We start from the raw sequence: 57,671 nt of genomic DNA on the forward strand, positions 1-57,671 counted from the left end.
CGCGCGATCGGGAACAGCGCCTTGGCCTTCTCGGCGTCACCGGCCTTGACCGCGGCCACGAACTCCTCGGTCTTGGGCAGCAGCGCCGCGGTCTGGCTCTGGATGTAGCGCTGGTAGTTCGCGGTGGCCTCGGCCAGCTTCGCGTCGGCGGTCAGCGGCGCGGCCGAACCCGTGACCTTGAACGCGCCCCGGATGCCCTTGCCGATCATGCCCGGCTTGCAGGCGGTCTCGTACGTGCCGGCGGTCAGCTCGACCTTCAGCTCCCGGGTCAGCCCCGGCGCGATGTTCTCGACCTCGCCCATCACCCGGTCGCCCGCCGCGTAGACGTAGAACTCGGTGACCTTCGCCCCGCCGTTGGCGATCGTGAACGTAACCGTCCCGGCCGCGGTCTCGGCCCGGCCGACCTCACAGGCGGTGTCGGACGCCTTGACCGTGATCGGACCCGTGGTGTCGCCGGGGGCCGCCGGCTCGGGGTCGGTGGTGCAGGCGGACATGCCCAGGCCGAGCACGGCGGTCGCCGTGAGCACGGAGAGCTTGCGCATGGGTGACTCCTGATTTTCGAGGTGTGGTGTCAGCGGTCGCCGCCGGTGGCGACCGGCGTGGGGGTGGCAGCAGGGGTGGCCGGCGGCGTCGCCGCCCGGTGCGGCAGCAGGAACAGCACGAGCACCGGCACCGCGTACGCGACCCAGGCGACGGTCTCCAGCACGGTCGGCGCGGGCGTGAAGTTGAACATGCCGCGCAGCAGCTCGGCATACCAGGTCGTCGGCGGCAAGGTCGCGGAGATGTCGAAGGCGAGGGTGTTCAGACCCGGCAGCACACCCGCCTCCAGCAGGTCGTGCACGCCGTACTTGAGGATGCCCGCGGCGACCAGCACCAGCAGCACCCCGGTCCAGGTGAAGAACTTGGTGAGGTTGATCCGCACCGCGCTGCGGTACATCAGGAAGCCGAGCGCGACCGATGTGCCGATACCGGCCAGGATCGCGACCACCGACCAGGTGGAGGTGGCGCCCTGCACGGTCGCGAAGAAGATCAGCGAGGTCTCCAGGCCCTCCCGCGCGACGGCGAGGAAGGCGGTGACGACGACGGCCAGCGGGCCGAGCGCGAGGGCGGCGTCGAGTTTGGCGCGCAGCTCACCGGAGATGGAACGGGCGGCCCGGCGCATCCAGAAAATCATCCAGGTGACGAAGACCACGGCCAGGATCGAGGTGATCGCCTCGAACAGCTCCTGCCGCTCGAACTCCAGGTGCGCGCTGGTGTACTGCAGCACCGCCGCGAAGCCCACGGACAGCGCCGCGGCCACGGCGACGCCGAGCCACACGAAACGCAGCCGGTCCCGGCGGTCGGTCTTGACCAGGAACGCCACCAGGATGGTGACGACCAGCGTCGCCTCCAGGCCCTCCCGCAACCCGATCAGGAACGTGGGGAGGAAGACGTTGGCGTCCATGGCACCACCTCAGCTAATAGACCAGCCTTGCCTTACTAAGGCGAGGCGTACCTTAGCGTAGGTGGCCCTTACCTGAGAAGTCGATCCCCGTCACTTCATTGGACCGGGTCCAGAACAGGCGAAAGGGCGCCCGAGCGGGCGCCCTTTCGCTGTTTCGCCGATCCGGTTCAGTACCGGTAGTGGTCCGACTTGTACGGCCCCTCGACCGGGATGCCCATGTAGTCGGCCTGCGACTTGGTCAGCTCGGTCAGCCGGACGCCGAGGGCGTCCAGGTGCAGCCGGGCCACCTTCTCGTCGAGTTCCTTGGACAGCGTGTAGACGCCGACCGGGTACTGGTCGAGCTTGGTGAACAGCTCGATCTGCGCGAGGACCTGGTTGGTGAAGCTGTTGCTCATCACGAACGACGGGTGCCCGGTGGCGTTGCCCAGGTTCAGCAGCCGGCCCTCGGACAGCACGATGATCGAGTGGCCGTCGGCGAAGCGCCACTCGTCCACCTGCGGCTTGATGTTGATCCGCTCGACGCCCGCGGTCTTCGCCAGCCCGGCCATGTCGATCTCGTTGTCGAAGTGGCCGATGTTGCCGACGATGGCCTGGTGCTTCATCCGGCTCATCTGCTCGCCGGTGATGACATCCTTGCAGCCGGTGGCGGTGATGAAGATGTCCGCCGTGGCGACCACGTCCTCCAGGGTGGCGACCTGGTAGCCGTCCATCGCCGCCTGCAGCGCGCAGATCGGGTCGATCTCGGTGATGATGACGCGGGCGCCCTGGCCGCGCAGCGACTCGGCGCAGCCCTTGCCCACGTCGCCGTAGCCGGCCACGACCGCGACCTTGCCGCCGATCAGCACGTCGGTGGCGCGGTTGATGCCGTCGATCAGCGAGTGGCGGCAGCCGTACTTGTTGTCGAACTTGCTCTTGGTGACCGAGTCGTTGACGTTGATCGCCGGGAAGAGCAGCGAGCCGGTCTGCTGCATCTCGTAGAGGCGGTGCACGCCGGTGGTGGTCTCCTCGGTCACGCCCTTGATGCCGGCCGCGATGGTGGTCCAGCGCTTGGCGTCGGAGACCAGCGAGCGCTGCAGCACGCCGAGGATGATCGCGTACTCCTCGGAGTCGGCGGTCTCGGGCGACGGCACCGCGCCGGCCGCCTCGAACTCCACGCCCTTGTGCACGAGCAGGGTGGCGTCACCGCCGTCGTCGAGGATCATGTTCGGGCCCTCGCCGCCGGGCCACTGCAGGATCTGCTCGGTGCACCACCAGTACTCCTCGAGCGTCTCGCCCTTCCAGGCGAAGACCGGCACGCCCGCGGGAGCGTCGACGGTGCCCTCGCGGCCGACCGCGATCGCGGCGGCGGCGTGGTCCTGCGTGGAGAAGATGTTGCAGCTGGCCCAGCGCACGTCGGCGCCCAGGTCGACCAGCGTCTCGATCAGCACCGCGGTCTGCACGGTCATGTGCAGCGAGCCGGCGATGCGTGCCCCCGCCAGCGGCTGGGCGGCGGCGAACTCACGGCGTACCGCCATCAGGCCGGGCATCTCGTGCTCGGCGAGCTGGATCTCCTTGCGGCCGAACGCCGCGAGGGAAAGATCGGCGACCTTGAAGTCGCCGGGGGCAAGGGTGCGGGCCATAGATGAACTCCCAATCGGTCGGCTGACCAGTGCGAGGTACAGCCTACTTCTCCGCGTTCCGGGGGCCGTGAACCGCCTCCGTCGGAGGGTCGACCACGGCATACGTGTGGCCCGGTCCCCGGACGGACCCTCCGCCTCAGGAACCGGGCCACACTCCCCCCGGTTTGGTTCCCCCGCGCGTGGCTCGGACTGAATGATCCCGATAACGCTGCGTGAGTAAAAGGCTACACTCCGCTTTTCTGGTGTCAAGCAGAACCCTCAAGTCGTACGCGTCGCCGTGTCGCGCCGGCCCTCGGATACGCGAAAAGGCCTGCCCGGTTGAGAAATGGGGTTCATTTTCAACCGGGCAGGCCGACGTCTGTTGTGGAGTGGCCGCCGCTCACAGCGACGCGAGATACACCTCTCCGGTGCCCGCGAAGATCATCTTTCCGCCGTCCGCGGCGCCGAACGCGGCCTCGCCGCCGCCCAGCCGGGCCGTCCCCGAGGCGTCGCCGACAGTCACGGACCCCGCCAGGCACAGCGCGGTACGCGGACCCGCCGGTTCCAGCGCCGCCTCGCCGCCGTCCAGCCGGATGCGGTGCAGCCGGAAGTCGTCCACCGGCACGGACCAGGTGTCCACGCCCGGCGCCACCGGCTCCGGGTCGCGCACCGGGTCGCGCAGCGGCTCGAAGCGCAGCACCCGCAGCAGCTCCGGTACGTTCACGTGCTTGGGGGTCAGCCCGCCGCGCAGCACGTTGTCGCTGGCCGCCATGATCTCGACCCCGGCCCCGCGCAGGTAGCCGTGCAGGTTGCCCGCGGGCATCCAGATGCCCTGGCCCGGGGCCAGCACCACGTGGTTGAGCAGCAGCGCCACCAGCACGCCGACGTCACCCGGGTAGTCGTGCGCCAGCAGCCGCACCAGGCCGCGCGGGCCGCCGCCGGCCGGGCCGTCGGGCAGGTTCCCGGACGCCGCCACCGCCTGGTCGACCAGGTCGGCCCGAGCGGCCGCGGGCCAGCTGAGCAGCGCACGAACGGCCTCCCGCAGGTCACCCACGGCCAGCGCGCCGACCACCGGCTTGAGCGCCATGACGCCGAGCGCGTCGAGCAGCTCCGCCGACTCGGCCGCCGGCCGGAACCCGCAGAGCGCCTCGAACTCGGTGTAGGCCACCAGCAGCTCGGGCTTGTGGCTGGCGTCGACGTAGCTGCGGTGGGCGGCTCCGCGCGGCACGCCCGCGGCGTCCTCGGCCGCGTAGCCGTCGGCCGCCTGCCGCGCGTCGGGATGCGCCTGCAGCGACAGCGCGCGCTCGGCCGCCAGCAGCTTGAGCAGGTACGGCAGGCGCACGCCGAAACGGTCGAGCGCGTCGGCGCCGAGCAGGTCGCCCGGCGCCGACGCGATCACGTCGACCAGTGGCACGTCGTCCACCAGGGAGGAGCAGTCGGGATGTGCGCCGATCCACAGCTCGGCCTCGGGGCCTTCGCTGGGCACCGGCCGGCCCTGCACTCTCGCGATCACATCGCGTGAGCCCCACGCATAGGGCCGGATACGGTTGTGGAGTCGGCGCACGCGCTCAGCCCTTCTGGTAATAGATGTCCGGCTCGAGGTAGATGACCTTGGCGATCGGCACGGCCTCGCGGATCCGTGCCTCGGCGGCGTCGATGCCCTTGGCCACCTCGTCCGCGGTCTCGTCATGCCGGACTGCGATCTTAGCGGCCACCAGCAGCTCCTCCGGGCCAAGGTGCATGGTGCGCATGTGGATCACGCGCTCCACCTCGGGCCCGTTCGCGATGGCGGCGGCGATCGCCTTGACGTGCTCGTCGGTTGCCGACTCGCCGAGCAGCAGACTCTTCGTCTCCATCGCCAGCACCACCGCGATGACCACCAGCAACAAGCCGATCATCAGAGTGCCCGCGGCGTCCCAGTAGCCGCTCCCGGTGATCAGCGTCATACTCACGCCGATCAACGCGAAGACCAGGCCGACCAGCGCACCCAGGTCCTCCAGCAGGATCACCGGGAGCTCCGGCGCCTTGGCCCGCCGGATGAACTCCTTCCAGCTCGCCGAGCCGCGCACCGCGTTCGACTCGACGATCGCGGTGCGGAAGGAGAAGGACTCCAGAACGATCGCGACCAGCAGCACCGTCACCGGCAGCCACTTCCACGCGGTGATCGGCGTCGGGTCATGGAACTTGTGCCACGCCTCGTACAGGGCGAACAGGCCACCCACGCTGAACAGGACGATCGACACGATGAACGCGTAGATGTACCGCTCCCGGCCGAAGCCGAACGGGTGCAGCGGCGTCGCCTCCCGCTGGGCCCGGCGGCCGCCGAACAGCAGCAGGATCTGGTTGCCCGAGTCGGCGACCGAGTGGATCGCCTCGGCCAGCATCGACGACGAGCCGGACAGTGCCCACGCGATGAACTTCGTCACCGCGATGCCCAGATTGGCCAGCAGCGCCGCGACGATCGCCCTGGTGCCGCCCCCCGCGCTCACGCCGCTACCTCGCTGCGCTCGTCCGCGGCGGCCGTGAACCCCATGGTTCGCTCCCTACGGTCGCTCGCCGCTACCTCGCTGCGCTCGTCCGCGGCGGCCGTGAACCCCATGGTTCGCTCCCTACGGTCGCTCACGCCGCTACCCCATGCATGTAGTTGTTGAGCCCGCTTCGCTCGCTCACTTGCGCAACTGCTCCTTCAGCTCCGTGACGGCCGGCACCGCCATCGGATCCAGGCCATGCCCGAGGCCGAGGTAGACCGAGGCGAAGTCAGTCGCCGCGACCAGTGAGGCGAACCGCTCCAGCGCCGATCCGCCTTCGGCGGTGAGCACGTCCACCTCGATCCCGCGCCTCGCCGCGATGTCCTGCACCACCTCGGCTCGCCGGTCCGTCGTCTGCGCCGCACTGTTCTCGTCGGCGAGCCCACCGTCGCACAGCAGCACCACCTTCAGACGAGGGGGGTCGGCCGTCACGTCCTCAAGCTCGGGATCAGCGAAGATGTCCCGCTCCAGCGCGGCGAGCGCGCCGAACACGCCGTCGAGCAGGCCCACCCGGCCGCGGCCGGCCTCGCCGAGCGCGTCGGTGACGACCGGGTAGCGGGCGTTCGCGGAGAGCATGTCGCCGTAGCGCACCGCGGCCACCGCAGCCAGTGGCGAGTCGCCCCAGATGACCGGGACCGAGCCGGCCAGGTTCAGGGCCAGCGACTTGGCGCGGTTGACGAACGTCTCGGCGGTGGGCCGGCAGCGGTCGGCATCCTGGTCCAGGCGCACCGCCGTCTCGGCCAGGTCGGCTTCGTTGACCTTGACCAGGCCCAGCGCGCGGGCGGCCAGCAGCACCGGCACCGTCAGGCCCCACAGGTTCGCCCGCGCCGCACCGCGGCGCGGCACCGGGATGAACGGGGCGCGGTAGCGCTCGGCCACCGACTGCAGCGGCGAACCCGGCGCGCCGATGCCCACCAGCCGCGCGCCGCGGCGGCCCGCTGCTTCGGCCACGGCCAGCGCCTCCGGCGAGCGGCCCGACGCCGACACGGCGAACACCACGTCGGCCGCGCCGATCCAGCCCGGCACCTCCACGCTGCGGTGGGTCAGCACCGGCACGAGGCAGCGCGGCCCCGCGATGGTCGCCAGGATGTCACCGGTGCGCGCGGCCGTGCCCGCGCCGACCACGACGACCGCCCGCGGCCGGCCCTCGTCGGCGAGGTGGCTCAGGTCGGTCTCGGCCGTCAGCGTGGTGGCCTCCCGCACCTGCGCGCCCGCCGACGCGATGGCCCGGAGCATGCCTCCGGGATCCCGCGCGGCCAGCGCCGGTGCGTTGTCCAGCAGCGCCTCGTCGAAGAAGCGGTTGCCGCGCACACCCGCGGCGCCGTCGATCGGGCTGCCCATCACTCACCCGCCGGGGCGGTGAGCACCTCGTCGAGCAGCAGCACCGGCAGCCCATCCCGCACCGGGTAGACCCGGCTGCAGGAGGTGCAGGTCAGCGTCTGCGCCTCGGGGTCGTGGGTCAGCGGCGCATGGTCCTCGGCCGGGCAGGCGAGAACTTCGAGCAGTTGCGGGGCAAGCGACACGTCCGGCTCCTTCAGATCGCTGGCTGAGCTCGAACACGGTTCGTCCCCGACGCGCCGCCGCTCTCGCGGCGCGCGCCGGGCGACTCACCACGTTCCGCCAGCAGCCTACCCACGGACCAGCTTCAGCACCTCGTCGCGCAGCTCCGACATCCGCTCCGGCGTCCGGGCCTCGACGTTGAGCCGCAGCAGCGGCTCGGTGTTGGAGGCGCGCAGGTTCACCCAGCTGCCGTCGCCGAACGCCACGGTCAGGCCGTCCAGCTCGTCCTGCTGTTCGCCGGAGAAGTGCGCCCGCACCTGCGACAGCTTCGCGGTCTGGTCCGCCACCACCGAGTTGATCTCGCCGGAGGCCGTGTACCGCTCGAACTGCGCGCCCAGCGCCGACAGCGGGCCGTCCTGCTCGCCCAGCGCCGCCAGCACGTGCATCGCGGCCAGCATGCCGGTGTCGGCGCCCCAGAAGTCGCGGAAGTAGTAGTGCGCCGAGTGCTCGCCGCCGAAGACCGCGCCCGTGGTCGCCATCTCCGCCTTGATGAAGGAATGGCCCACCCGTGTGCGCACCGGGATGCCGCCGTGCTCGCGCACGATCTCCGGCACCGCCGCCGACGTGATCAGGTTGTGGATGATCGTCGCCCCGGGGTGCTTGGCCAGCTCACGGGTCGCGACCAGCGCGGTCACCGCCGACGGGGACACCGGCGCGCCGTCGGCGTCGACCACGAAGCAGCGGTCGGCGTCGCCGTCGAAGGCCAGGCCCAGGTCGGCCCCGTGCTCGCGCACCGCGGCCTGCAGGTCCACCAGGTTCGCCGGCTCCAGCGGGTTGGCCTCGTGGTTCGGGAACGAGCCGTCCAACTCGAAGTACAGCGGCACGATGTCCAGCGGCAGCGCCGGCAGCACGGCGTCGCCGAGCACCGCCGGCACGGTGTATCCGCCCATGCCGTTGCCGGCGTCGACGACCACCTTCAGCGGCCGGATCCCGCTCAGGTCCACCAGCGTGCGCAGGTGCGCCGCGTAGTCGGCCAGCATCTCGCGGGTCTCGACGTCGCCCGCCGGGGCCGGCATCTCGGCGCGGGTGTCCAGCAGCTCCTGCGCCCGCTCGCGGATCGCGGACAGCCCGCTGGCCTGGCCGACCGGCTTGGCCCCGGCGAAGCAGAGCTTGATGCCGTTGTACTGGGCCGGGTTGTGGCTGGCGGTGAACATCGCACCGGGCAGGCCGAGGATGCCGGACGCGTAGTACAGCAGGTCGGTCGAGCCGAGACCCGCGTTGATCACGTTGATGCCCTCGGCGCGTACGCCGTCGGTGAAGGCCTTGACCAGCGACGGCCCGGAGTCGCGCATGTCGTGCGCGACCACGACGGCGCCCCGGTCCTCCCCCAGCGCCCGCAGCGTCTGCGCGAACGCCCGGCCCAACGCGCCGGCGACCGGCTCGTTCAGCTGGTCCGGCACGGTGCCGCGAACGTCGTACGCTTTGACGATCTGGGACAGGTCAGACACTTCGACTCCTTCTAACAGATTCCACCGAGGTCAGCCTAGTAGACCGTGCGCAGCCGACCCCGGTCCGGGGCGGCGCCACTGCTCGCACCATAGAACGCTGGACGCCGCGCACCATCACCTGTTCACACGACGCGCAGGCCGGCCACGAAGTCCTGGTAGTCCTGATACGTCGGAAGCAAGCCCTTTTCCCGGGCCTCGGCCAGGGTCGGGGCGGCCGCGTCGCGCGCCGACAACAGCGGAGCGTCCCCCGGCCACTTGATGCCGAGGTCCGGATCCAGCGGGTGTACGGCGAACTCGCGCACGGGGTTGTAGACCTCCGAGCACAGATAGCTGATCGTCACGTCGTCCTCGATGGCGCAGAAGCCGTGTCCCAGGCCCTCGGCCAGGTACACCGCCTTGCGGTCGACGTCGTCGAGGCGGACGAACTCGTGCTGCCCGAACGTCGGGGACCCCACCCGCAGATCGACGATGACGTCGAGAACGGCGCCGCGCACGCACGTCACATACTTCGCCTGGCCCGGAGGGATCTGGGCGAAGTGAATGCCGCGGACGACGCCGCGGGTCGACGTCGACAGGTTGGCCTGAGCCAGGCGCAGCGGATGGCCGACCGTCTCGGTCAGCCGGTCGAAGCGATACCACTCCATGAAGACGCCGCGCGGATCGCCGTGCTGGACGGGGACGACCTCCCAGGCGCCCTCGATCGACAATGGGTTGATATTCATCGGATGCTGGGCTCCTGTCCCGCGTGCGCCAGGATGTCCAGCAGGTACTGGCCGTACCCGCTCTTGAGCAGCGGAGTCGCCAGCTCGCGAAGCTGCTCGTCGGTGAGGAAGCCAGCCCGCCAGGCGGCCTCCTCGACACAGCCGATCTTGAGGGCCTGACGCTCCTCGATGACCCGCACGAACTCGGCCGCCTGCACCAGCGAACCGAACGTGCCGGTGTCAAGCCACGCCGTGCCGCGGTCGAGGACGGTCACCGACAGTTCGCGCTGCCCGAGGTACGCCTCGTTGACTGCGGTGATCTCCAGCTCGCCGCGGTCGCTCGGCTTGAGGTTGCGGGCGATGTCGACCACGCGGTTGTCGTAGAAGTAGAGACCGGGCACCGCGTAGGACGATTTGGGCGTCTGCGGCTTCTCCTCGATCGAGAGCACTCGGCCGTCGGTCGCGAACTCGACCACACCGTAGTCGCGGGGGTTGGCCACCTGGTATGCGAAGATCCGCCCCCCGGAGAGGTTTTGGTGCGTAGCCAGCTGACGCCCCAGGCCGACGCCGTGGAAGATGTTGTCGCCGAGGATCAGCGCGACGGGTTGGTCGCCGATGAAGTCGGCGCCGATGAGGAACGCCTGCGCGATGCCGTCCGGCTGGGGCTGTGTGGCGTAGGTGATGCTCATGCCCCACTGGGAGCCGTCACCCAGCAGCCGGGAGAACTGGTCGGAATCGTCCGGCGTGGTGATGACGAGGACTTCCCGGACACCCGCCATGAGGAGGGTGGTGAGCGGGTAGTAAATCATCGGTTTGTCGTAAACCGGCATGAGTTGTTTGGAAACGGCTTTGGTAATGGGCCACAGTCGGGAACCTGTGCCGCCCGCGAGAAGGATGCCACGCATGACCGGCAAGACTACAGCCCGCTTCGTCAGCTAAACTCCCGGACTTGTGAAACTCCTTGTCACCGGCGGTGCCGGCTTCATCGGCTCTGAATATGTCCGCAATCTGCTCCAGGGCGGCTACGGGCCTTCCAAAGACGATGTCACCGTGCTCGACAAGTTGACCTATTCGGGCAATTTGGAGAACCTGGCCGCCGTCGCCGACGACCCTCGGTACACCTTCGTGCAGGGCGACATCTGTGACGCAGATCTCGTCGAGCAGCTGATGCCAGGCCATGACGCGGTCGTCCATTTCGCGGCCGAAACGCACGTCGACCGTGCTGTGCACGGACCCGCGCAGTTCGTCCAGACGAACGTCGTCGGCACCCAGGTGCTCCTGGACGCCGCGAGGCGGCACCGCGTCGGCCGGTTCCTGCACGTCTCCACAGACGAGGTATACGGCTCGATCGAGCAGGGTTCCTGGACGGAGGAGTGGCCGCTGGCCCCCCGCTCGGCCTACTCTGCGGCGAAGGCCGGTTCCGACCTGCTGGCGCTGGCCTACCACAAGACCTACGAGCTCGACGTGGTGGTGACCCGGTGTTCCAACAACTACGGGCACTACCAGTTCCCGGAGAAGGTCATCCCGCTGTTCGTCACCAACCTGCTCGACGGCGGGTCGGTGCCGCTCTACGGCGACGGCCTCAACATCCGCGACTGGCTGCACGTCTCCGATCACTGCAACGGCATCCAGCTGGCGCTGACCAAGGGCCGTGCCGGCGAGGTCTACCACATCGGTGGCGGCACCGAGCTGACCAACCGCGAGCTGACCGAGATGCTGCTGGCTGCCACGGGTCGCACATGGGATGCGGTCCGGCCGGTCGAGGACCGCAAGGGGCACGACCGTCGCTACTCGCTGAGCATCGAGAAGATCCGCAACGAGCTCGGGTACGAGCCGCAGGTCTCGCTCGACGAGGGCCTGGCGCGCACCGTGGCCTGGTACCGGGACAACCGGAGCTGGTGGGAGCCGCTCAAGGGACAGTCCCTGTGACGATCAAGGTACTCGTCACAGGTGCCGGCGGCATGCTGGGCACCGACCTGGTGGCGGCCCTGGGCGCCGGTGGCTTCGCGGTCGTCGCCGCCGCCCGCGCGGACCTCGACATCCGGGTTCCCGAGCAGGTCGCTGCCGCGCTGCCCGGGGTCGACATCGTGATCAACGCTGCGGCGTGGACCGACGTCGACCGGGCCGAGACGGAGGAGGCGGCGGCCACCGCGATCAACGGCACGGCGGTCGGCACTCTCGCCGCGGCGTGCGCGCAGGCCGGTGCCCGCCTGATACAGATCTCCACCGACTACGTGTACTCCGGCAAGTCGGTCCTCCCGTGGGCGGAGTCCGAGGCCACCGACCCTGTCAACGCGTACGGTCGCGGCAAGGAGTCGGGCGAGCGGGCGGTGTTCGAGCATCTGGGCGATCGTGGCTACGTGGTCCGTACGGCGTGGCTCTATGGCGCCCAAGGGCGCAACTTCGTCGGCACCATGCTGCGGCTCGCCTCCCAGCGGCCGACGCTCGACGTCGTCGACGACCAGCACGGCCAGCCGACCTGGACGTGCGCCCTAGCGGACCAGTTGATCGAACTGTGCCGGGCGGCATACGCGGGCAAGGCGCCGGGAGGCGTTTACCACGGCACCGCGTCGGGCCAGACGACCTGGTACGGGTTGGCCCGAGCGGTGTTCGAGTTGTCCGGACTCGATCCTGATCGTGTCCGCCCGGTGGACACGGCGGCGTTTCCACGGCCTGCCAAGCGTCCCTCTTACAGCGTGCTGGGCCACGACCGGTGGGCGGCCGCCGACATTGCCGTTCAACCGATGTGGCAAGACCAGTTGCGTGCCGCGCTGGCGCAGTGGCCGAGCCACTGAAGGATCGTCTGCCGCGCCAGCGGTTTTCATCCGGCAACCTTCAGCTTCGACCGTCGTCGTGGTCGGCTCCCGGGCTGAAATCGGCGCCCCAAAAGGAACGTTGATCTCTGCTAACGTGGGGCCCGTTCTCGGCCATGCCGAAGGCTGACACGAGCCAAACTGCCGCTTATCGACACCCCTCAACCAGCATTAGTCGGTGGAAACAGCGACACCAAGCTCCTGGCGACATGATTCGTCAGCGCATTCTCGAATGGGCATTCAAGGCGAATGAAAAAGGGCATATTGGCTCTGCTCTGTCTATCACAGACATCATCGTCGCAATCGCCCCCGGCGGACGGGCGTTCGTAGCCAGGTCAGCTCGCGCGCAACGGGCCCGAGCTGACCTGGCTTCGCGTGTGGCTTGAGGCCGAACAGCACCAGAAAGGTCACGTGAGATGACAACCGTCGTCCTGAACCTCCTCATTGCTTCGGGGGGGCTCGCCCTACTGTCAGCGCCCGTACTGCTTGCAGCTACTTTCCGCGCGCTGTCGGTCCATCACGTGCTGGCGGGTCTGATGGGCTCGATGGCTGCCGTCTCCCTCGTCGGGTACTGCATCGTCAGCCTGTGGGGTACGGGTCTGCTCCCTCTCCTGGTCGTGGGCGTGCTACTCAGCGGAGTCCTCGCTCTCGCCGCGGCGCGAGCGGTGGTCTTGCGCCTGTGGCGACGCAAAGCATTGTGGCCACCTTCGGGGCTTGTATATCTGGTCATCGGACTGGTCACCGGATTGTTCTTGGTACTGCCGGGGCTCATGGCGCTGAACGCCCTTGACACGCGTTTCGGGTTGGTGTCGAACTACAACACGGACCCCATTACATATGCTCAGTGCACGCTGGCCATGTCCTCAGCGACACCGGCTGACGCCGCAGCGACCCTGCCAGTGGTGCAGAGCTGCCACCCTGCGGTGGTCAGCCTTATCAACCTTCTGTCGAGCATGACTGGGCTCAGTGCCCTTTCGGCCACTACTCCGGCCCTGATTCTCATCTCGGCGTTGATTCCTGTGGCCCTGTGTTCTTTGGCTAAATCAGTGTGGCCGGCTGTTTCCCAGCGGGCCCTCCTGGCCACCGGAGTGGTCGCGACCGTCTCTCCGCTTATCGCCTACCACGTTGCCAATGGATTCATTGCTGCGCTCCTGGCAATTTCGACGGCTGCCGCCGTGTTGAGCGGTTCGTTCCTCGTCGCGGCGAGAAACCACCGCGTCGGAGTCCTGCTGATCATCTTGGGCGGAATCACTGGGATGTACGCCTATCTGGAGTTCTTGGGCCCGGTCACCGTGGCAGCTCCAGTCGTGACATTGGTGACTCTGATGATCGGCGGGAGTCGAGGTATTCGGAAAACCCTGCGGAACACGATGCCGGCTCTGCTGGCCAGTGGTGCCGTATATCTGGCGACCCTACCGCTCCTCATGGGCGCTCTTTCCATATTCCGTGAACGTCTCAGTGATAAAGGCTTCGGCGCTGCCGGCTGGCCCATGGGCCCGGTCGATGTCGTCAAGGTCATGTTTTGGCCACCGGGGCTCCACGAAACGATGTACACCGAGCAGACTCATCTCACCGGCGGCTTCGTCCTGGGGTGGGCGCTATTCGTGGCCATCATCGTCGCAACCTGCATGGCCGCGAAGAAACAGGTGAACGATTTCGACAGCCGCGTCGTCTCGATCGTGGCGATCGGCATCACTGCGCTCGCGTTGATCGGTGCGTCCTGGATGTTCGGCACCACGGCGTATCAGACCTGGCGGATTGAGACTCTGGCGTTGCCCTTGCTGTTGAGCATCGTCCTGCCCGCCACCACAGCGCTCCGCGGGATGCTTGGCTCCTGGGGCCGCCTCGTCCTGCCCCTCGCTCTCGGCGGCTCACTGCTGATCCCGTCACTTGCCTGGCTGCCGACCAGCACGTACTCGGTCGCGAACGAGACGACCGTGCCCGCCACACCTGATGCCCTCTTTAAATCGGCAGACATCGTTGCGGGAATGGACATCGGAACAATAAACGTCCACCTGCCGAGTTTCTTCCAAGGTCTATCGGCCGAGACCTATATGCACGACCTGACGGTCGCCGTCGTCCGGAACGGCGACCCCAACACCGTGGCCTTCGCGGATACCTGCACCTTGACGACTCGATCCATGCTGACCGACGTTCAAGCGGAGGTCACCCGTCTGGCGGGGGACTACGTGCTGATCCCCTACCCGGCTCCTTGCTCCAAGACGACTGCTCCAGGAAAGAGGATCTCTCCGTTCGCGGAACTGTTCGGCCCTGCGGCATACGGCGGCATTCGAATCAGCTGGACGACGGTGGCTCAGCAGCCAACCTCGGCTGGCGGCTCATCGGTGCGATGGCTGGGCCAAGGCGCGGGTGGTGTCCTGGTGAACTCTGCGAGCTCTCCCGAGCGAATCCGACTACTCGCAGACGTCACGGTAAAAAACCCGTCAGCGACCCTCACCTTTACTTTCAACGGCACTGCCTATCCATTCCAGGCAGCCGGCGGCAAGGCACGAATAGACTTGACGCTGGATGCGCCACCGGGGTCGACCGAATTCGGGTTGCGCACGGACTCGGCCCCCATCGAGCCGGGAAGGTTCTTCCGACTCCAACCTGCCGACTTCCGGATACTCCCTCCCCCGTCTGGCTCATCGGCTTGACCCACATGCAATAACGTGGACGACAAACCACGCCCGTCACCCGGATGAAATCGGCCGAGGAGATCATCGAATCCCTCGGCCGATTCAATCAACGCATTTCAGGCGCAGGGCATTAGAGGACGAGGCCAGTCAGCACCATGACCCGCGGATCGGTGTAGTCGTCCATGGCGCTGCGCAGGCCCTCGCGGCCGGTGCCGGAGCCCTTCACCCCGCCGTACGGCATCTGGTCGGCGCGGAACGACGGCACATCGCCGACGATCACGCCGCCGACCTGCAACGTCGCGTGCGCTGTGAACGCGGTCTGCAGGTTGCTCGTGAACACGCCCGCCTGCAGGCCGAAAGCCGAGTCGTTGACCGCGGCGAACGCGGCGGCGTCGGAGTCCACCGTGGACACGACGAGCACCGGCCCGAACACCTCGTCGCAGGCGACTCTGGCATCGGCGGGCACGTCGGCCAGCACGGTCGGGGCGTACGTCGCACCGTCGCGAGTGCCCCCGACCAGCACCTTCGCCCCCGCCGCGACGGCCTCGTCCACCCAGCTCTGCACGCGCTCGGCGGCCGCCACGCTGATCATCGGACCGACCTGCGTGTCGGCCGCGGCCGGGTCGCCGGACTTGAGACCCCGCACTGCCTCGACGAGCTTCGGCACGAACGCCTCGGCCTGGTCGCGGTGCACGATCGCCCGCTGCACCGCGATGCAGCTCTGCCCGGCCTGATAGTTGCTGAACAGGGCGATGCGCTGGGCCGCCCAGGCCAGGTCGGCGTAGTCGCCGCAGACCACCGCCGCGGCGTTGCCGCCCAGCTCCAGGGTGACGTGCTTGTGCGGCACCGCGGCCTGGATCGACGCGCCGACCGGGCCGGACCCGGTGAACGACACCACCGGCAGCCGCGGATCGGCCACCAGCGCCGCGGCGCGCTCGTTGGGCACCGGCACCACGGAGAACATGCCCGCGGGCAGCTCCGTCTCGGCCAGCAGCTCACCGAGCAGCAGCGCGGACAGCGGCGTGGCCGGGGCCGGCTTGACCACGATCGGCGCGCCGACCGCGATCGACGGGGCGACCTTGTGCGCGACCAGGTTCAGCGGGAAGTTGAACGGGCTGATGCCCAGCACCGGGCCCTTGGGGAAGCGCCGCACCACGGCCATCCGCCCCGCCGCGGCGGGATCGGTGTCCAGCCGCATCAGCTCGCCGGAGAAGCGGCGCGCCTCCTCGGCGGCCCAGCGGAACGTCGACACGGCGCGGCCCAGCTCGGCCTTGGCCCACATGAGCGGTTTGCCGTTCTCGGCGCTGATGAGCGCGGCGACCTCGTCGCCCCGCTCGGCCAGCCGCCTGCTGACGTGGTCGAGGGCGGCGGCGCGGGCGGCGGCGGGCAGCCGGGCGGCTTCGCCGGCCACCTCCGCGGCGGCCGCTACCGCGTTTTCGACCTGCTCAGGCGTAGCGTTGGCGGTCTGACCGACCACGCGCCCGTCGTAGGGGTTGCGAACAACAACGAGATCATCACTGGTCTCCGGGGAACCGGCGATCCAGTACGGGGTGCGATCGGCCATATGCCCACCCTAACGCACGGAAACAGTTGCTCAAGACCCTTGCTCGACACGGATTTCGTCGCGAAGATAGCCGTATGCCACCGATGACAGAGAAATTGGCCAACTTTATCAACGGCAAGTACGTAGCTCCGGTGGACGGCGGCTACGCCGATCTCATCGACCCGTGCACCGGGGAGATTCTCGCCGAGACCCCGGTCTCCGGGAAGCAGGACGTGGAGGACGCCATGGCCGCCGCGGCCGCCGCGTTCGAGATCTGGCGGGACACCACGCCCAGCGAGCGCCAGAAGGCCCTGCTGAAGATCGCGGACGCGGTCGAGGCCCGCGCCGACGAGCTGGTCGCCCTGGAGAGCCGCAACACCGGCAAGCCGCTGCACCTGACCGCGAGCGAGGAGCTGCCGCCCGCGATCGACCAGCTGCGCTTCTTCGCGGGCGCGGCCCGGCTGCTGGAGGGCCGCTCGGCCGGCGAGTACATGGCGAACCTGACCAGCTACGTGCGCCGCGAGCCGATCGGCGTCTGCGCGCAGGTCACGCCCTGGAACTACCCGCTCATGATGGCGGTGTGGAAGTTCGCGCCGGCGATCGCCGCGGGCAACACCGTGGTGCTCAAGCCGTCGGACACCACGCCGATGTCGACGCTGCTGCTGGCCGAGATCGCCGCCGAGTTCCTGCCGCCGGGCGTGCTCAACGTGGTCTGCGGTGACCGCGACACCGGCCGCGCCCTGGTCGCGCACCCGACCCCGGCGCTGGTCTCCATCACCGGCTCCACCCGGGCGGGCTCCGAGGTCGCCGCGTCGGCCGCGCCCGCACTCAAGCGCACCCACCTGGAGCTGGGCGGCAAGGCCCCGGTCCTGGTGTTCGACGACGCCGACATCGCCGCGGCCGCCGAGGGCATCGCGATCGCCGGCTTCTTCAACGCCGGCCAGGACTGCACCGCGGCCACCCGGGTGCTGGTCACCGAGGGGGCGTACGACGCGTTCGTGGCGGCCCTCACCGAGCAGGCCCGCAACCTCAAGACCGGCGCACCCGACGACGAGGACGTGCTCTACGGCCCGCTCAACAACGCCAACCAGCTCGCCAAGGTCACCGGCTTCATCGAGCGGCTGCCCGCGCACGCCCGGGTCACCACCGGCGGCGAGCGCGTCGGCGAGCGGGGCTGGTTCTTCGCGCCGACCGTCGTCGCCGACCTGATCCAGGGCGACGAGATCGTCACCGACGAGGTGTTCGGCCCGGTCATCACCGTGCAGAAGGTCGCCGACGAGGCCGAGGCGCTGCGCTACGCCAACGACTGCCGCTACGGGCTGGCCTCCAGCGTGTGGACCGCCGACCACGGGCGGGCGATGCGGCTGAGCCGGCGGCTGGACTTCGGCTGCGTGTGGGTGAACACCCACATCCCGCTGGTCGCGGAGATGCCGCACGGCGGTTTCAAGCAGTCGGGGTACGGCAAGGACCTGTCCGCGTACGGCCTGGAGGACTACACCCGGGTCAAGCACGTCATGCACAACATCGGAGAATGATCTTGAGTGCCTCCTCTGAGATCCACGCCCGCCGCGTGGACGCGGTGGCCCGCGGCGTCGGCTCGGTGCTGTCCTCCTACGTCGACCGCGCATCCGGCGGGACGCTGACCGACGTCGACGGGCGGGAGTGGATCGACTTCGCCGCCGGGATCGCGGTCACCAACGTGGGCAACAGCAATCCCGCGGTGGTCGCGGCGGTGCGCGAGCAGGTCGAGCGGTTCACCCACACCTGCTTCATGGTCACCCCGTACGAGTCGTACGTGTCGGTGTGCGAGCAGCTCAACGAGCTGACGCCGGGTGACTTCGCGAAGCGCTCGGCACTGTTCAACTCCGGTGCGGAGGCGGTGGAGAATGCGGTGAAGATCGCCCGGTACGCCACCGGGCGCTCCGCGGTGATCGTGTTCGAGCACGGCTACCACGGCCGGACGAACCTGACCATGGCGCTGACCGCGAAGAACATGCCGTACAAGCACGGGTTCGGGCCGTTCGCACCGGAGGTCTACCGGGCGCCGATGTCCTACCCGCTGCGCGACGGGCTGACCGGCGAGCAGGCCGCCGCCCGCGCCATCGACGTGATCACCACGCAGGTCGGGGCGCAGAACGTGGCCGCGATCGTGATCGAGCCGATCCAGGGCGAGGGAGGCTTCGTGGTGCCCGCGCCCGGGTTCCTGCCCGCGCTGGCGTCCTGGGCGTCGGCGAACGGGGCGCTGTTCGTCGCCGACGAGATCCAGACCGGCTTCTGCCGTACCGGCGACTGGTTCGCCTCCGAGCACGAGCAGGTGGTGCCGGATCTGATCACCACGGCCAAGGGCATCGCGGGCGGCCTGCCGCTGGCCGCGGTCACCGGCCGGGCAGACGTGATGGACGCGGTGCACGCCGGCGGGCTGGGCGGCACGTACGGCGGCAACCCGATCGCCTGCGCGGCGGCGCTCGCCAGCATCCAGACCATGCGCGAGCTGGACCTGGCCGGCGCGGCGCGGCGCATCGGCGCGGCGCTGACCGACCGGCTGACCACCCTGGCCGGCAAGTACCCGCAGATCGCCCAGGTCCGCGGCCGCGGCGCGATGATCGCGATCGAGCTGACCAGACCCGGCACGCTCGAACCGGACCCGATCCTCACCGGCGCGGTGAACAAGGCCTGCCACGCGGCCGGCCTGCTCACCCTGACCTGCGGCACCTGGGGCAACGTGTTCCGCTTCCTGCCTCCGCTGGTCATCACCGACGAAGAGCTGGACCGGGGTCTGGCTCTGCTGGAACAGGCCCTCCGCACAACGACCTGATTCCATGAAGTGGCCATGCCGGGCAAATCACCCATTAGACCTAGAGTCGGAATTGCCCGGCATAGTCATTTTCATAACGTCCGCCCAATTGCAGCGCGTGACAATTGCCACTAATGCTGCCCGGTCCCGGTACCGCATCCTCGACCGGTCAGCAAAAGCAATCTGTAGTCAGTAGTATGCCCGCCATGGCACGCCGGTCCTCCTCTCATGCTGTACGCCCTTCCCGCTCCCGCTACGCCGACGATGATCTCACCGAAATCATCGAACCGATCGACGAAGCACCTCTGGGCAAGTCGGACAAGCAGAAGTTGCGTGGCCGCAAGCGCGCCAAGCGCATCGCCCTGATTGTCGGCCTGGTAGTCGCGTTGCTGGGCGGTGGCGGCCTGCTCGCCGGCGGGCTCTATCTGAAGTCGGTCGACGACAGCATCGAGCGCGTCGACGCTTTCGACGAGATCCCCGAGGAAGGCCGCCCCGTGAAGGCGGAGCCCAAGGTCAAGAACTTCCTGATGCTCGGCAGCGACACCCGCGACCCCAACGCCACCAGCGGCTCGCGCACCGACACGATCATTCTGGCGCACTTTCCCGCAGACCACGCCAGCGCGCAATTGATCTCGATCCCGCGCGACACCTGGGTGTTCATTCCCAAGGCGAAGAACGGCAACGGCGGCAAAGAGGCGAAGATCAACGCCGCGTTCAACTGGGGCGGCACGTCACTGCTGGTGCAGACCGTCGAGAAGTTCACCGGCATCCGCATCGACAACGTCGTCATCGTCGACTTCTCCGGCTTCGAGCAGATCGTCGACGCCCTCGGCGGCGTCACCATCACCGTGGAAAAAGGCTTCACCTCAAACTACTCACTGCTGCCCAGCCATGTCCGCGTGTTCAAGGCGGGCAAGCAGGTCATGAACGGCGGTCAGGCGCTGGACTACGCGCGTGAGCGCCACGCCTTCTCCGACGGAGACTTCACCCGGATCAAGCACCAGCAAGAGGTGATCAAGGCGGTGCTGGACAAGGCGACCTCCGGCGGCATCGTCTCGAACCCCGCCAAGCTGACCTCCTTCGTGAACGCGATGGCGAGTTCCGTCAAGGTCGACAAAACCATGTCGCTGCTCGACACGGCGATGGAACTCCGGGGTGTGAACGGAGCCGGGCTGTCGTTCTACACCAGCCCCACTGCCGGATTCGGCAAAAAGGGGGACGAAAGTGTCCTTATCCCAGATATGACCAAAGTCGGGCCTTTCTTTGAGGCTCTCAGCAAGAACGACATTCCCACCGTGGAATCACTGGCCAAGAAGTAACACTTCGGGTAATTACCCGCCCTGGGGCTGGCGCGACTCTCCCCACCGGCCCTAGGGTGCGAGCGACTGACAGTGACCGCCTATTGCGGGTCGCTCTGATACAAAAAGACCAACGGGGACAAGTTGTGGAAGATATGAGCCTGTCATCCTTCCGGTCGACTCCGACGGCGGGCGTGCCCAAGACCGCCGCCGGCACGCTCGCTGTCAAAGCCGACGAGGAGGGATTCTCACCCTCCGGCTTGACGCATGCCGTCAGGGTGCCCAGCCAGCGTCCCCCCACCAGCGCAGGGTGGGACGACGCGTTCGACGGCAATGACACGACGGCGGTCCTGCCCTACGTGGGCTCGGCGACATCGGGTCGCACCCGAGGTCTGCGGGCGTGGATGGTGGCCGCCCCGGTCGACCTCGCAGCCCTCGTCGCGCCGCTGCTGATGACCGACCGCTTCTGGCGCGGAAACCTCTCCTTCGCAGCGCTCACCATCGTCATCTTCGCGATGGGCGGGCTCTACCGGGGCCGGCGGCACATGAGCATCCTCGACGAGCTGCCCAGCATGTTCGGTCGCCTGCTCGCCTCCGCCTCCGTCGTTGCCATGATCGCGTCGCTCCGACACGATTCGGTCGGTCACGTCGCTGACTTCATGCGCAGTGTTGCCATCGCCGCAGGTCTTGTCATATTGGGCCGTGCTGTCACCCGGTCCATGGTGGTCTTCGCGCGCCGGCGTCGCTGGGTGGAGCACAACGCTTTGATCATCGGCAGCGGGCCGATCTCTGTCGACCTCGCCCGGCTGCTACGCCGCTACCCGCAGTACGGGCTGCGATTCGCGGGCAGCGTCGACACCGAAACCGCCCGCGAGTCTTCACTCCAACCGTTGGTCGGCACCCTCGAGGAGCTCCACAAGGCGGTCGCGATGACAGAGTGCGACGTCATCATCATCGCCGATCACCGGTGCCAGGAGTCACACCTGATGGAGATCATCAGACAGTCGGCCCAAGACTGCGACATCTGGGTCGTGCCGACGCTGTGGGGCTCCCACTCCAATGGCAAGCTGCCCGACCACATCGGCGCCATCCCCGTGGTCCACATCGCCGACACCACCCTGTCCGGCTGGCGTTGGGCGGTGAAGCGGGCCACCGACGTGACGTTCTCCTCGCTCGCGCTGGCGCTGCTGAGCCCGCTGCTGTTGCTGGCCGCGATCGGCACACGGCTGGACGGCGGCCCCGGCATCCTCTTCTACCAGGAGCGTATCGGCCGGCACGGCAAGCCGTTCAAGGTGATCAAGTTCCGATCGATGCGGCCGGTCAACGAGCACGAATCCCAGACCAACTGGTCGATCGCCCACGACAGTCGTGTCAGCCTCTTCGGCCGAATCATCCGACGTACCTCGATCGACGAGCTGCCCCAGCTGTGGAACATCCTGCGCGGCGACATGACATTCGTGGGCCCACGTCCGGAACGGCCGCACTTCGTGGAGAAGTTCACCGCGGAGTTCCCCGGATACGGCATGCGTCACCGAGTGCCGGTCGGCCTGACCGGCCTGGCACAGGTCAGCGGATTGCGTGGCGACACGTCCATCGCCGACCGGGCCCGGTTCGACAACTACTACATCGAGAACTGGTCGCTGTGGCTCGACATCAAGGTCGTGCTGCGAACGCTGTCGGAGGTCTTCCGCGGCGGCGGTCGCTGACGATAGGCACCGCTCCGGACCGCACGGCATATCAGCAAGACGACGACACGGCCTTCGACGAGGCCAGAACATCGAGGAGCGGGATCTAGCGATGGCGGGCGGCGCCGGAACCGGTCAGGCAACGCTGCTGCCTGGCAAGTCGGTGGCGATCGTGCACGAATGGTTCGGCGCGACCGGTGGATCGGAGAACGTGTTTCTCGCGATCAACAGCGTGCTTCCCCAGGCCAAGGGGTTCGTCCTCTGGCGGGATCGCGACGCTCACCGAGGCGCGGCGTTCCAGGAGTCGTGGCTCGCCCGGACTCCGCTACGCCGGTCCAAGGCGCTGGCGCTGCCGTTCATGCCGTTCGCCTGGCGCACCCTCACCCGCGAGAAGTTCGACGTGGTGGTCTCATCCAGCCACGCCTTCGCGCACACCGCGAAGACAGGCAGGTCCGACCACACCAGGTACCTCAGCTACGTCCACTCACCGGCACGCTACGTCTGGAGTCCAGGCTTCGACGGCCGTGGGTCATCCGGTGCGCTGATGCTGCCACGCAAGGTCCTCCAGGCGGTCGACGTCCGCATGAACCGCCACGTGCACAGCTATGCCGCCAACTCCAATGAGGTCAGGGCACGCATCGAGCGCTTCTGGAAGCGCGACGCATACGTCATCCATCCGCCGGTGGACGTGGACTACTTCGCCGCCGCCCCGCCGCGCCAGCAGGCGCAGTCGCGCGACTACCTGCTGGGTGTGGGCCGCTGGATCCCGTACAAGAACTTCGACCTGATGATCCAGATCGCCGAAGCGGCCCGGCTGCCCCTGGTGATCGCCGGCTCCGGGCCCATGGAGGCGGCACTGCGCCGCCAGGCGGCGACGGTCACCGTTCCCGTCACCTTCGAACGCCAGCCCTCGCGTGAGCGGCTGCGCGAGCTGTACTGGGGCGCCAGGGCACTGCTGTTCCCCACTCACGAGGACTTCGGCATCATCCCGGTCGAGGCGATGACCTGCGGCACGCCGGTGCTCGGCCTCGGCTCGGGCGGCCTGCTGGAGACGGTCGTCGACGGGAAGACGGGCTTCCTCACCGGCTCGCTGCAGCCCCACGACTATGTCGACCGGCTGCGCCATCTCGACGAGTTGGACCGGAACGTGGTGAGGGCACACGCCGGCAACTTCAGCGAAGCTGTGTTCCGCCGACGGCTGGCGTCTTGGATCGAGGCGGAGGCTGCGTAAGTAGGCTCCGCTGACGCCAGGCGCTCCCGCGCAGGCTGCTGCGAACGGTGGTCCTTTTTATACCTGCCCGCGCCAGTAGCTGAGTGTGTCGGACAAGGTCTGTTCGAGCGGTATGCGGGGCGTCCAGCCGGTGTCGAGCCGAATCTTCGTCGCATCCCCGCGCAGGTCCGGAATATCCGCTGGCCGCATCCGCTCCGGGTCCTGCTCCGTACGGAACTTCTGTTGAGAGATCTCCAGCAGTAGGTCCAGGACCTCCTGGCCGGAACGGGACCTGCCGGTGCAGACGTTATAGGCCTCCCCGGCCTTGCCCTTGGCGGCCAGGAGAATGTAGGCGCGGACGATGTCCCGAACATCGGTGAAGTCCCGCTTCGCGCTCAGATTGCCGACTCGCAGAGTCTCCCCGCCATCGCGTTCCAGCTCGGCGATCTGTTTCGTGAGATCGGCGATCAGGTAGCCCGGCCGCTGCCCGGGCCCGAAGTGATTGAACGGGCGGGCGATAACGGATTCGAGACCCATTTTGCCGTACATCGAGACCAGGTTCTCCTGGCCCGCCTTGGCAACCGCATATGGGTTCGAAAAGTCCAGCGGCGTCGTCTCGGCCAGCGGCAGCTGCGAAGCGCTGGCCATGCCATAGATCTGGCCACTGCTGACCACCAGTATGCGGGGATTCAAACCGAGCGCCAGGCAGCCCTGGTAGAGGTTGATCTGCATTGCCAGGGTGGAGGTCACCGCCTCCACCGGAGTCTTGAGGGACAGCGCAACCGATGCGAACGCGGCCAGGTGGTAGATCGTGTCCGGCCGCAGCTCGTCCAGCAGGGCAACCACCGAGTCATAGTCGGTGAGGTCCAGATGGTGGATATTGTGGTTCTTAGGCTGCGAAAGAGAGGTCCCGTGGGCTTCCACGCCTGCGGACTGCCTGAGCGCCTCCATGAGATGCGAACCAGCGAAACCCGTCGCTCCCGTTACCAGCGCTCTCATCTACCGGCACCTACCTTGCTGATCACTGCGAGCAGCCGTTGCGCACTCGCTTCCCACGTGAACGTTTTCGCCCGTACGAGCCCCTTGCGCCGCAGCTTATCAGCCAGCGCCGGGTCCCCAAGGACGTGCTCTATGTGGTGGGCGAGCGCGGCAGAGTCCTGGGCGTCGACCAGAATCCCCGCGTCCCCCACGACCTCAGGAAGGGACGAGTTGTCTGCCACGATGACCGGGGTGTTGCACGCCATTGCCTCCAAGGGCGGCATCCCGAACCCTTCATAGAATGACGGATACACAAACACGGAAGCGCCGCTGTACAGCGCCGGCAGATCTTCGTCAGGCACGTATCCCGTGGTGATGATGTCCAGGTGCCGCAAGGAATCGAGCTGCGCCTTGATGTCACGGTCGAGCCAGCCCTTGCCACCGGCGAGCACCAGGGAATACGACGAGCGGACCTCCGGCGGCAGCTTTCCGTAGGCATCCAAGATGCCTTTGATGTTCTTCCTCGGCTCCAACGTGCCCGTGTACAGGATGAACGGCCTCGAGATACGGTACTTCTCCGCCACCACTGCATCTATTTCCTGCTTCGACCGTGGGTAGAAGATGCTGTGATCGACCGCCGGGCTGACGATGGAGATCCGGTCCGGATCGGTGCCGTAGCACCGCACGATCTCGTCTTTGGAATGCTGTGAGACAGCAATGACGTGCTGGCACTTGCGCAGCGTCTTGGGCACGTACCGCATGAGGAACTGACGGTTCCTGCGGGCTGTGTGCTGGGGGTGCTTCAGGTAGGAGACATCGTGCACCACCGCTATCGCGGAGCTGCCCAGGGGCAGCGGATAGCGTACGAAATTGGGGAAGAAGAACAGATCCGGCCGGCTTCCCAGCATGACGTCGATCGGCGGGGACGTGATCTTGCGGACGATCGCGTTGAACGCCTTCAAGGGCACGTATCGGATGAAGCGGTAGCCCACGCGCGGACCCGACGGGATCGGCTTGGGCTCTGTTCCTCTACCCAGAAACGCGAAGGCAAAGATCGTGTATTGATTGACCTCATCGAGCCTGAAGAGCGCCTCGAGCAGGTTCTTCGTGTACTGACCCACACCCGTGCGCTGCCGGAAGAGGGAAGCGCCCTCGACGAAAATTCTCATGCGCGTCGCTTCCGTTCGTCGCGAGACACCTGGTGCCCGGCATCCGTGTACACCTGATGGGTGAGCTCCGCCGTCTTCTGCCACGAGAACATCGCCAGGCGTTCCTGGGCCTTGGCGGAGAGCTCGATCGATCGACCAGGCTGATCAAGCAGGTCGACGATATGCTGCGCCAGCTCGTCGGCATCGTGCGGATCGAAGTACACGGCCGCGTCTCCATACACCTCGGGAAGGCAGCTCGCCGTTGAGGAGAGGACCGGCAGCCCCTGTGTCATGGCCTCGATGCCCTGCAGCCCGAATCCCTCGGACAGCGACGGGTTGACATACATTGCCGCATTTCGGTACAGCCATTTGAGCTGGCCGTCGGTGACGAACCCTGGCATGACGACGCGGTCGGACACCTGCAGGCTCTCGGTCAACGAGAGCAGCGCGTCCTTGAACTCACGCGGCTCCCCGGCCAGGACCAACTTCACGTCCTGCCTGACCCTCGCAACGAGGGTGAGGGCTTCGATGAGGACGCGAACGTTCTTGTACGCGTAGTAGTTGCCCACGTAGAGGATGAGCGGGCCCGAATCCTCAAGGCCCGCGACAGGTTCTTCTTCGGCCGCTGCCAGGTGCGCCGAGTCGGCGGCAAGCCAAGCCGCAGACACCTTCGTACCTTCTATCCGGAAGCGCGAAATCAGCTGCTGTCGGACATATTCGGTCAAAGTGACAACGTGGGTAGCTGTCGTCACCTGCCTCCGGAAGATCACTCGGAACGGGAAGCGCTTGAGCTTCGTGGCCAGGCGCCGGCCCAACGACCCTCGGCTCGTGTCGAAGTCGAGCAACGTCAGGTCGGCAACCGTAACGACCTTGCGGCCGCCGTAGAGGGCGGCGGCATTGGGGGTCACGAAATGCACAAGGTCCGGAGCGAGGCGGTCCAGGAGGCGCGGCAGGCGCGCCTGCTCGGCCAAGGTGTACGGAGCGATGTCGCATTCAATGCGCGTGAAGTTGGCTGCGGACGGCGTCCATCGCGGCCAGTCGTTCCTGCGCATGAGCACCAGGTATTCGTTATCCCGGTCGATCACCTCCAGACCTTCCAGGAGCGCGAGGGTGTACCGGCCGATGCCCGTCCAGGAGAGCATTCTCCCGTCGATCACGATCCTCATGCTGACGCGGCACTCACCGAGGCGACAGAAACGGCAGAACTCCGAGGCGGCTCGGGAAGGCCGGCCGCTGGCGTTTTCGCTTCACCCGCCAGCCTCGTTCCTGCGACGAGCATTCCGATGACCACTGCAAACCCCTGATCTGGCCTTGTTGCGGATCTTGGCGAACCCGGGCGCCCGGGCGAGCATATACGCAGGCGCTCACCGAGCCCGCCGCTACCAACCGACAGCGCACAAGCCCTGGCAGCGGGCCACTGCACTCAGCCCGCCCACAGATGGTTGAGGAACAGCACCATCCAGATCGCCTGCATCCCGATCGCCGCCATCAGATAGAAGCGCTCGAAGGCCCGGTTCTGGCCCATCTTCGCCAGCACCAGGAAGATCGCGACGATCTCCAGCAGGTAGCGCGGAATGGACGTCAGCGCCAGCGGCGGGCTCACCGGGAACAGCACGGCGAGCCCCAGGCTCGCCCAGCCGTAGACGACCAGGTAGAACTGGTCGGCACGAAGCCGCCATGGTCCCACCACCGCCAGGACCAGCACGGCGAACGCGATGAGCACGAAGGACACGTCGACGAGGTTGTAGAGGTTCTGCGGATGCAGCACTCTGACGTCGTTCATGGTCCGCACCGCGCTGTAGACCGACTCCCAGGGCAGGGTGAGCTTGCGCCCCCACCAGTTCTGCGCGTCGGAGAAGGCGAACGCGTTGTCGAACTTCCACTTGCAGTACAGGCTGAAACACGCCAGTCCGACCGGCACCAACGCCACCGACAGCACGTCCCACCGGATCGCACGCGGCTGGAACCGTCGCTGACGCAGGTACTCGAAGAGCAGCACCATCGCCAGCAGCACGCCCGCCGACCTGGTGGCACTCGAGAACGCCCCCAGAACGCCGGCGACCCACCACTGGCCCTTGCGCATGGCGTAGAGGGCGCCGAGGGCGAACGCCATGAACAGCGACTCGTTGTAGCCGATGTACAGGAAGAACGCGAACGGGAACGCCACCAGGTAGAACCCAGCCCGGTGGGCCGTGGCCTCACCCAACTCGTACGAGGCGAGCCGATGGAGGAGCACCAGCATCACATACGCGGCGATGCTCGACACCACCAGCGCGGCGACGAAACCGTCGCCGGGCAGCACGCTGTCGAAGGCCCTGACGAACAGGGGGTAGAGCGGGTAGAACGCCGTCGACTCCGACGGAATCGGCGGGCCGTACCCGTGCTCGGCGATTGCCAGGTAGTGGCCCGTGTCCCACCACATCCACCGCTCCAGCAGCCCGCCGGGCGAAGCGCCCGCCGGCCAGGTGTCCAGCGACTCGCCCGGTGCGCCGCGTGGCATCGCGTAGAACAGCGTCGCGACGGCCATCAGCAGGTGGCCGGCGAGCCACAGGTAGCCGCCTGACAGCAGCGCCTGGCGCCACGGCCGGGCGCCTGGCTGCGCACCGGCATCCGGCGCCTGATCTGCAATGCCGTCGATCAACCGGTGCCACCACGTCGAGGAAGTGGCCCTGGGCAGGGAAACGTCGAGTTCCGGGGGTGATGCGACGGACATAGCTGCGCAGACTACCGGCACACGTGCACTTCTTTCTTACCCGGTTTCGCCCGGCTATGCGCGAGACAGATCCCCAGGACATGCCGCATCCGCATATAGACCTAGAGGAACCTAGTCAAATCAGACAAAAGCAAAGAACGGCGAAGCAACGGCCAAGCCACCCAGACCACTGAGTAATCCAGGCCAGAGGCACTTCGCTGAGACGTCAGTCACGTTCGGTGTCCTGACTGGCCACCGGTGCTGCTGGGGGGAGTTGGCTCCGGCGACTCGCTCCCGTAGCATGGCGCTCTCGTAGCATGGCCGAGCTGAGCCGCGCCAGCAAGGGCCTTCTTAAGCAGCGGAGGAACGAAACAGGCCATGATCGCCACGCAACCGCATGACCTGATCACAGAGAAATTCGAGCGGGTGCTCCCAGCCGTCGTGTCGGACACGCTCACTGGCGCGGACGAGCTGACAATCACGGTAGTCCGGCCATGACCATACGACCTGGCGCCGGCCAGGCCACGCAGGGTTCGGCTCAGGTGGCAGTGGCCGACGGACCGCCCGCCACAGAGACCTCCACGAAACGGAGCCGGGGGTTGGCAGGGCCCAAGCGGCAGAACCTGTTCGACCGGTACCGGTATCCGTTCATTTTGCTCGGCCGACTGGTGCGCACCGACTTCAAGCTCCGGTACCACGGGTCGGCCCTCGGCTATCTCTGGTCACTCCTCCGACCTCTGTTTCTGTTCGTGGTTCTTTACTTCGTCTTTGCGAGGTTCCTCAAACTAGGCGCGGGAATTCCGCATTTCCCGCAGTACCTCTTGCTGGGAATCGTCCTCTGGAACTACTTCGCCGAGGTCACCGCGAACAGCATCGCCGCCATCGTGGGGAAAGGCGATCTGCTGCGAAAGATCGACTTCCCCAAGTACGTCATCATCCTGGCCGGATCGTTCTCCGCGTTCATCAACCTGCTCCTCAACCTTGCGGTGCTCGGCGTATTCCTGGCTGTCGGCCGCGTGCACGTGGGCTGGAACGCACTCCTCATCGTGCCGCTCATCGCCGAGCTCTTCGTCTTCGGGCTCGCGCTCTCCTTCGTGCTGAGCGCGCTGTACGTGCGCTTCCGGGATGTCGCTTTCATCTGGGAAGTGTTCATGCAGGCCGCGTTCTACGCCACGCCGATCCTCTACTCGGTCAGCTTCGTCCCCCAGTCGATCGCGCAGCTCCAGTTCCTCAGCCCGATGGCCCAGATAATCCAGGACGCGCGGTACGTGTTGGTCACCGACCAGACTCAGACCATCTATGACGTGTACGACGGCAGGGTGTGGGTCTGGCTGGTGCCCCTCGCCGTATGCCTGGTGTCCGTCATACTCGCGGCGACCTATTTCCGAAGCCGCTCCAAGTACTTCGCCGAGGAGATCTGACGATGACGCGGGAGTTGGCCCTGAGTGTCACGGACGTCTCCAAGAGATTCACCCTGCCCCACGAGCGGATCACGACCGTCAAGAGCCTCTTCACCGGTCTGGTCAAACGGCAATCGAAGATCGTCAACGAGACCCAGCACGCGCTTCAGGACATATCGTTCGAGGTGGAGCGGGGAGAGTTCTTCGGCATCGTCGGACGCAACGGCAGCGGGAAGAGCACGCTCCTCAAGATCATGGCCGGCATCTATCGGCCGTCGACGGGCAGCGTCGTCAAGACCGGCCGCCTGGTCCCCTTCATCGAGCTCGGCGTTGGCTTCAACCCGGAGTTGACGGGCCGCGAGAACGTCTACCTCAACGGTGCCATGCTCGGCTTCAGCGCGCGCGAGATCGAGGCCCTTTACAGCGATATCGTCGAGTTCGCTGAGCTCGAACGGTTCATGGACCAGAAGCTGAAGAACTACTCATCCGGCATGCAGGTCCGGTTGGCGTTCTCCATGGCCACCCGCGCCAAGACCGACATCCTCCTCATCGACGAGGTCCTGGCCGTCGGCGATGCCGACTTCCAGCGCAAATGCTTCGACTACTTCAAGAGCCTCAAGAAACAGAACGTCACCGTCGTCTTTGTCACCCACGACATGAGTGCCGTGCGCGAGCACTGCGACCGCGCGATGCTGATCGAGGACTCCAGAATCGTGTCCATCGGCGACACAGACATGATCACGAAGCAGTACTTCGAGCTGTTCCACCTACCAGCCCCGGCGCTCCACAGCGACGAGAACGGGGCCGAGGCAGAGGTCGAAGCAGAGGCCGAAGCAGAGGCCGAAGCCCAGCACCCGCAGGTTGTCGAGCAGGCAGAAGAACCGGCTCCGAAGCGGTGGGGCAGCATGAAAGCAGCCTTCACCAGCATCGACCTGTCCAGCAGCCGGGTGACCGACGCGGACGACACGATCTCCATCACGTGCACCGCCGAGGCCAAGGAGAGTGTGGAGGATGCCGTCTTTGGTTTTATGATCAGGAACGCATCTGGCCAGCCGATTCTGGGCACGAACACGGAGATCAAGGGCCAGCGACCGATGTCTTTGGCAGAGGGGCAGAAGGTCGTAGTTCGGTGGAGTGTGCCAAACGTATTCAACGAGGGGTTGCACTGGCTCGAGCCTGCGATCGTGCACAACGGCGGCGGGGATGTGTGTGATTGGTGGCAGGAGGCGGCTAGTTTCACGGTCGTTCGCCAAGAACGGACACCATATATTGTCAGCCCGGCTATAGACCTCGTTATAGAGAAAGGTCAGGGATAATGACCGACGCCATAACGTACGCTCAGAACCGGGAAGACCTGTACATAGCCGGCTTCTTTCCAGATGTGGAAAACGGGTTCTACGTTGACGTGGGAGCGCAGCATCCGGTGCGGGACTCCGTCACGAAGTACTTCTCTTTGCTTGGTTGGACGGGCATCAACATCGAACCGCAGCGCAAGTATCACGAGCTGCTTGCGGCCGACCGCCCAAAGGACATCAACCTTAACATGGGTATTTCGGATGCGGCTGGGAGTTTGCAGCTGAGAGAATTCCCCAGTGACGGTCTCTCAACATTCTCGGATGTTCTGAAATCGGAGTACGAGCAGGACGAGCACATGCGTTCGGCCGGTCACACCGACTATGACGTCACGGTCGACACGCTGGCCAACGTGTTCGCCGAACACGTTCCCGAACGACAGACCATTCACTTTATGAAGGTCGACGTCGAGGGACTCGAGTACCAGGTGTTCCTCGGTAACGACTGGTCGCGGTTTCGCCCGATCGTGCTCTGTGTCGAGGCCAATCATATAATCCAGGACTGGCATCAGCTGCTTGCCGACGCGAACTATGAGAAGGTCCTCTTCGACGGCCTGAACGAGTACTTTCTCGCGAAGGAGCACATCGCCCGGTTCGAGCATTTCGCCTTCGTGCGGATGTTCCTCGTCGAGAAGCAGATCAAGCCCTTCTTCCTCAGCAGCCACATTGCGGACCTCCACGGTCAGATTCATCACCTTGCGACGGAGGCCGCCCAGCTGAACGCACGGCACGCCGAGGCGCTCGCGCGAGTCACCGGAGAGAATGCGTCGCTGGAAGAGAAGGTGCGGCGCTGGGAAGAGCAGGCGCAGCACTTGGAGGCGAAGGCGCGGCACCTGGAAGAGAACGTCGCGAAGCTGCACGCCAGTAACAAGAGCATCAAGTTTCACCTACGCAGCCTGCGCGAACTCGGCAAGGAGCGTGTTGCACGCCGGGTTTTCCCCGTCCAGGTAGCATCGCCGCCGCCGGGTGACCACCCCGGCTCCAAGATCACTTCAGCTTCCCCCATCAACCCCGACGCGCACTCGACAGATACTGCCGACCAGCGCTTTCACGATCGGACCTCTACAGACGTGGCGTTCGTAGCCGAGGAGAAACAGCGTGGCGCCTAGATACCGCGCGTGCACGATCGTCGCACGCAACTATCTCGCGCAAGCCGAGGTTCTCGCGGACTCGTTCCAGAAGTTCCACCCGGACATCGAGTTCTACACGCTCGTGATCGACGGCGGCGAAGAGGATCGGGGGCACCCGGGCGTCGGTAACGTCGTCTTCGCCGAGGACCTCGGTCTCAAGCCTCGACTGCTGCACGACATGGTCGTGATGTACGACGTGATGGAGCTCGCCACGGCACTGAAGCCCGCCATGCTGCAGTGGCTCATCCGCAAGAACTCCGCCGCGGTCGCCTACTTCGACCCTGACATCAAGGTGTTCGCCGACCTCACCGACGTGTTCGAGGCCGCTGTCGAGCATGAGATCGTCCTCACCCCGCACACCCTCGACCCGGTCCCTCGTGACGGCAAACTCCTCTCGGAGGCCACCATCATGCAGGCCGGCATCTACAACCTCGGCTTCATCGCCGTCGGGGCGGCCGGCTACCGATTCCTGAGTTGGTGGCACGAGCGGCTCAAGACCGACGCGATCGTTGAGATCGCGAGCGCACTGTTCACCGACCAGCGCTGGATCGACTGGGTACCCTCGCTGTTCAACCACGTCATCCTGAAGGACCGCGGCCTCAACGCGGCGTATTGGAACCTGCACGACCGCGAGATCACCAGCACGGCGGACGGGTACCTCGCCGGAGACGTGCCGCTGCGCTTCTTCCACTTCAGCGGCTACGACCCGGCGACGCCCTGGATCCTGTCGAAGCACATGGGCGACAATCCGCGGACGGTGCTGAGCGAGCACGCCGACCTGAGTGCGCTGTGCGGCGAGTACGGCGCAGACCTGATCCGGGCGGGGCATCCCGAGCGCCGCAAGTCGCCCTACCAGCGCGACGCGCTGCCGAACGGCGCGCGCCTGGCGGCGAGCCTGCGCCGCGCCTACCGCGACGTGTACATCGGCAAGATCGACGTGCCGGTGCCGGCCCCGGACCCGATCGCCGAGAGTGACGAATTCGTCGAGTGGATGCTGCGGCCCATGCTTGCCGGCGCGCTCGACTCGTTCTCATTCGCCGAGTACGCGATCTGGCGCAGCCGGCCCGACGTGCAGGCGGCGTACCCCGACATCGTGGGCGGCTCCGGGCCCGGCTACCGCAACTGGCTGTCGAACGACCCGGTGCCGCGTCAGGTGTTGACCGATCTCAGCGGTTCGCCTGAGCGCGCTCAGCGCACGCTCGAGGTCGGGCGGGCGGCCACCGCCGTGGAGCGGCGGCCATTCGGCTGGAGCGTCATCGCCTATGCGGCATCCGAGCTCGGCGTCGGCGAAGCCGGCCGCCGGATGGCGAGCGCCGTCGGGCTCTCGGGAGTGCCGTCCGAGCTCGTCGCGGTGCCGATCGGCAATCTCTCTCGGCAGCAGCACCGCCCCACCGTCTCGATACGCGACCGGATCGGCTTCGAGAGCGCGATCGTGTGCGTCAACGCCGACCAGGCGCCGCACATCGCGGCGATCATGCAACTGGGCCGGCTGCGCGGCAGCGTGGTGGGGCTCTGGTTCTGGGAGCTCGCGGAGTTCCCGGACCGGTTCCGGGACGCGTTCGACCCGTTCGACGAGATCTGGGTGGCGAGCGAGTTCAACCGCGAGGCGATCCAGGCGAAGACCGACAAGCTGGTGCGCCGGGTCGTGCTGCCGATCACCCTGCCGACCGCGCCGACGTCGTTCACCCGGCGCTCGCTCGGCATGCCCGACGACAGCTTCGTCTTCCTCACCAATTTCGACTACCTCTCGGTGCACGAGCGGAAGAACCCGATTGGCACGATACGCGCGTATATGCGTGCCTTCGGGCCGGATGACGGCGCCACCCTCGTCGTGAAGTCGATCAACAGCCACCACCGCACCCTCCACGCCGAGCAAGTGCGGTCGATCGCCGAAGGGCGGCCCGACATCGTCTTCCTGGACGGCTACGTCACGTCGGCGGCGATGAAGGCGATGATCGAGCTCTCCGATGCGTACGTCTCACTGCACCGGGCGGAGGGTTACGGCCTCAACATGGCTGACGCCATGGCGCACGGCACCCCGGTGATCGCGACCGGCTACTCGGGGAACATGGACTTCATGACCGCGCAGACCTCGGAGCTCATCGCTTTCGAGCTCATCGAGGTCGGCCGGGGCGCGGACCCGTACCCGGCGAGCGCGGTGTGGGCCGACCCCGACCTCGGCGCCGCCGCCGCCGCGATGCGCAGGCTGCACGACGACCCGGCGCACGCCGCGGCACTCGCCGAGCGGGCAGGGTCGCACGTCAGAGCTCGCTTCTCGCCCGAACAGATCAGCCGCACGATGGCACCCCTGCTGGTGTCCGGACTCAAGGAGACAGAACAGTGACGGGGATGCACGTGTTCGCAGTTGGTGACGTCGGTGCCGTGGGCGGCCGCCGTCACGTGGGCGACGAGGCGATGCTCGAGGCGCTCGTGCGGCGGCTCTCCACGCTCGGCGACTACCGGTTCACGATCGCATCTGCCGAGCCGCACGAGACCGCCGAGAGCTACGGCGTGCAGGCGGTCCCGCGGCTGCGCTTCGACGGCCTGGCCGGCCAGGCCGGCCTCGATCGGCTCGACTCGATCATCGACGCCGCGCTCGGCGACTCGAGCGCGATCGGGATGGACGATGCGGCCTGGTCGGTCATCCGAGGCGTCGCCGCGGCGGACGCGGTCGTCATCGCCGGCGGCGGCAATCTGTCCTCGCTCTGGCCGGAACTGATCCTCGAGCGCGTGGCCATCGGGCGCCTCGCCGGCGCGTTCAACAAGCCACTGGTCGTCTCGGGTCAGACCGTGGGGCCGGCCTTCACCGCCCGGGACGGGGCGCTCGTGGCCGAACTCCTCGGCAGGGCCCGGTTCGTCGGGGTGCGCGACGACGCGTCTGTAGACATCGTCCGCCGACTCGGCGTGCCCCAGGAGCGGATCTTCCGCACCGTCGACGACGCGGCGTTCCTCGTCCCCGCTGAGACGGAGGTCGTCGAGTGGCTCCCCGCGCGGCCATACTGCCTCGTGACGTTCTCAGGCCACGAGGGCGCCGTTCCGTTCACCGAGATCGTCCCCGCGATCGCCCGCCTGCTCGACCACGTCGCCGATGCGGGCGGCCTGGAGATCGTGTTCCTGCCGCACGAGGGCGTCGACGCCGACGACACGAGCGGTGACGGCGCCGTGCACCGGCACATCGCCGCCGCGATGCAGCAGCCGTCGCGTGCGCTGCCGATTCTGCCGAACGGCGTCTCCGCCGAGCTGGCCCGCAGGGCCGCGCTTTCGGTTTCGTCGCGCTACCACCCCGCAGTGTTCGCCGCGTCGGCAGGTGTGCCCGCCTTGGCGGTGTCGGTCGACGACTACACCGACCACAAGCTCTCCGGTGCGCTCGGGTCGTTCGGCCAGCTCGAAGGGCTGTTCTCGGCCATCTCGCTCGGTCTCGGCGACGTCGAGGCCGGTTTCGACCGGCTCTGGGACTCGCGTGACGCGGTGGCGGCGCAGGCCGTCGGCATCGCGCAGGCGCGCCGAGCAGAGAACGACGGCTGGTGGGCGCACCTGCACGCGGCGATCTCGGGGACGCACGACGACGCGACCTACCGGTGGAGCGAGCGCGAGCAGGTCGGTTATCTCGATGACGAACTTCACGCGCGCTCGACCCGGCTGCGGGACTCGCTACGCCTCGTCGGCGCGCAGTGGGTGGCAACGCACATCGCCGTTCGCGATCAGGTCGCCGAGCTGAGCGCCGCGACCGCGCCGCTGGCGGCCCTCGAACGTGAGGCAGGTCAGGCCGTGGCGGACCGGGAGTCGGCGCTCGCGCGCATCGCCGAACTCGAGGTCTCGCTCAAGGCGGCACAAAACCTCGCATCGGGCGTCGCCGACCCGATTTTCAGGCGCCACCACCGTCGCGAGGCCGCGTACCAGAACCTGCTCAACTCGCGTGCAGCCCGCCGGGCCTACCGCAAGCTGCGCCGCATAGTTGGCCGCTGAACCATGGTGATCGACACACGGCCGGCTGCGACGCCGACCCTCACAGCCCACCAGGACGGCGCTCGCCGACCACCCGGGCGGTCCGACTACTTTTCACTGGTCAACCAGCTCCGCGGGGCGGCGGCCCTGCTGGTGGTCTGGGACCACATGGTCGGGCAGTGGCTGAGCCAGCAGAGGCTTCATTGGGAGCCAAACGATCTGGTTGAGCGCTTCGTGATGGGTCCACTCAACATCATCCAGCACGGCGGATTCCTCGGCGTGGCATTGTTCTTCCTGATCAGCGGGTTCGTGGTGACCCGGGCCGCCACCCGGGAGACGCCGGGCAAGTTCGCAGTGAGACGGCTGCTGCGGGTGTACCCGCCGATGATCGTGGCGGTACTGCTGGCGGTGGGGATCGCCTGGCTGCAGCACTGGAGCGGCCACGGATCGGCGGCCTGGGAGTCGATCACCCCGGTGGTGGTGCTCAAGGCGATGACGATGCTCACCTACGTCAGCGTGCCGCAGGTGGTCATCGTGGGCGTGGCCTGGACGCTGCTCATCGAGCTGATCTTCTACGGATTGGTCGGCGTCGGCGGGTTCGTGCTGCGCCGGTCCTGGCCGGACTGGATCGTCCCAGCCGGGATCCTGGTCGTAGTGGGTGCCATCCAGCTGACCGCCACGTCCTTCGGCGCGGAGTATTTCCTGTTCAGCGTGTCGGTGGCCTACGTGCCGCTGCTGGTGCTCGGGCAGCTGGTCTACCTGGTGACCCAGCGCGGGGCCCGGATCTGGCTGGTCGGGCTGCTCGGCGTTGTCACCTGGTTGGTCTTCGTACGGGGGATCGAGCCGATCTACCCCAACTCCCTGACGCCGGAGGGATCCTACGGGTCGAGCATCAGCATCGCGCTGGTGCTGTTCCTGGTCGCGGTGCTCGCTGAGGGCCGGATCCGCGCCAACCGGGTGCTGGACCTGGTGGCGGCGCGCAGCTACTCGCTGTACCTGGTGCACGGCATCGTCGGGCTGTACGTGATGAACCTGGTCTTCGTCGACGGCTGGACCTTCCCCTGGGCACTGGTTGCCGGGCTGCTGGCCTCCGCGCTGGGAACCGAGCTGGTCTACCGCGGGGTGGAGAAGCCGTCGATCGCGGTCGGTCGGCTGCTGACCCGGCAGCGCACCCGCCCCGCCGGTGGAACCGCTGGCGACCCAGGGCGTCCGATGACCGTAGGCGCTGTCGCGAGTTAAGGCCGGCAGGATCGCCGACGCGACGAGCCGCACCGCCGAACGCGCCTGCACGATCATCCGACGAGCCTGCCGTTACCTGCGCCAGCAGGCCAACGGCAGGCTCGTCGTCAACCGCGCGAAGGTCGCCACCGAGCTGCGGCCCGCCGTCTCGACCTGCGCATCCAGGCCCACGTCCTGCTCTGCGGGCTGACGCTGCTACTCGTACGCGTCGCCGAGCGGCGCACCGGGCAGACCTGGAACCACGTCAACACCCATGCAGCTGCCACGTATCAGGATTGAGATACAAACGCTCGGACGTCTTGGAAGGCGTCATCCCAGGAGCGAGGACGGTAGGACCTTTTAATGGTCTCGGCCTTGTGTTCCAGGGTGGCTTTGTCGAGGTATTTGACGATTTGGTCCAGGCATTCCCCGGCATCGTACGGTGAGAAGTAGTCGACGAGGTCTCCTCCCACCTCCGGCATCGAGGAAGTGTTCGAGGCCAGGCAGGGTTTGCCGTAAACGAGAGATTCAGCGATGGGTAGCCCCCACCCCTCGTAAAATGACGGGTAAATCGTGAAGCTGCAGTTGCGGTAGAGCCATTCGAGTTCGGCGTCGGTGACGGCCTGCGCGATCACAAACTGCTCTTTCGCTGTCTGGTCGTTGTTCAAGATGAACTGGATATCCCCGGTCTGCCATCCCATCTTGCCGGCCAGCACGATGGGTGGCAGCTCCACTTTGCGTTCCCGGGCCAAGCGCGCGACGTAGTACAGGAGCGTGTGGTTCTTGCGGATCTCGACGGTGCTGACACAGAGAATGTAGTTGCCGGGCATGAGGTCGGCATTTGGTGACACCGGTTTCCGGTCAACCGCCTGGGCCGATTCGTCCCCTAACCTCATCACGCCCACCGGCACCGTTTTGAGCCCATGCTCCTTGATGAATCTGAGACAGTCGCGCTTGGTGGACTCGGAGACGGCAATGAGACCGTCGGCGACCTGGCAAGTCTGCGCAAGGTAGTCAGTGAAGCGGCCGACCACCTCAGGCGGGACATAGCCGGGACAGAATACGGGTACCAGGTCGTGCACGACGTGGTAGAAGCGGAAGCCGGTTCGGTTGCGCAACACCTGAATCGCCGGCAGGTAGTCGGCATTATTCCAGTTGCCGCCGAGCACTATGACTGTGTCGCCTGCGGCGAATGGGCCTTCAACGGCACGGACGGACGCTTCAGTGAGGATTTGGCGGCGGACGCGCCGACCCACCGTCCGGACAAGGGGCACGCGGCCGGCAATGCGGCGGAGAAGGGATCGGGCTTTCGCCCTCTCTGACCCGACAACGGGAGCGGCGTTTGCCGCCACCCTGCGGATCTCCTCGAACGGAAACGCTTCGAAGGTGACTTTGCCCAAAGAGCTGCGCATGACGAAGAATTTCACGTCGGGCTGGGCCGCATACCTGAGTGCCACGTTGTACACGACTCGTTGAATGCCGGTGAAATGGCCTTGCCAGCCAACGATATCGGTAAGATCTATCCAGGTCGTATTTGATGTGGACATCTATGGTCTCTTTCGCTTATATGCGCGCGCAGCGTCGCCGAGCCGGTTTGCACGGCTCGGCGTCGGGAACGCGGCGGGCGGCGCCGATGCTCCACACGGTGCCGCCAACGCTTCTCACCACCGCAATTCCCTTGATGGTCCCGCCGTTACCGGCGCTCGACTGGCGGTACGAGGAAGTCGGGCACGTCCGCTCGAAGTGGGACGACAAGGTCGTTCCACAGGTCTCTTGCGTAGTCATCCCATGTGCGAGGTGGTCGTGACCGGGCCTGCATCCGCAACTGCTGGAGCAACTCGTCGTCGGTGAGCAGGCGCCGCATGGCGTCGCGAACCTCCGTGTCGGAGTAGGTGTCGACAAGCAGCGCACCGCCGCCTTCACCTATTTCCCGCATGCTGCCGAAGTTGGACGTGATACATGGAGTGCCTACCGCAATGGATTCGGCGGCCGGCAGACCGAACCCCTCATAGAATGACGGAAAAACGGTGAAACGCGCCAAGCGGTAGGCCGCCCATATGAGGTCATCGGAGGCCTTGGTGACGATGCGAATCGGTCTGCCGCTCGCGGACAACGCCGCCGCTCGGGTGACGAACTCGTCGCTTCCCCAGGAGTGCCCGCCGATGAAGACGAGACAGAATTCGTGGCCTTCCCGCCAGAGCCGCTCTGCGGCTTCGAGGATGGACAGGTGGTTCTTGCGCGGCTCATGTGAGCCCACCGCCAGAACCATGGGGAGGCCCCCGAGCCGCAGTTGTCGCTCAGCCTCGCCGATAACGTCAGCCGGTACGTCGCCCGCCTGGACGGGCAGTGGTACGGCGACCACCGAGGGCCCAGCCAGTCCGATCGCGGCGAGGCCTGATTTCCATCCCTCGTACTCAAGCGCGACCGAGTGGGAGATGGTCGCGATCCGCTGGCTGTGCCGCAGCGCGGTGAGATGGCGGGAGAAGCCGTCCGGCATTCCTGGAGTCGTGGTCTCCGAGACGACGATGGGAACGAGGTCGAAGGCGACGGAGCCGACCGCGTTGCGTGAGAACAGCCCGAGGGCACGCATGCGGCGCGCTCTGTCGGGTTCGGCGGCAAGTTCAGGAGTGACCACCGTCGCATGCCAGGGCACGATCAGATCGGTCAGTTCCTCGTCATCCGGCAGCGATGCATCCACGATGCCGAAGACGGCGGCTTCCCGCTGGGTCAGCCCCCGCATGGCGGTGAACTCCGGGGTCCACGCCACCAGAGTGATCCCATCTCGCTCAGCCGCCCACCGGCTGACAGTGTCGCGCACCACCCGTTGGATCCCGCTCGTGATGTTGGTGCGAACGGTGTTGCCGACATCGACGACGACATCGCGGGAAACCACTCGGACGTTCCGACTCTTCGCATCAGCCGACGCCAGCGCTCGAAACTCTTTCTCTTCCCTTGCCGGTTCGAGCTCAGCTGTTCGGGCCACTCTGATCACAGTCTCGTCGTCGGGGAGCTGGCCCGTGAGGACTGCGATCGCGAGCCAGACCTGCGCCCGGTCGAGCGGATCGATGAGTGACGACAGTGCTGACCCTGCTTTCGCCCCGCCAGCTGCCTGCCGGCCGAGCGCGTTCGCAAGCGTCGTCAGCCTGCCATGGCTTGCTCTGGTCACCGCTCGCCACCGTTCTCATCACCGATCAGGAAGTCCCACAGCTCGACGGCAAAGTCCTCCCAGGTGCGTTGGGGACGCTGTGAGATCTGCGCCCGCAGGTCGGCCCGCAGGGCCGGCTCGGTGACGAGTCGTCGCAGGCCCGCGGTTACCGAGCTGTCGTCGCGAGGGTCGACCAAAAGGCAACCACCGAGGCGCCCGAGCTCGCCCTGACTTCCGTAGCTTGTGGTCATCACCGGTGTGCCGACGGACAGCGCCTCGACGATCGGCAGACCGAAACCCTCTTGCAGGGATATGAAGGCAGCCGCATCCGCAGCGCCCAATTCCGACCACATGACGTCGTCCGAAACCATTCCCAGGTCGGTGATCGGGCGCCCCTTTGCGACGAGGCGCTGCTCAACCTCCCGAAACGATGCGAATTCCGCGCCCATGCGTCCCACAAAGCGGAGCTCGAAGTTCAGTCCCTCCCGCCAGAGCCGCTCGGCCGCCCACAGAATGGTTTCGTGATTCTTGTGGCGTTCACGAGTGCCGGGGCACACGATGACGACGCGACCGCTTGGCCTACCGGGTGACGTGTGCCTCGGGGTGTCCGACATTGCGCCGACAGTTGGCAGGGGCACCGCTCGGACGAGCGGCCCACGCAGCCCTTGGGCTGCCAATCCTTGCACGTACCCCTGGATTTCGCGTTCGGTGGTAGCGGAGTTGCAGGCGATCTTGTGCGAGTGCTTGATCACGGAAAGGAGCGCTGTCGAGTCCGCCGCCTCGCCCTGAACGCGCAGGTCGGCGCTGGTGATAGGGATGAGGTCGTGGGCGAAGTGATCTACGCGGTTGCCCGAGAAGCGCGCCATACACGCCCAACCGTCCGATTTGCTACCGTCGGGAGCGTCGAGGAAAAGCACGTCGGTGAGGTAAGGCACGACCAGGGTGGGGCCATCCCCGGTGACGCCGGGACGCTGTGCATGGTGCGCGCTTGCGACTTGCAAGCGGGCCAGCTCTTCAGGCCTCGGCGAACGCAATGCGCAGGAGTCTCGGTGCCACACGGCGACCGCGAGCGGATGCTTCGACGACCAGTACCGCAAGGTCTCGCGCACTGTGCGCTGAATGCCAGTCACGAAATCGACAGCGCCGGAGCTTTGTACCTCGACGACGGGCATTCCCGTCACCACCTGCATGCCTCGGTCGGCGTACGGGCCGGGCGCCGTGACGGCGCTGTCGAGCAATGCGACCGTCGACACCTCAGGCGCGTCGAGTTCCATGGCCCGTGAGAGCCGCAGGAACTCTGCGGTATCGGGGTATCTGCCATGAATGGCGACGAACAACAGCCAACGTTGCGCGGTTGCTTCCGGCTTGCGCGCTACATCGACCAACGACGGCAAGAGCGCTGCGGCCCGCTCGGCGGCATCGTCGCTGGTGGCCCCATCAGGATCTTCCTCCAAGAGGTGCTTCGCGGCCTCGCGCAGTCTTTCGGCGAGTGCGGCAACGAGAACGGCGGCGGAAGGCTTGGTGCCGCGCTTCATCGGCGCGCACGCCTTGCCAGGGCGCGTTGTGCGTTGCGCACCTTGCGGAGCGGGGCCTTGAGCCGTCGGGGAACCTTCGCCTTCAGGACCGAGATCGCATTCTTGAGCGGCACGGACTCGCTCCTGCGGCCGGCCATGGCGCCACCCCACGATCGGATCGCAACCGAACGCCAGTACAGCAGTTCCCGGTTCGCTGCGGCGAGCTGATCCGCGTGGTGCGCCTTCAGGTCCTCTTCCTGGAAGCGCGCGAAGTCGTCGAGCACGCACGCCGGATACGAGAGCACAGGACGAAGCTCGGAATGCTCCTCGGCCACGTAGAACCTTGACACCCCGTCGAAAAGGCAGAACTCATAGCCCGCGGCGAGCACCGCCGGTTCCCATGTTTCGCCGTTGCTCTCGGGGCGCAGGTCCTGCCCGGCCGTTGAGGCGGAAACCGTTCCTTCGACGACCAGGACCCACGGTCGCCACACGGAGAGGTCGACGGTGGAGAGGACGTCCGCCGCACGCTCGACGTCAATGAGCATGAACTGGATATCGCCGTGTCCCCAGCCGGTTGCGGCGAAGAGGTCGTCAAGCCTCGCTGTCGGAACGGTGGACCCCGGGGCGCTGGTCACTACCGCCTCGATCTGCCGGTCGCGTGAGCGTTGTTCGCGGTGGAGGGCTGCGTACTGCGGGACCGGTTCGACGGTTACCCCGCTCCAGCCATGGTCGTAGAACGCCCGGGTAGCTGAGTTTGTCCGGGGATGATCGGCGCCCACCTCGACGTAGTGGCCAGCGGCCACGTGCTGGAGTGCCCTCCACAGAACAACATCCTCGTTGTTCTGGCCGTACGAAATGAACCTTTCCCCTGACATGGACGGCAGTTTAACAGGGCAATCCCCCGCACACGGGTCAAGGGCAGGACGCGGAGCCGGCCGTTGATCACCAGCCGATGACCCACGCCGGCGACCGCCCCACGCGCTGAACCCGCTCATGGCGACAAGGCGGGTGGCCAGCCGTCGACCGACCCGCGACTGGTGTCGAAATCGACCAGCGTGAGGTCTGCGACCGTCATTACCTTGCGACCCCGATAGCGGGCTGCGGCGTCAATCACGATCCTCATGCGACGGCTGCGCCCAGCGGGCTCCGAGTCGTCTCCAGCGTGTCTGACGCCTCGGCTTGCTTCTCACCCACGAGCCGAGCTCCCGCGATCAGGAGCCCGATGACCACCCAGGTCCCGAGCATCAGCAGCGAGTGGAATGAGTTGGCTTGAAACGCCATCCCCACCAGAGCGAACGCATAGGGGCCGGACGGATGATCGAACCGGGCTCGCACAACCCCCCACAGCGACCGCAGCACCAACCAGATCAAAGGCAGGGTCAGGATGATGCCCACCAGCCCCATCTCACTGAGATAGGCCAGATAGTCGTTGTTCACCGGCTGCATCACCACGGCCTCATCGGGCGTGGTGGTGGGCGTTCCGTCTTGCAACAGCAGGCGCGAGTTGTTGGGCCCGACGCCGAGTAGCGGCTGATCGAGGAATATCTGCACCGTGCCCGGCCAGAGATCGTAACGTGTCCGGGCGGAATCCTCGCTCAAGTCGACCGCATGCGAGGTGAACGCCTCCATCGCGTTGGCCTTCTTGTTGTCCGGTGCGTAGGCATTCGGCATTGCGCCGGCCAGCGAGAGCAACCCGACGACGATCACGAAGGCGACGACCACGGATCTCGCGAAGTAGAGCAGCTCGCGCCACGAGCGTGTTACGGCGGTCATCGCCAGGACGCAGAGCAGCAAACCCAGAATCCCGCCCCGGGACAGGGTGAGCAGCAGGACTGTGAGCGTCGCGATCAGCAGGACCTGCTCGAAGGTCGTTGCCCTCCGGGTGCGCCAGCGGCGCACCAGCAGAATGCCGATCGGCAGAAAGAGGTAGTGGGCCAGGTAGAGCGGTTCGAGCGCAAATGACTGCACTCTGGGGAAGGGGAACGCGGCCGCGGAGGTGTACCGGGCATCGAGGAGCGTCCAGATCGTGGGCACACCGAAGGTGTCCCCGAAGAACTGGAAGAGACCGAAGCCGGTAACCACGACCGTCATCCATAAGACGAAGTCCTCGAACAGCTTGACTTCGCGTTCCCGGACGTACTGTGCGAGCACCCAGCCCCGGAGAAGACCCGAGAACAGCAGAATCGCCGCAGCCCACGCGATATTGGCGTTGAAGGCGGTCACCGTTGCCGCGATCGCCGCGACCACCGGCAGAGCGAATGCCACGGCCACTCGTGCGCTCGGCCAGCCACCTTCCCGCTGGTGATAGCCATCCCACGCCATGATTACCATGCGCTGCAACAGCAGCGGCAACAGGACCATCGAAACGTACGGCGGGCTCTCGGGCGGATTCGGCAGGTGCCCCAACGGCATCAATATGGCGATGATGGCAAGACCGGTAACGAACATGCCATTCGAGATGACGGTCGCCCGTCGGTGTTCGGAGGGCCTGACCGTGGCGGTCAACTCTCGCACCGTAGTCGTCACTGCGGAAGTTCCTTAACTTGATATGGCCCTCGGGGCGGTCCGGCAACCGCACGAGCATAGACCCAGGCGAGGTGTCGATCTGCCCGTCCCACAACGGCCGGCCGACGGCTAGTTCGCATGTCTGGCTGTGCTTCTCACGGCGGCCATCATCTGGCCGACCGTGCCCGGCCACGAGAATCGTGCGGCTTGCTTCAGCCCGGCCGATCGCATCTGCGCCCGCCGCGTCTCATCCGAGAAGACCTCGTGCAGCGCTGACGCCAGATCGTCCTGTTCGTCGAGCAGCAGTGCCGCCTCGCCCGCCACCTCCGGCAGCGAGGAGTTTCGGTACGTGACAACCGGGCATCCCGAGGCCATCGCCTCCAGGACGGGCAGCCCGAAACCTTCGTAGAGCGACGGGAACACGAAGGCCACCGCCCCGTTGTAGAGCTCGACCAGCTCGTCGGTGGCGATGAAACCGGGCCGGATTATGTCGGCGGCGTACGGCGAGGTGTCCAGCAGCCGCCGTAGGGACCGCTGGGCATTCGCGTCGAAGGTCACGAAGTCCTTGCCCACCAGGACCAGCTGACAGTCCTTCGTGGCCCGGAGTTCGTGAAATGCGTCGACCAGACCGACCACGTTCTTGCGAAAGTCGACGCCGCCCGTGTACAGCAGGTAAGGCTTTGTCACTCCGTACTTCGCGTGCGCAGTGCGTTCATCCGTTGGGGCGTACGCGGCGTTCGCGGCCAAGGGAATCACCGAGACCCGGTCGGGCGGCAACGCGGGCAGGTGCAACAGCAGGTCGCGGCGAGTGGCGTCGGAGATGGCGATGACACGGTCGGCCCTCGCGAGCTGTCGAAGCTGCCACCGGTACAGATAGGCCCGGAGATGTCCGCCGATCAGGCCCTTGACCCCCAGCCGACGCAGCGCGCCCAGCGACATCCGCGGCTGGTAGTGCGCGGCGAAGATGAGCGGGATCAGGTCGTACGCGATCGTGACCACTGGTGCCCCGGTCGGCAGTCCATTCGCAGAGTCAGGCTGGACGAAGACATTCAATCGATGTTCGCTGACGTCCAGTCGACCGCCGGGCCGCAGGGTGCCGAGAACGGCCCGCACCAACGGTTGCGTGGGAGGTTGTCCGAGCGAGACAACCTCCCACGACACGCCTTCGGGCAGGGCAAACTCCGCCTCCGGCGCCTCGTGGTCGTAACGGAACAGCACGAGGTGATCGTCCGGAGCCAGTTCGATCGCCTTGAGGAATTCGGTCAACACGACACCGATGCCGCGGTACCGGTGATAGGTCTGAAGCGCCCGAATGTCCAGGCCAACCCTCATCCGACTCAATCCTCCATCGCCGGAGAGAGACCGAGGAACCACGGAAGTCCCGTCGTTCTTCGACTGGCTTCGTTCATGACGCTGAATTCCGATCGGCCCGGCCTTAGTGGACCTTTACGCTCTCGAGCTTCAGGTCGTTCTCGACCATCATCGCGATCAGCTCGGCGAAGGTGACTTCGGGCTCCCAGCCGAGCACCTTTCGGGCCTTCGTCGGGTCGCCATGGAGCAGGTCGACCTCGGCCGGCCGCATGAAGCGAGGATCCTGCTTGACGTACGGCGTCCAGTCGTCGATACCAGCGGCCCGGAAGGCGTGGTCGAGCAGATCCTGGATGGTGTGGGTCTCGCCGGTCGCCAGCACGTAGTCATCGGGCTCGTCCTGCTGGAGCATCGACCACATGCCCTTGACGTAGTCGCCGGCGAAACCCCAGTCACGCTTGGAGTCGAGGTTGCCCAGGAAGAGGGAGTCCTGCAGGCCGAGCTTGATCCGGGCCACGGAACTCGTGACCTTCCGCGTCACGAACTCATGGCCGCGGCGGGGGGATTCGTGGTTGAACAGGATGCCACACGAGGCGTGCATGTTGTAGGACTCGCGGTAGTTGACGGTCATGTGGTGGGCAAATGCCTTGGCCACACCGTACGGGCTACGCGGGTGGAAGGGGGTCAACTCGGTCTGCGGAGTCTCTCGGACCTTGCCGTAGAGCTCGCTGGTCGAGGCCTGATAGAAACGGATCTTGCCCTTGCCCTCGTCGACGATGCGGATGGCTTCGAGCAGGCGGAGGGCGCCAAGTCCCGTGATGTTGCCAGTGTGCTCGGGCTGCGTGAAGGAGAAGGCCACGAACGAAATGGCGGCAAGGTTGTAGACCTCATCCGGCTGGCAGTAGGTGATGGCCTTGACGAGCGAGCTCATGTCGCCCAGATCACCTTCGAGCAGCTCCACGGTCGGCAGCAACGTCTCAACCATTTTGAGCTTCGGATTGTTCTGCCCGCGAATCAATCCGAATACCTGATACCCCTTACTGACCAGGAGCTCCGACAGATAGAGTCCGTCTTGACCCGTAATGCCAGTAATCAGGGCACGTTTCTGCGTTGCCAGTGCCATAGCTTGCCGGTTCTCCTCGTACTTGATCGGTAGTCCCCTGCCCACCCGTCACGAGCAAAGAGCCTCGTCATGGTACGTGAAGATCAGTCACGTAGCCAACAGCTGGGCTCCGCGGCCAGTGCAGCACCGGATGAGTCCTTCGGGGGTCATGTGGTCCTCCGTGGCTGCTGTGGTAGACGTTGACAAAGTGTCCGATCTTGTCGATGAGCTCTTGGCTCCTTGCCGGCAAGGGCGTCCGTAAAGCGAGCGCTCGCGGGAGTGCTCCACCGCCCTTGAATATCGTGGTCGTCATGTCGGGCATCCGGATCTGGCTGGCCACCACGGTGAACGCCGTCGACCTGGCCCGGCACGCCTTGGGTGAAGTTCTCGGCATCGACGTCGAGGCTGTCGAGATCGGCCGCGAGCCCGCCGGACGACCCTATGTCGTCGGCGTGGCCGGGCTGCACCTGGCTGTCAGCCACAGCCCGAACCTGGCGGCCGTGGCCGTCACGGAACTCGGCCCGCTGGGCATCGACGTCGAGCCGGTCCGCGGACTCCCCGCCACCGAACTGGCACGGCGTTGGTATTCCGAGGCCGAGGCCGACTGGATCGCTCGTCGCCCCGACGATTTTCTGCTGCTGTGGACCCAGAAGGAGGCCGTCGGCAAGGCTCTCGGGGTCGGCCTGCGCGGCGGCGGCCTGCGCCGCCCCATGCCGTTGCCGCCGGCCGCGGCGCTGACCGCGACCGTGTCCGGGCTGCCCTCGATGGCGGTGGCCGCGTGGATCCGCGACGGGATCGTGCTCGGCCTCGCCTGCGACTCGGCAGCGGCGCTCGGCGCCCCGGTCACCGTCTCGGTCGTCGGCCCGCCGGCTGCCGGCGGTCCCTGCCCGGCTGCGACCGAGCGCGTGCCCCCTCGGGCACATCCCGCCTGAGCGCGGACATGCCCGAGGGGGTACGAACGCCCGTCAGGCGGCGATCTGCTCGCGGGCCGCCTGGGTCACCGCCCGAAAGGGCTGCTGGTCACGCATGCCCCACGGCGAGCCGTACGCCGTCAGCAGGTCCAGGAACGGCACCGGGTCCAGCGCCTCGGGGCCGAGCACCCCGGTGCCCTTCCACACGCCCTGGGCCAGCAGCTCCAGCGCGACGACGGGGTTCACAGCGGTCTGCCACACCACCGCCTGGTGGCCGTATTCGCGCATGGACCATTCGTTGTCGACGACGTGGTAGAGGTACATCTCCTTGGGCCGGCCGTCGAGGCCCTTGCCCTTGACCCAGGTGCCGGCGCAGGTCTTGCCCGTCATCCGGGAGCCCAGCGTGGCGGGGTCGGGCAGTTGCGCGGCGAGCACGTCGCGCGGCGAGACCATGACCGTCGACTGGCCGCCGCCGATGGCGATCGGCCTGGTGGAGTCGAGGCCGAGCTTGTGCACGGTCTTCAGGATCTCGATGAACTCGGTGCCGAGGCCGTACTTGAAGGTCACCCGCTTGGCGTCGACCCAGCGCGGGATGAGGAGCACCTCCTCGTGCTCCACGTTGACGCACTCGACGGGGCCGATGCCCTCGGGGAAGTCGAACACCTCGGGCTCGCTGAACGGGGCGGTGGTGAACCAGCCGCGGTCGCGTTCCCAGATGATCGGCGGGTTGAGGCACTCCTCGATGGTGGTCCAGATGGAGAACGACGGGGCGAAGTCGAAGCCCTCCACGGTGATGTTGGACCCGTCCCGCACCCCTATCTCGTCGATCTCGGAGAACAGGTGGTCGGCGGCGTAGCGGGCGAAGATGTCGGACAGGCCGGGTTCGACGCCGATGCCGACGAGCGCCAGCCGGTCGGCGGCCTCCCAGGCGACGGCCTTGCCGAACTGCTGCTCGCCGAGCATCACGCCGGTCTGGGCGTACGGGTCGGTCGGGTGCGGGCGGGACAGCGACATGGCCATGTCGAGGTAGTCCGTGCCGGCCGCGTAGGCGCCGTCGAAGATCGGCATGACGAAGCGGGGGTCGACCGCGTTGAGCACATGCGTGATGCCGTGCTCGCGGCACAACCGGGCGACGTCGTCGGCCTGCGAGGCGTCGAGCCTCGCCGCGACGAACCGGTCGCCGAGCCCGGAGACGGCCCGTTGGGCACGTTCCAGGGAGTAGTCGGCCACCACCATGAGCTGGAAGAAGTCACGGCGAGCGGCGATGGCGGCTGCTGCACTGCCGACGCCACCAGCGCCGACCAGCAGGATACGCATAAAAGTCCCTTCAACACGTGGCAACAAATGCCACGAAACGACTTGCTTCAAGTGTGTTCCCGAGTCCCCGCGGGTGGATCACCAACGAGGACGGTGGGACGGAGGCGTCAGGAGTCGAAGCCGAGACCGGCGTGGTCCAGCGTGCGCAGCCACAGGTTGCGGCGCCCGTGGTGCTCGTCGGCGCGGGCCAGCGACCAGCGGGTCAGCTGGATGCCGAGCGAGCGCAGCGGCTCCGGAGGCAGCGGCCAGGGCTTGGACCGTACGAAGTCCAGCCTGGTGCGCTCCGTGGACTGCCCCGCGAGATGGTCGAGCATCACCTGCGCGCCGAAGCGGGTCGCGCCCACGCCCAGTCCGGTGTAGCCGGCCGCGTAGGCCAGCCGACCGCCGAAGGCGGTGCCGAAGAAGGCGCAGAAGCGGGTGCAGGTGTCGATCACCCCGCCCCAGCTGTGCGTGAACCGCAGCCCTTCCAGCTGCGGGAACGTGGTGAAGAAGTGCTCGGCCAGCCGGGCGAAGGTGTCCTGGCGCTGTTCGAGGGTCGGCCCGATCCGGTTGCCGAAGTGGTAGATCGCGTCGTAGCCGCCGAACAGGATCCGGTTGTCCGCGGTGAGCCGGTAATAGTGGAACTGGTTCGCCGAGTCGCCCAGCCCCTGCCGGTGCCGCCAGCCCAGGGCGGCCAGCTGCTCGGCGGTGAGCGGCTCGGTCATCAGGGCGTAGTCGTACACCGGGATCAGGTAGCGCTTGAGTTTGCGCACCAGCGGCCCGAAGGCGCTGGTCGCCAGCGCGACCCGGGCCGCCCGCACCTCGCCGTGCGGCGTGCGCAGCAGCAGGCCGTCGCGCCCGCTGCTCAGCCCGAGCACCGGGGTGCCCTCGTAGATGCGCACCCCCAGGGTCAGGCAGGCCTGCCGCAGCCCCCAGGCCAGCTTCGCCGGGTCGACCATGGCCACCCGGTCGCGGTCCCACCAGCCGCCCAGGTACGTGGGCGAGTCGACCTCGGCCCGCACCTGGTCGCGGTCGAACACCTCGGCGCGGTAACCCATCGAGCGGGTCAGCTCCGCCGACTCGTGCAGCCAGTCCAGCTGGTACGCGGAGGTGGCCACCTCCAGTTCACCGGTGCGCTCGAAGTCGCAGTCGATGCTGTACCGGCTCAGCGTGTCCTCGATCTGGTCGAGGTTCTCCCGGCCGAGCCGTTCCAGCTCGGTGATCTCGTCCGGGAAGCGGTCCACCCCGTTGGCGAGCCCGTGCGTGAGGCTCGCGGAGCAGAAACCGCCGTTGCGTCCGGAGGCGGCATGGCCGCACACCCCCGACTCCAGCACGACCACGTCGGTCGACGGGTCGCGCTCCTTGGCCAGCAGCGCCGTCCACAGGCCGCTGTAGCCGCCCCCGATGACTGCCAGCTGCGCGGTGGTCGCGCTGGTCAGCGGGGGCACGGGTGCCGGCCGCTGCGGCCGGTCCGTCCAGTACGGCGTCGGCGACGCATCTGACAGCGCCGACGCCCACAGTTTTGATCCTTTGGCCCGCATGAGCCGATCTCCTCCTTCTACTACCGGGAAGCCGTTTTGCGGCTCCTTTTCCCTATAAATGGCCAGACAAACGAAATGTCTGGGAATACCAAACGACCGCCGAGCCGGCTCCCCACGAATCAGGCGTGGGGCCGGTCGGCGGCCGTCAGGTGCGCTAGGACGTCGCGGCGCGGCGGGCGGAGCGGCGACGGGTGCGCAGCTGGCCCGCGATGACGAACGCGAACGAGATCAGGAACATCGCGGTGGCGATCGCGTTGACCTGCGGCGGGATGCCGCGCAGGTTCGAGCCCCAGATGAACATGGGGAAGGTCGTGTAGTCACTGGTGCCGGTGACGAAGTTCGTGATGATGAAGTCGTCGAAGCTCAGCGAGAACGCGAGCAGGGCGGCGGCCACGATGCCGGGCAGCACCAGCGGCAGGATGACCAGACAAAACGCCTGCCACGGCGTCGCGTACAGGTCCATCGCCGCCTCCTGCAGCCTCGGATCCAGCCCGGCCAACCGCGCCTTCACGGTCACCACTACAAACGATATGCAGAACATGACATGCGCGATCAGGATCGTCAAGAAGCCCATCGGGATCTGCAGGCCCAGGAACAGGGTCAACAGCGAGGTGCCCATGACGATCTCGGGGGTGGCCATCGGCAGGAAGATCAGCGTGTTGGTCGATCCCCGGCCGAAGAAACGGTATCGAACCAGGGCAAACGAGATCAAAGTGCCCAGGATGGTGGCGATCAACGTCGCGGACAGGCCGACGTAGATGCTGCGCGTCAGCGACTCGCAGATGCCCGCCGCCCCGCAGATGTCGGTCCAGTTGTGCCAGGTGAACGAGAAGGTCTCGAAGTCGAGCACGTACGTCGTGTTGCGGCTGGCCGGCTGGTTGAACGACAGCAGCATGACCACGGCGATCGGCACGAACAGGTAGCCCAGCAGCACGAAGCCGAGCAGCAGCACCCACTTCTCGGCGAGCCAGCGCCAGAACGTGCGCATCAGACCACCTCCTCCGTGCCGAAGACGCGTACGTAGATCATCACGAGCACCAGGATGGTCAGCATCAGCATCACCGACAGCGCCGAGGCGATCGGGTAATCGTTGACCACCAGGAACCGCGACTGGATCACGCTGCCGATCATCTGCGTGTTCGGGCCGCCCAGCAGCTGGGCGTTGACGTAGTCGCCGGCCGCCGGGATGAACGTGAGCAGCGTGCCCGCGAGCACGCCCGGCATGGACAGCGGCAGCGTCACGCGGAAGAAGCTGCGCACCGGCCCGTGGTAGAGGTCGCGGGCCGCCTCCAGCAGCCGCACGTCGAGCTTGTCGAGGCTGGCGTAGAGCGGCAGCACCATGAACGGCAGGAAGTTGTAGACCAGGCCCGCGATCACCGCGAACTCGGTCGCCAGCAGCCTTCCGTCCGGCGGCAGGATGTGCAGCCACTTCAGGAAGTCGACCACCGGCCCGCTGTCGGACAGGATCGCCTTCCAGGAGTAGGTGCGCACCAGATAGCTGGTGAAGAACGGCGCGATCACGCCGACCAGCATCAGGTTCTTCCAGCGCCCGCCCTTGATCGCGATGGCGTACGCCAGCGGGTAGCCCAGCGCCACGCAGATCACCGTGGTGATCAGCGCGTACCACAGCGACCGCAGGAACTGGACGTGGAACATCTCCCACGCGTCGGCGTAGTTGGAGAACGACCAGGCGAACGTGTAACCGGTCTCGATCGACCCGCTGGGGTCCCAGAGGCTGGCCATGGCCAGCTGGAACACCGGGAAGACGAAGAACACCCCGAGCCAGAGCAGACCCGGCGCGAGTAGGGCATACGGGATCCACCGCCGCCGGCGCATCCCGGCCGGCGGTTCGACCGGGATCTCGGTGGCGGCGGCGGGCGTGCCCGACGCCGTGGGAAGCAGGGCGGCCACGTCAGCTCCCCACGAGGAACGAGTGCGCGGGCGACCAGTGCACCGCCACCTCCGCCCCGGGCAGCGCCGGGTTCGCGATGCCGGAGTTGGGCACGAACACGGTCAGCTCGCTGCCCCACGGTGCGCGCACCAGATACTGCGTGGAGACGCCGGTGAAGGAGGCGTCGGTGATGACGCCCCGCACCGCCGCGTGGCCCGAGGGCACCGCGTCCAGGTCGTCGGCCAGGTGCAGCTTCTCCGGGCGTACGCCCAGCAGGGCCGCGCCGGAGGTGACCCGGCACCGGGCCGACGGCACCGCCAGCCGGTTGCCGTGCGCGTCGACGGTCACGTGGCCGTCGGCCTGCCCGGTGACCTCGGCTTTGATCAGGTTGGACTGGCCGAGGAAGTTGGCCACGAACGCCGAGGCGGGGAACTCGTACATCTCGGCGGGCGCGCCCAGCTGCTCGATCCGGCCCGCCTGCATCACGGCGACCGTGTCGGCCATGGTCATGGCCTCCTCCTGGTCGTGCGTGACGTGCACGAAGGTGATGCCGACCTCGGTCTGGATGCGCTTGAGCTCGATCTGCATCTGGCGGCGCAGCTTGAGGTCGAGCGCGCCGAGCGGCTCGTCGAGCAGCAGCACCTCGGGCTGGTTGACCAGCGCCCGGGCCAGCGCCACCCGCTGCTGCTGCCCACCGGACAGCTGCGCCGGGCGGCGCGTGCCGTACTGCCCCAGCTGGACCAGGTCGAGCATCTCGGCGACCTTGCGGCGGGTGTCCGCCCTGTTCTCGCCCTTGCGGCGCAGACCGAACGCCACGTTGTCCGCGACGTTCATGTGCGGGAACAGCGCGTAGCTCTGGAACACCGTGTTGACCGGCCGCTTGTAGGGGCGCATCCGGGTGATGTCCAGCCCGCCGAGCATGATCCGCCCGGCGGTCGGCTCCTCCAGACCCGCCACCATGCGCAGCGTGGTGGTCTTGCCGCAGCCCGACGCGCCGAGCAGCGCGAAGAACGAGCCGTCCGGAATGGTCAGGGTGAGGTCGTCGACGGCGGCGAACCCGCCGAACGTCTTGGTGACGTTCTCGATGCAGAGGTCCTGGTCGGTCAACCTGTCACGCCCCGATCGCTGCCTGGAACCTGCCCGTGTACTCCTTCTCCTCCGCCTCGGTCAGCGGCTTGAAGATCTTGATCTTCGCCTGCATCTCGGCGTTGGGGAAGATGAGCGGGTTCTGCGCGAGGTCGGGGTCGATCTTGACCATCTCCTCCTGCGCGCCCGCCACCGGGCAGACGTAATTGACGAACGCGGCCAGCTCAGCGGCCACCTTCGGATCGTAGTAGTAGTCGATCAACGCCATGGCGTTCGCGGCGTGCGGCGAGGTCACCGGGATCAGCATGTTGTCCGACCAGAGCATCATGCCCTCGTCCGGGGTGACCAGTTTGATCTTGTCGTTCTCGAAGCCGAGCTGGATCACGTCGCCGGACCACGCGATGCAGGCGGCGATGTCACCCTTGGCCAGGTCCTGCACGTAGTCGTTGCCGGTGAAGCGGCGGATCTGCCCCGAGGCCACGGCCGCCTTCAGCTTCTCCAGCGCCGCGTCGAAGTCGGCGGTGGTGAAGTCGCCCGGGTCCTTGCCGTTCGACATGAGCATGAAGCCCATGGTGTCGCGCATCTCGGTGAGGCAGGTGACCTTGCCCTTCAGGTCGGCGCGGGTCAGCAGCTCGTCGACGGTGCGCACCTCCTTGGCCACCGCGGTGTTCACGCCGATGCCGGTCAGACCCGACTGCCACGGGGCCGCGTACTCCATGTTCGGGTCGAACTGGCGGCTGCGCAGCGTCGGGGCGAGATTCTTCAGGAACGTGGCGACCTTGTCCGGGTTGAACTTCGCCGCGAAGCCGTTGCGGATGAAGGTCGTCGCCATCCAGTCGGTGAACACCACGATGTCGCGGTCGATCGGCTGGCAGGCGGCCAGCTGCGTCCGGATCTTGCCGTAGAACTCGTTGTTGTCGTTGATGTCGGCGGTGTAGGACACGTCGATGCCGGTCTTCGCCTTGAACGCGACCAGCGTCGGGTGGACCTCGGCGTTCTTCTCGTCCTCGTCCATGTACGCGGGCCAGTTCGAGAACGCGATCTTGCGCTCGGTGGCCGACAGGTCGGCCGTGGTGCAGCGCGGGCCCGCGGACGGGCCGGCCGTGCCGCCGGTGCCCTTGGTGCCGCAGGCGGCGAGCGCACCGCCGGCCACCGCGAAGGCCCCGCCGGCGAGAGCCCCGCGCAGCACGTTCCGGCGCGACGGCATGGCCGCCAGCACTGCCTGGGCCTGCGGGGAGAGTGGTATGCGACGAGCCATCGAACGTTCCTTCACTGCCAGAGGGGTGTACAGGCGCAGATATCACTTACTGACTGAAGACGGTGCGGTGCCACGGCTTCGCGGCGACCGCGGTGGTGTCGTACATGACGTGCTTGATCTGGGTGTACTCGTCGAACGAGTACGTGGACATGTCCTTTCCGAAGCCGGAGCGACGGTAACCCCCGTGTGGCATCTCGCTGATGATCGGGATGTGGTCGTTGACCCACACGCATCCGGCGCGCAGCTCGCGCGTGCCCCGAAGCGACCGGTGGACGTCCCGCGTCCACACGCTCGCCGCCAGTCCGTACGGCGTGTCGTTGGCCAGTGCCACACCCTCATCATCGGCGTCGAACGGCAGCACGACCAGCACCGGGCCGAAGACCTCGTGCTGGACGATCTCGCTGTCCTGCGCGGCGTCGACGACCAGGGTGGGCGCGTAGTAGGCGCCGTGCGCCAGACCCTCGGGCACCCGGCCGCCCGCCACGATCTTGGCACCCGCCGCGCGGGCCCGGTCGACGAAGCCCGCCACCCGGTCGCGCTGGGCGAGGCTGATCAGCGGGCCGATGTCGGTCGCCGGGTCCCGCGGGTCACCGGCGCGTACGCCCTCGAACAGCTCCGCGACCCGGGCCACGAACCGGTCGTAGAGCGGCCGCTGCACGTAGGCGCGGGTGGCGGCGGTGCAGTCCTGACCGCTGTTGATCAGCGACCCGGCCACCGCGCCCTGCGCCGCGGCCTCCACGTCCGCGTCGTCGAAGACCAGGAACGGGGCCTTGCCGCCCAGCTCCAGGTGCACCCGCTTGACCGCGCCCGCGGCGCTCGCGCCGATCCCCCGGCCGACCGCGGTCGAGCCGGTGAAGCTGACCATGTCCACGTCGGGGTGCGCGACCAGCGCCGCCCCGGCGACCGGGCCGCGCCCGGTGACCACGTTGACGACGCCCGCCGGGATGCCCGCGTCGAGGCACGCCTGCGCGAACATCACGCTGGTCAGCGGGGTCAGCTCGGCGGGCTTGAGCACGATGGTGTTGCCCGCCGCGATCGCGGGCAGGATCTTCCAGGCCGCCATCTGCAGCGGGTAGTTCCACGGCGAGATCGAGCCGACCACGCCGATCGCCTCGCGCCGCACGTAGCTGGTGTGGTCGGCGGAGTACTCCCCCGCCGCCTTGCCCTGCAGGTCGCGCGCCGCGCCGGCGAAGAAGGCGGTGTTGTCGATGGTGCCCGGCACGTCGAACTCGGTCGCCAGGCGCACCGGCTTGCCGGTCTGCGCCACCTCGGCGGCGACGAAATCCGCGGCCCGCTCCGACAGCAGCGCGGCCAGGCGGTGCAGGGCCCCGGAGCGCTCGCCCGGCGTCGCGCCGGACCAACCCGGGAAAGCCGCCCGCGCGGCCGCCACGGCCGCTGCCACATCTTCCTGACCAGCCAGTCCGTACTCCGCGACGGTGCTACCGTCGGCGGGGTCGACCACCGTGAAGCGCTCACCCGACGTGCCGTCCGCGATCCGGGCACCGATCACGTTCGGCGAAAAGCCGGTCATATCGCCTCCCACTGTCAGATGTGCAACAACCCGTGGCGCGACGATCGTGACATGACGTGCGCCACATGACAAGGGATTCCGTGGCGAATCTGGAGTGCGACTACGGATTCCGGCACCCGATATCGCGACTTGATGACGTTTCCGTTACGGGGGTGGCCGCTAAGTGCCGGAATCGTCTGCCTCGTAGCGATACGATGCGCGGGCTGGACCATCACGCGCTCCCCTTTGCGTACGCCCCAGGAGGCCTCATTGCCGACGCCCGCCGACTCCGCCACGCGCGGTGTCATCCGCCGCCACCCTCAACTCAACCACGCCAACCATGCGCTACTCGACGACATCGCCAAGCAGATCATCGAGCAGTTGCAGGAGGACGGCCGCAGACCGTACGCGACCATCGGCCGCGCGGTCGGCTTGAGCGAGGCGGCGGTGCGACAGCGCGTGCAGCGGCTCATCGACGCGGGCGTCATGCAGATCGTGGCCGTGACCGATCCACTCCAACTGGGGCTGGGCCGCCAGGCGATGATCGGCGTGAAGACCACGGGCGACCTGGAGGGCATCGCCGACCGGATCTCCGAGATCGAGGAGGTCGACTACGTGGTGATCACGGCCGGGTCGTACGACCTGCTGCTCGAGGCCGTGTGCCGTAACGACGACCACCTGCTGGAGATCCTGCACGAGGTGCGGGCCGTCGACGGGGTGATCGGGGCCGAGGTCTTCGTCTACCTCAAGCTCCGCAAACAGACCTACTCCTGGGGCACCGGCACCGCCTGACCCCGACTTGTCATAGACGTTGGCCTATCTGGATGAGTTCGATCGCGAATTTCTCATCCGGATAGGCCAACGTCTTTGTACAGCGGGGCGGGGTCAGACGCCCATGACGGCGGAGAACTTCGCCTGGTACGCCTTCTCCTCGGCTTCGCCGAGCGGGGCGAACGCCTTCACGCCGGCGAGCATGGCGTCGTCGGGGAAGATCAGCTTGTTCTCGGCCAGCTCGGGGTCGATCTTGACCATCTCGTCCTGCGCGCCGGCGACGGGGCAGACGTAGTTGACCCACGCGGCCAGCTCGGCGGCCACCTTCGGGTCGTAGTAGTGGTCGAGCAGCCCCATCGCGTTGCTCGCGTGTGTCGCGGTCACCGGGATCACCGCCGCGTCCGACCAGATCAGCATGCCCTCGTCGGGCGATACAAACTTGATCTTGTCGTCGTTGAGGCCCAGCTGGAGCGCGTCGCCGGACCAGGCGATCGCGGCCGCGACGTCGCCCTTGGCCAGGTCCTGGACGTACTCGTTGCCGGTGAAGCGGCGGATCTGCCCGGACTCGACGGCCTTGCGCAGCTTCTCCAGCGCCGCGTCGAAGTCCTCCGGCGTGAAGGCGGCCGGGTTCTTGCCGAGCGACGCGATGAGCAGGCCCATCGTGTCGGGCATCTCCATCGGCACGCTCACCTTGCCCTTGAGGTCGGGG

At 67.0% G+C, this 57,671-nt stretch carries 46 protein-coding genes (2 of these 46 cut by a window edge); 16 read left to right on the forward strand and 30 right to left on the reverse strand.

Annotated elements, in window-relative coordinates; all coding sequences use genetic code 11:
* The 10 genes from efeO to rfbA all read right to left on the reverse strand — a co-directional run.
* Positions 1-542: the 5' end (the start) of an iron uptake system protein EfeO gene (gene efeO / locus F9C41_RS33390; protein ID WP_155390831.1), read on the reverse strand. It extends 586 nt beyond the left edge of the window; only the first 542 of its 1,128 coding nucleotides appear in the window; it begins with the start codon at positions 540-542; its stop codon lies off the left edge, out of view.
* Between the two features lie 29 nt (positions 543-571).
* Positions 572-1,444 (reverse strand): iron uptake transporter permease EfeU, encoded by an 873-nt coding sequence (efeU, locus tag F9C41_RS33395; protein WP_155390832.1) that lies wholly within the window; start codon positions 1,442-1,444, stop codon positions 572-574.
* A 167-nt stretch (positions 1,445-1,611) separates the two neighbouring features.
* The gene (ahcY, locus tag F9C41_RS33400) at positions 1,612-3,063 is read right to left on the reverse strand and encodes an adenosylhomocysteinase (protein ID WP_155390833.1); all 1,452 of its coding nucleotides are present in this window, start codon (positions 3,061-3,063) and stop codon (positions 1,612-1,614) included.
* 379 nt (positions 3,064-3,442) lie between these two features.
* Complete coding sequence (manA, locus tag F9C41_RS33405; RefSeq protein ID WP_155390834.1) at positions 3,443-4,606, reverse strand: mannose-6-phosphate isomerase, class I; 1,164 nt, start codon at positions 4,604-4,606, stop codon at positions 3,443-3,445.
* Between the two features lie 4 nt (positions 4,607-4,610).
* Positions 4,611-5,531, reverse strand: coding sequence for a cation diffusion facilitator family transporter (locus F9C41_RS33410; RefSeq protein WP_155390835.1), 921 nt, complete (start codon positions 5,529-5,531; stop codon positions 4,611-4,613).
* Positions 5,532-5,708: 177 nt separating this feature from the next.
* On the reverse strand, positions 5,709-6,911 hold the full coding sequence (locus F9C41_RS33415; RefSeq protein ID WP_155390836.1) for an SIS domain-containing protein: 1,203 nt from the start codon (positions 6,909-6,911) through the stop codon (positions 5,709-5,711).
* On the reverse strand, positions 6,911-7,093 hold the full coding sequence (locus F9C41_RS33420) for a Trm112 family protein (RefSeq protein WP_120316875.1): 183 nt from the start codon (positions 7,091-7,093) through the stop codon (positions 6,911-6,913). The genes F9C41_RS33415 and F9C41_RS33420 overlap by 1 nt, the downstream gene beginning before the upstream one ends.
* Before the next feature lie 105 nt (positions 7,094-7,198).
* Positions 7,199-8,578 carry a phosphomannomutase/phosphoglucomutase gene (locus F9C41_RS33425; RefSeq protein ID WP_155390837.1) on the reverse strand — a complete coding sequence of 460 codons (1,380 nt, stop codon included), beginning with the start codon at positions 8,576-8,578 and terminating at the stop codon, positions 7,199-7,201.
* A gap of 122 nt (positions 8,579-8,700) precedes the next feature.
* Positions 8,701-9,300, reverse strand: coding sequence for a dTDP-4-dehydrorhamnose 3,5-epimerase family protein (locus F9C41_RS33430; RefSeq protein ID WP_155390838.1), 600 nt, complete (start codon positions 9,298-9,300; stop codon positions 8,701-8,703).
* A complete protein-coding gene (gene rfbA, locus F9C41_RS33435; RefSeq protein WP_155390839.1) occupies positions 9,297-10,184 on the reverse strand; it encodes a glucose-1-phosphate thymidylyltransferase RfbA in 888 nt (295 codons plus the stop codon). Before rfbA ends, F9C41_RS33430 begins: the two co-directional genes overlap by 4 nt.
* 46 nt (positions 10,185-10,230) lie before the next feature.
* Here rfbA and rfbB point away from each other — a divergent pair, with 46 nt between their 5' ends.
* From rfbB to F9C41_RS33450, 3 genes are all read left to right on the forward strand, one after another.
* Entirely contained in the window at positions 10,231-11,208 is a 978-nt protein-coding gene (rfbB, locus tag F9C41_RS33440; protein ID WP_155390840.1) for a dTDP-glucose 4,6-dehydratase, read from the forward strand.
* Complete coding sequence (gene rfbD, locus F9C41_RS33445; RefSeq protein ID WP_407924760.1) at positions 11,205-12,074, forward strand: dTDP-4-dehydrorhamnose reductase; 870 nt, start codon at positions 11,205-11,207, stop codon at positions 12,072-12,074. The genes rfbB and rfbD overlap by 4 nt, the downstream gene beginning before the upstream one ends.
* Positions 12,075-12,508: 434 nt before the next feature.
* Positions 12,509-14,749 (forward strand): hypothetical protein, encoded by a 2,241-nt coding sequence (locus F9C41_RS33450; RefSeq protein ID WP_155390841.1) that lies wholly within the window; start codon positions 12,509-12,511, stop codon positions 14,747-14,749.
* Between the two features lie 112 nt (positions 14,750-14,861).
* Here F9C41_RS33450 and F9C41_RS33455 read toward each other — a convergent pair whose 3' ends face one another.
* Positions 14,862-16,295 (reverse strand): aldehyde dehydrogenase family protein, encoded by a 1,434-nt coding sequence (locus tag F9C41_RS33455; protein ID WP_155390842.1) that lies wholly within the window; start codon positions 16,293-16,295, stop codon positions 14,862-14,864.
* A gap of 83 nt (positions 16,296-16,378) precedes the next feature.
* On the opposite strand from F9C41_RS33455, the gene F9C41_RS33460 reads away from it, so the two are divergent.
* From F9C41_RS33460 to F9C41_RS33480, 5 genes are all read left to right on the forward strand, one after another.
* On the forward strand, positions 16,379-17,809 hold the full coding sequence (locus tag F9C41_RS33460; protein WP_155390843.1) for a gamma-aminobutyraldehyde dehydrogenase: 1,431 nt from the start codon (positions 16,379-16,381) through the stop codon (positions 17,807-17,809).
* A complete protein-coding gene (gene gabT / locus F9C41_RS33465; protein WP_456236821.1) occupies positions 17,806-19,089 on the forward strand; it encodes a 4-aminobutyrate--2-oxoglutarate transaminase in 1,284 nt (427 codons plus the stop codon). The genes F9C41_RS33460 and gabT overlap by 4 nt, the downstream gene beginning before the upstream one ends.
* Before the next feature lie 185 nt (positions 19,090-19,274).
* Positions 19,275-20,387: an LCP family protein gene (locus tag F9C41_RS33470; RefSeq protein WP_155390845.1), complete on the forward strand. Its 1,113-nt coding sequence runs from the start codon at positions 19,275-19,277 to the stop codon at positions 20,385-20,387.
* A gap of 383 nt (positions 20,388-20,770) precedes the next feature.
* Positions 20,771-22,072 carry a sugar transferase gene (locus F9C41_RS33475; protein ID WP_155390939.1) on the forward strand — a complete coding sequence of 434 codons (1,302 nt, stop codon included), beginning with the start codon at positions 20,771-20,773 and terminating at the stop codon, positions 22,070-22,072.
* 91 nt (positions 22,073-22,163) lie between these two features.
* Positions 22,164-23,282, forward strand: a complete 1,119-nt coding sequence (locus F9C41_RS33480; RefSeq protein ID WP_155390846.1) for a glycosyltransferase — start codon at positions 22,164-22,166, stop codon at positions 23,280-23,282.
* A 57-nt stretch (positions 23,283-23,339) separates the two neighbouring features.
* On the opposite strand, the gene F9C41_RS33485 is transcribed toward F9C41_RS33480, so the two are convergent.
* The 4 genes from F9C41_RS33485 to F9C41_RS33500 form a co-directional block, all read right to left on the reverse strand.
* Complete coding sequence (locus F9C41_RS33485; RefSeq protein WP_155390847.1) at positions 23,340-24,260, reverse strand: GDP-mannose 4,6-dehydratase; 921 nt, start codon at positions 24,258-24,260, stop codon at positions 23,340-23,342.
* A complete protein-coding gene (locus F9C41_RS33490) occupies positions 24,257-25,408 on the reverse strand; it encodes a glycosyltransferase family 4 protein (protein WP_155390848.1) in 1,152 nt (383 codons plus the stop codon). The genes F9C41_RS33485 and F9C41_RS33490 overlap by 4 nt, the downstream gene beginning before the upstream one ends.
* The gene (locus F9C41_RS33495; protein ID WP_196280059.1) at positions 25,405-26,544 is read right to left on the reverse strand and encodes a glycosyltransferase family 4 protein; all 1,140 of its coding nucleotides are present in this window, start codon (positions 26,542-26,544) and stop codon (positions 25,405-25,407) included. The genes F9C41_RS33490 and F9C41_RS33495 overlap by 4 nt, the downstream gene beginning before the upstream one ends.
* Positions 26,545-26,810: 266 nt before the next feature.
* Positions 26,811-28,028 carry a mannosyltransferase family protein gene (locus tag F9C41_RS33500; RefSeq protein WP_196280060.1) on the reverse strand — a complete coding sequence of 406 codons (1,218 nt, stop codon included), beginning with the start codon at positions 28,026-28,028 and terminating at the stop codon, positions 26,811-26,813.
* A gap of 593 nt (positions 28,029-28,621) precedes the next feature.
* On the opposite strand from F9C41_RS33500, the gene F9C41_RS33505 reads away from it, so the two are divergent.
* From F9C41_RS33505 to F9C41_RS33530, 6 genes are read left to right on the forward strand one after another with little or no spacing between them, the layout of a single operon-like run.
* Complete coding sequence (locus F9C41_RS33505; RefSeq protein ID WP_230690203.1) at positions 28,622-29,500, forward strand: ABC transporter permease; 879 nt, start codon at positions 28,622-28,624, stop codon at positions 29,498-29,500.
* Between the two features lie 2 nt (positions 29,501-29,502).
* Positions 29,503-30,795 (forward strand): ABC transporter ATP-binding protein, encoded by a 1,293-nt coding sequence (locus tag F9C41_RS33510; RefSeq protein WP_155390852.1) that lies wholly within the window; start codon positions 29,503-29,505, stop codon positions 30,793-30,795.
* Positions 30,795-31,940: an FkbM family methyltransferase gene (locus F9C41_RS33515; RefSeq protein ID WP_155390853.1), complete on the forward strand. Its 1,146-nt coding sequence runs from the start codon at positions 30,795-30,797 to the stop codon at positions 31,938-31,940. Before F9C41_RS33510 ends, F9C41_RS33515 begins: the two co-directional genes overlap by 1 nt.
* Positions 31,930-34,305 carry a glycosyltransferase gene (locus tag F9C41_RS33520; RefSeq protein ID WP_155390854.1) on the forward strand — a complete coding sequence of 792 codons (2,376 nt, stop codon included), beginning with the start codon at positions 31,930-31,932 and terminating at the stop codon, positions 34,303-34,305. The genes F9C41_RS33515 and F9C41_RS33520 overlap by 11 nt, the downstream gene beginning before the upstream one ends.
* A gap of 56 nt (positions 34,306-34,361) precedes the next feature.
* Entirely contained in the window at positions 34,362-35,927 is a 1,566-nt protein-coding gene (locus F9C41_RS33525) for a polysaccharide pyruvyl transferase family protein (protein ID WP_196280061.1), read from the forward strand.
* A 3-nt stretch (positions 35,928-35,930) separates the two neighbouring features.
* Positions 35,931-37,145 carry an acyltransferase family protein gene (locus tag F9C41_RS33530; RefSeq protein WP_155390856.1) on the forward strand — a complete coding sequence of 405 codons (1,215 nt, stop codon included), beginning with the start codon at positions 35,931-35,933 and terminating at the stop codon, positions 37,143-37,145.
* A 269-nt stretch (positions 37,146-37,414) separates the two neighbouring features.
* Here F9C41_RS33530 and F9C41_RS33535 read toward each other — a convergent pair whose 3' ends face one another.
* The 7 genes from F9C41_RS33535 to gmd all read right to left on the reverse strand — a co-directional run bounded on the left by F9C41_RS33535 (position 37,415) and on the right by gmd (position 46,719).
* A complete protein-coding gene (locus tag F9C41_RS33535; protein ID WP_155390857.1) occupies positions 37,415-38,671 on the reverse strand; it encodes a glycosyltransferase family 4 protein in 1,257 nt (418 codons plus the stop codon).
* Between the two features lie 146 nt (positions 38,672-38,817).
* The gene (locus F9C41_RS33540) at positions 38,818-40,290 is read right to left on the reverse strand and encodes a glycosyltransferase family 4 protein (RefSeq protein WP_155390858.1); all 1,473 of its coding nucleotides are present in this window, start codon (positions 40,288-40,290) and stop codon (positions 38,818-38,820) included.
* Positions 40,287-41,804: a glycosyltransferase gene (locus tag F9C41_RS33545; RefSeq protein ID WP_155390859.1), complete on the reverse strand. Its 1,518-nt coding sequence runs from the start codon at positions 41,802-41,804 to the stop codon at positions 40,287-40,289. The genes F9C41_RS33540 and F9C41_RS33545 overlap by 4 nt, the downstream gene beginning before the upstream one ends.
* Complete coding sequence (locus tag F9C41_RS33550) at positions 41,801-42,658, reverse strand: hypothetical protein (protein ID WP_155390860.1); 858 nt, start codon at positions 42,656-42,658, stop codon at positions 41,801-41,803. Before F9C41_RS33550 ends, F9C41_RS33545 begins: the two co-directional genes overlap by 4 nt.
* A gap of 244 nt (positions 42,659-42,902) precedes the next feature.
* Entirely contained in the window at positions 42,903-44,288 is a 1,386-nt protein-coding gene (locus F9C41_RS33555; protein ID WP_155390861.1) for an O-antigen ligase family protein, read from the reverse strand.
* A gap of 129 nt (positions 44,289-44,417) precedes the next feature.
* Entirely contained in the window at positions 44,418-45,620 is a 1,203-nt protein-coding gene (locus F9C41_RS33560; protein WP_155390862.1) for a glycosyltransferase family 4 protein, read from the reverse strand.
* Between the two features lie 103 nt (positions 45,621-45,723).
* Positions 45,724-46,719, reverse strand: coding sequence for a GDP-mannose 4,6-dehydratase (gene gmd / locus F9C41_RS33565; protein ID WP_155390863.1), 996 nt, complete (start codon positions 46,717-46,719; stop codon positions 45,724-45,726).
* Positions 46,720-47,009: 290 nt separating this feature from the next.
* On the opposite strand from gmd, the gene F9C41_RS33570 reads away from it, so the two are divergent.
* Positions 47,010-47,630 carry a 4'-phosphopantetheinyl transferase family protein gene (locus tag F9C41_RS33570; protein WP_155390864.1) on the forward strand — a complete coding sequence of 207 codons (621 nt, stop codon included), beginning with the start codon at positions 47,010-47,012 and terminating at the stop codon, positions 47,628-47,630.
* A 33-nt stretch (positions 47,631-47,663) separates the two neighbouring features.
* Here the strand turns inward: F9C41_RS33570 and F9C41_RS33575 are convergent, their stop codons facing one another.
* The 7 genes from F9C41_RS33575 to F9C41_RS33605 all read right to left on the reverse strand — a co-directional run bounded on the left by F9C41_RS33575 (position 47,664) and on the right by F9C41_RS33605 (position 56,212).
* Positions 47,664-48,926 (reverse strand): saccharopine dehydrogenase family protein, encoded by a 1,263-nt coding sequence (locus F9C41_RS33575; protein ID WP_155390865.1) that lies wholly within the window; start codon positions 48,924-48,926, stop codon positions 47,664-47,666.
* 107 nt (positions 48,927-49,033) lie between these two features.
* A complete protein-coding gene (locus F9C41_RS33580) occupies positions 49,034-50,446 on the reverse strand; it encodes an NAD(P)/FAD-dependent oxidoreductase (protein ID WP_155390866.1) in 1,413 nt (470 codons plus the stop codon).
* Between the two features lie 154 nt (positions 50,447-50,600).
* Complete coding sequence (locus tag F9C41_RS33585; protein ID WP_155390867.1) at positions 50,601-51,434, reverse strand: ABC transporter permease; 834 nt, start codon at positions 51,432-51,434, stop codon at positions 50,601-50,603.
* Positions 51,434-52,357, reverse strand: a complete 924-nt coding sequence (locus F9C41_RS33590) for an ABC transporter permease (protein ID WP_330164802.1) — start codon at positions 52,355-52,357, stop codon at positions 51,434-51,436. Before F9C41_RS33590 ends, F9C41_RS33585 begins: the two co-directional genes overlap by 1 nt.
* A 1-nt stretch (position 52,358) precedes the next feature.
* Entirely contained in the window at positions 52,359-53,444 is a 1,086-nt protein-coding gene (locus F9C41_RS33595; RefSeq protein WP_155390868.1) for an ABC transporter ATP-binding protein, read from the reverse strand.
* Positions 53,445-53,448: 4 nt separating this feature from the next.
* A complete protein-coding gene (locus tag F9C41_RS33600; RefSeq protein WP_155390869.1) occupies positions 53,449-54,681 on the reverse strand; it encodes a polyamine ABC transporter substrate-binding protein in 1,233 nt (410 codons plus the stop codon).
* Positions 54,682-54,727: 46 nt separating this feature from the next.
* Positions 54,728-56,212: a gamma-aminobutyraldehyde dehydrogenase gene (locus F9C41_RS33605; RefSeq protein WP_155390870.1), complete on the reverse strand. Its 1,485-nt coding sequence runs from the start codon at positions 56,210-56,212 to the stop codon at positions 54,728-54,730.
* Between the two features lie 285 nt (positions 56,213-56,497).
* Between F9C41_RS33605 and F9C41_RS33610 the strand changes: the two genes are divergently transcribed.
* Positions 56,498-56,983 (forward strand): Lrp/AsnC family transcriptional regulator, encoded by a 486-nt coding sequence (locus F9C41_RS33610; protein ID WP_196280067.1) that lies wholly within the window; start codon positions 56,498-56,500, stop codon positions 56,981-56,983.
* Between the two features lie 93 nt (positions 56,984-57,076).
* On the opposite strand, the gene F9C41_RS33615 is transcribed toward F9C41_RS33610, so the two are convergent.
* On the reverse strand, positions 57,077-57,671 hold the 3' end of the coding sequence (locus F9C41_RS33615; RefSeq protein WP_230690204.1) for an ABC transporter substrate-binding protein. The gene runs 644 nt beyond the window's last position; 595 of the gene's 1,239 nt are visible here — the last part of the coding sequence; the start codon falls outside the window, past its right edge — the gene reads right to left on this strand; its stop codon occupies positions 57,077-57,079.

The organism is Catellatospora paridis, assembly GCF_009720365.1.
GTDB lineage: Bacteria > Actinomycetota > Actinomycetes > Mycobacteriales > Micromonosporaceae > Catellatospora > Catellatospora paridis.

Bases quoted from the DNA above. Each gene is read 5' to 3' on its own strand.
- efeU (WP_155390832.1), bottom strand. From the start codon at position 1,444: ATGGACGCCAACGTCTTCCTCCCCACGTTCCTGATCGGGTTGCGGGAG.
- ahcY (WP_155390833.1), bottom strand. From the start codon at position 3,063: ATGGCCCGCACCCTTGCCCCCGGCGACTTCAAGGTCGCCGATCTTTCC.
- F9C41_RS33415 (WP_155390836.1), bottom strand. From the start codon at position 6,911: ATGGGCAGCCCGATCGACGGCGCCGCGGGTGTGCGCGGCAACCGCTTC.
- F9C41_RS33430 (WP_155390838.1), bottom strand. From the start codon at position 9,300: ATGAATATCAACCCATTGTCGATCGAGGGCGCCTGGGAGGTCGTCCCC.
- rfbA (WP_155390839.1), bottom strand. From the start codon at position 10,184: ATGCGTGGCATCCTTCTCGCGGGCGGCACAGGTTCCCGACTGTGGCCC.
- F9C41_RS33450 (WP_155390841.1), top strand. From the start codon at position 12,509: ATGACAACCGTCGTCCTGAACCTCCTCATTGCTTCGGGGGGGCTCGCC.
- F9C41_RS33455 (WP_155390842.1), bottom strand. From the start codon at position 16,295: ATGGCCGATCGCACCCCGTACTGGATCGCCGGTTCCCCGGAGACCAGT.
- F9C41_RS33460 (WP_155390843.1), top strand. From the start codon at position 16,379: ATGACAGAGAAATTGGCCAACTTTATCAACGGCAAGTACGTAGCTCCG.
- gabT (WP_456236821.1), top strand. From the start codon at position 17,806: ATGATCTTGAGTGCCTCCTCTGAGATCCACGCCCGCCGCGTGGACGCG.
- F9C41_RS33470 (WP_155390845.1), top strand. From the start codon at position 19,275: ATGGCACGCCGGTCCTCCTCTCATGCTGTACGCCCTTCCCGCTCCCGC.
- F9C41_RS33475 (WP_155390939.1), top strand. From the start codon at position 20,771: ATGGTGGCCGCCCCGGTCGACCTCGCAGCCCTCGTCGCGCCGCTGCTG.
- F9C41_RS33480 (WP_155390846.1), top strand. From the start codon at position 22,164: ATGGCGGGCGGCGCCGGAACCGGTCAGGCAACGCTGCTGCCTGGCAAG.
- F9C41_RS33485 (WP_155390847.1), bottom strand. From the start codon at position 24,260: ATGAGAGCGCTGGTAACGGGAGCGACGGGTTTCGCTGGTTCGCATCTC.
- F9C41_RS33490 (WP_155390848.1), bottom strand. From the start codon at position 25,408: ATGAGAATTTTCGTCGAGGGCGCTTCCCTCTTCCGGCAGCGCACGGGT.
- F9C41_RS33510 (WP_155390852.1), top strand. From the start codon at position 29,503: ATGACGCGGGAGTTGGCCCTGAGTGTCACGGACGTCTCCAAGAGATTC.
- F9C41_RS33515 (WP_155390853.1), top strand. From the start codon at position 30,795: ATGACCGACGCCATAACGTACGCTCAGAACCGGGAAGACCTGTACATA.
- F9C41_RS33530 (WP_155390856.1), top strand. From the start codon at position 35,931: ATGGTGATCGACACACGGCCGGCTGCGACGCCGACCCTCACAGCCCAC.
- F9C41_RS33535 (WP_155390857.1), bottom strand. From the start codon at position 38,671: ATGTCCACATCAAATACGACCTGGATAGATCTTACCGATATCGTTGGC.
- F9C41_RS33545 (WP_155390859.1), bottom strand. From the start codon at position 41,804: ATGAAGCGCGGCACCAAGCCTTCCGCCGCCGTTCTCGTTGCCGCACTC.
- F9C41_RS33550 (WP_155390860.1), bottom strand. From the start codon at position 42,658: ATGTCAGGGGAAAGGTTCATTTCGTACGGCCAGAACAACGAGGATGTT.
- F9C41_RS33560 (WP_155390862.1), bottom strand. From the start codon at position 45,620: ATGAGGGTTGGCCTGGACATTCGGGCGCTTCAGACCTATCACCGGTAC.
- gmd (WP_155390863.1), bottom strand. From the start codon at position 46,719: ATGGCACTGGCAACGCAGAAACGTGCCCTGATTACTGGCATTACGGGT.
- F9C41_RS33570 (WP_155390864.1), top strand. From the start codon at position 47,010: ATGTCGGGCATCCGGATCTGGCTGGCCACCACGGTGAACGCCGTCGAC.
- F9C41_RS33575 (WP_155390865.1), bottom strand. From the start codon at position 48,926: ATGCGTATCCTGCTGGTCGGCGCTGGTGGCGTCGGCAGTGCAGCAGCC.
- F9C41_RS33580 (WP_155390866.1), bottom strand. From the start codon at position 50,446: ATGCGGGCCAAAGGATCAAAACTGTGGGCGTCGGCGCTGTCAGATGCG.
- F9C41_RS33585 (WP_155390867.1), bottom strand. From the start codon at position 51,434: ATGCGCACGTTCTGGCGCTGGCTCGCCGAGAAGTGGGTGCTGCTGCTC.
- F9C41_RS33600 (WP_155390869.1), bottom strand. From the start codon at position 54,681: ATGGCTCGTCGCATACCACTCTCCCCGCAGGCCCAGGCAGTGCTGGCG.
- F9C41_RS33605 (WP_155390870.1), bottom strand. From the start codon at position 56,212: ATGACCGGCTTTTCGCCGAACGTGATCGGTGCCCGGATCGCGGACGGC.